At 57.1% G+C, this 57,671-nt stretch carries 48 protein-coding genes and 2 tRNA genes (1 of these 50 running past the window's edge); 17 read left to right on the top strand and 33 right to left on the bottom strand.

Translation table 11 applies throughout. From position 1 onward, the window contains the following. Positions 1-282: 282 nt before the first annotated feature. The 9 genes from msrQ to mrcB form a co-directional block, all read right to left on the bottom strand. Positions 283-897, bottom strand: a complete 615-nt coding sequence (gene msrQ, locus QMX84_RS07555) for a protein-methionine-sulfoxide reductase heme-binding subunit MsrQ (protein ID WP_282363518.1) — start codon at positions 895-897, stop codon at positions 283-285. After that, a complete protein-coding gene (msrP, locus tag QMX84_RS07560; protein ID WP_282363519.1) occupies positions 897-1,910 on the bottom strand; it encodes a protein-methionine-sulfoxide reductase catalytic subunit MsrP in 1,014 nt (337 codons plus the stop codon). Before msrP ends, msrQ begins: the two co-directional genes overlap by 1 nt. 63 nt (positions 1,911-1,973) lie before the next feature. Further along, a complete protein-coding gene (pssA, locus tag QMX84_RS07565) occupies positions 1,974-2,831 on the bottom strand; it encodes a CDP-diacylglycerol--serine O-phosphatidyltransferase (RefSeq protein ID WP_048373337.1) in 858 nt (285 codons plus the stop codon). 145 nt (positions 2,832-2,976) lie between these two features. After that, complete coding sequence (ilvC, locus tag QMX84_RS07570; protein WP_048373335.1) at positions 2,977-3,993, bottom strand: ketol-acid reductoisomerase; 1,017 nt, start codon at positions 3,991-3,993, stop codon at positions 2,977-2,979. 50 nt (positions 3,994-4,043) lie between these two features. Next, positions 4,044-4,535 carry an acetolactate synthase small subunit gene (gene ilvN / locus QMX84_RS07575; protein ID WP_048373333.1) on the bottom strand — a complete coding sequence of 164 codons (492 nt, stop codon included), beginning with the start codon at positions 4,533-4,535 and terminating at the stop codon, positions 4,044-4,046. A 2-nt stretch (positions 4,536-4,537) separates the two neighbouring features. After that, positions 4,538-6,262 (bottom strand): acetolactate synthase 3 large subunit, encoded by a 1,725-nt coding sequence (locus QMX84_RS07580; protein ID WP_262123756.1) that lies wholly within the window; start codon positions 6,260-6,262, stop codon positions 4,538-4,540. A 431-nt stretch (positions 6,263-6,693) separates the two neighbouring features. Further along, positions 6,694-7,023 carry a YqcC family protein gene (locus tag QMX84_RS07585; protein ID WP_153333968.1) on the bottom strand — a complete coding sequence of 110 codons (330 nt, stop codon included), beginning with the start codon at positions 7,021-7,023 and terminating at the stop codon, positions 6,694-6,696. Positions 7,024-7,030: 7 nt separating this feature from the next. Then, the gene (locus tag QMX84_RS07590) at positions 7,031-7,756 is read right to left on the bottom strand and encodes a tetratricopeptide repeat protein (RefSeq protein ID WP_048373329.1); all 726 of its coding nucleotides are present in this window, start codon (positions 7,754-7,756) and stop codon (positions 7,031-7,033) included. Positions 7,757-7,772: 16 nt separating this feature from the next. Beyond that, positions 7,773-10,097 (bottom strand): penicillin-binding protein 1B, encoded by a 2,325-nt coding sequence (gene mrcB, locus QMX84_RS07595; RefSeq protein ID WP_282363520.1) that lies wholly within the window; start codon positions 10,095-10,097, stop codon positions 7,773-7,775. A 116-nt stretch (positions 10,098-10,213) separates the two neighbouring features. Here mrcB and QMX84_RS07600 point away from each other — a divergent pair, with 116 nt between their 5' ends. The 3 genes from QMX84_RS07600 to QMX84_RS07610 all read left to right on the top strand — a co-directional run bounded on the left by QMX84_RS07600 (position 10,214) and on the right by QMX84_RS07610 (position 12,722). Next, on the top strand, positions 10,214-11,770 hold the full coding sequence (locus QMX84_RS07600; RefSeq protein ID WP_262123754.1) for a bifunctional aminoglycoside phosphotransferase/ATP-binding protein: 1,557 nt from the start codon (positions 10,214-10,216) through the stop codon (positions 11,768-11,770). A 90-nt stretch (positions 11,771-11,860) separates the two neighbouring features. After that, positions 11,861-12,202, top strand: a complete 342-nt coding sequence (locus tag QMX84_RS07605; protein ID WP_262123753.1) for a pentapeptide repeat-containing protein — start codon at positions 11,861-11,863, stop codon at positions 12,200-12,202. Positions 12,203-12,449: 247 nt separating this feature from the next. Further along, a complete protein-coding gene (locus QMX84_RS07610) occupies positions 12,450-12,722 on the top strand; it encodes a TfoX/Sxy family protein (protein WP_048391524.1) in 273 nt (90 codons plus the stop codon). A 330-nt stretch (positions 12,723-13,052) separates the two neighbouring features. Here the strand turns inward: QMX84_RS07610 and QMX84_RS07615 are convergent, their stop codons facing one another. Genes QMX84_RS07615 through QMX84_RS07625 form a run of 3 tightly spaced genes read right to left on the bottom strand, consistent with a single transcriptional unit; the run spans position 13,053 to position 15,729 of the window. Beyond that, entirely contained in the window at positions 13,053-13,820 is a 768-nt protein-coding gene (locus QMX84_RS07615) for a heme ABC transporter ATP-binding protein (RefSeq protein WP_262123752.1), read from the bottom strand. Beyond that, a complete protein-coding gene (locus tag QMX84_RS07620; RefSeq protein WP_262123759.1) occupies positions 13,820-14,803 on the bottom strand; it encodes an iron ABC transporter permease in 984 nt (327 codons plus the stop codon). Before QMX84_RS07620 ends, QMX84_RS07615 begins: the two co-directional genes overlap by 1 nt. Before the next feature lie 50 nt (positions 14,804-14,853). After that, positions 14,854-15,729 carry a helical backbone metal receptor gene (locus QMX84_RS07625; protein ID WP_262123751.1) on the bottom strand — a complete coding sequence of 292 codons (876 nt, stop codon included), beginning with the start codon at positions 15,727-15,729 and terminating at the stop codon, positions 14,854-14,856. 173 nt (positions 15,730-15,902) lie between these two features. Between QMX84_RS07625 and QMX84_RS07630 the strand changes: the two genes are divergently transcribed. Next, positions 15,903-16,241 (top strand): Rieske 2Fe-2S domain-containing protein, encoded by a 339-nt coding sequence (locus QMX84_RS07630; protein WP_048385631.1) that lies wholly within the window; start codon positions 15,903-15,905, stop codon positions 16,239-16,241. Here QMX84_RS07630 and sfsA read toward each other — a convergent pair. Beyond that, complete coding sequence (sfsA, locus tag QMX84_RS07635) at positions 16,224-16,931, bottom strand: DNA/RNA nuclease SfsA (RefSeq protein WP_262123750.1); 708 nt, start codon at positions 16,929-16,931, stop codon at positions 16,224-16,226. The two genes, QMX84_RS07630 and sfsA, sit on opposite strands and share 18 nt — an antisense overlap. After that, positions 16,931-18,103, bottom strand: a complete 1,173-nt coding sequence (locus QMX84_RS07640; RefSeq protein ID WP_123751737.1) for a pyridoxal phosphate-dependent aminotransferase — start codon at positions 18,101-18,103, stop codon at positions 16,931-16,933. Before QMX84_RS07640 ends, sfsA begins: the two co-directional genes overlap by 1 nt. Positions 18,104-18,423: 320 nt before the next feature. Here QMX84_RS07640 and dksA point away from each other — a divergent pair, with 320 nt between their 5' ends. The 12 genes from dksA (at position 18,424) to QMX84_RS07700 (ending at position 36,078) form a co-directional block, all read left to right on the top strand. Further along, positions 18,424-18,867, top strand: a complete 444-nt coding sequence (gene dksA, locus QMX84_RS07645; RefSeq protein ID WP_048373305.1) for an RNA polymerase-binding protein DksA — start codon at positions 18,424-18,426, stop codon at positions 18,865-18,867. A 173-nt stretch (positions 18,868-19,040) separates the two neighbouring features. After that, the gene (gene gluQRS, locus QMX84_RS07650) at positions 19,041-19,937 is read left to right on the top strand and encodes a tRNA glutamyl-Q(34) synthetase GluQRS (RefSeq protein ID WP_282363521.1); all 897 of its coding nucleotides are present in this window, start codon (positions 19,041-19,043) and stop codon (positions 19,935-19,937) included. A gap of 239 nt (positions 19,938-20,176) precedes the next feature. Next, positions 20,177-23,131, top strand: coding sequence for a sensor histidine kinase (locus QMX84_RS07655; protein WP_162208453.1), 2,955 nt, complete (start codon positions 20,177-20,179; stop codon positions 23,129-23,131). A 22-nt stretch (positions 23,132-23,153) separates the two neighbouring features. Next, a complete protein-coding gene (locus QMX84_RS07660; RefSeq protein WP_153333986.1) occupies positions 23,154-24,593 on the top strand; it encodes a sigma-54 dependent transcriptional regulator in 1,440 nt (479 codons plus the stop codon). Positions 24,594-25,348: 755 nt separating this feature from the next. Then, positions 25,349-26,740, top strand: a complete 1,392-nt coding sequence (locus QMX84_RS07665; protein ID WP_262123748.1) for a polynucleotide adenylyltransferase PcnB — start codon at positions 25,349-25,351, stop codon at positions 26,738-26,740. Positions 26,741-26,743: 3 nt separating this feature from the next. Beyond that, a complete protein-coding gene (folK, locus tag QMX84_RS07670; RefSeq protein WP_262123747.1) occupies positions 26,744-27,244 on the top strand; it encodes a 2-amino-4-hydroxy-6-hydroxymethyldihydropteridine diphosphokinase in 501 nt (166 codons plus the stop codon). 206 nt (positions 27,245-27,450) lie between these two features. Next, a complete protein-coding gene (panB, locus tag QMX84_RS07675; RefSeq protein WP_123751740.1) occupies positions 27,451-28,251 on the top strand; it encodes a 3-methyl-2-oxobutanoate hydroxymethyltransferase in 801 nt (266 codons plus the stop codon). After that, complete coding sequence (gene panC, locus QMX84_RS07680; protein WP_262123746.1) at positions 28,248-29,108, top strand: pantoate--beta-alanine ligase; 861 nt, start codon at positions 28,248-28,250, stop codon at positions 29,106-29,108. The genes panB and panC overlap by 4 nt, the downstream gene beginning before the upstream one ends. A gap of 267 nt (positions 29,109-29,375) precedes the next feature. Then, positions 29,376-31,040 (top strand): glucose-6-phosphate isomerase, encoded by a 1,665-nt coding sequence (gene pgi / locus QMX84_RS07685; protein ID WP_153333996.1) that lies wholly within the window; start codon positions 29,376-29,378, stop codon positions 31,038-31,040. 47 nt (positions 31,041-31,087) lie between these two features. Next, positions 31,088-31,957 (top strand): oxygenase MpaB family protein, encoded by an 870-nt coding sequence (locus QMX84_RS07690; protein WP_282363522.1) that lies wholly within the window; start codon positions 31,088-31,090, stop codon positions 31,955-31,957. A 74-nt stretch (positions 31,958-32,031) separates the two neighbouring features. Then, positions 32,032-33,045, top strand: coding sequence for a class I SAM-dependent methyltransferase (locus tag QMX84_RS07695; RefSeq protein WP_282363523.1), 1,014 nt, complete (start codon positions 32,032-32,034; stop codon positions 33,043-33,045). A 108-nt stretch (positions 33,046-33,153) separates the two neighbouring features. Beyond that, the gene (locus tag QMX84_RS07700; RefSeq protein WP_282363524.1) at positions 33,154-36,078 is read left to right on the top strand and encodes a DUF748 domain-containing protein; all 2,925 of its coding nucleotides are present in this window, start codon (positions 33,154-33,156) and stop codon (positions 36,076-36,078) included. Between the two features lie 438 nt (positions 36,079-36,516). Here QMX84_RS07700 and QMX84_RS07705 read toward each other — a convergent pair whose 3' ends face one another. From QMX84_RS07705 to rlmE, 16 genes are all read right to left on the bottom strand, one after another. After that, positions 36,517-36,870: a BON domain-containing protein gene (locus tag QMX84_RS07705; protein ID WP_282363525.1), complete on the bottom strand. Its 354-nt coding sequence runs from the start codon at positions 36,868-36,870 to the stop codon at positions 36,517-36,519. Between the two features lie 280 nt (positions 36,871-37,150). After that, the gene (pnp, locus tag QMX84_RS07710; protein WP_262123742.1) at positions 37,151-39,256 is read right to left on the bottom strand and encodes a polyribonucleotide nucleotidyltransferase; all 2,106 of its coding nucleotides are present in this window, start codon (positions 39,254-39,256) and stop codon (positions 37,151-37,153) included. A 225-nt stretch (positions 39,257-39,481) separates the two neighbouring features. Then, positions 39,482-39,751: a 30S ribosomal protein S15 gene (rpsO, locus tag QMX84_RS07715; protein ID WP_048373279.1), complete on the bottom strand. Its 270-nt coding sequence runs from the start codon at positions 39,749-39,751 to the stop codon at positions 39,482-39,484. A 162-nt stretch (positions 39,752-39,913) separates the two neighbouring features. Beyond that, the gene (gene truB, locus QMX84_RS07720; RefSeq protein ID WP_048385660.1) at positions 39,914-40,831 is read right to left on the bottom strand and encodes a tRNA pseudouridine(55) synthase TruB; all 918 of its coding nucleotides are present in this window, start codon (positions 40,829-40,831) and stop codon (positions 39,914-39,916) included. A gap of 3 nt (positions 40,832-40,834) precedes the next feature. After that, the gene (gene rbfA, locus QMX84_RS07725) at positions 40,835-41,233 is read right to left on the bottom strand and encodes a 30S ribosome-binding factor RbfA (RefSeq protein WP_048373275.1); all 399 of its coding nucleotides are present in this window, start codon (positions 41,231-41,233) and stop codon (positions 40,835-40,837) included. Between the two features lie 158 nt (positions 41,234-41,391). After that, positions 41,392-43,911, bottom strand: a complete 2,520-nt coding sequence (gene infB, locus QMX84_RS07730; protein WP_153334002.1) for a translation initiation factor IF-2 — start codon at positions 43,909-43,911, stop codon at positions 41,392-41,394. A 27-nt stretch (positions 43,912-43,938) separates the two neighbouring features. Beyond that, on the bottom strand, positions 43,939-45,420 hold the full coding sequence (gene nusA, locus QMX84_RS07735; protein ID WP_019410397.1) for a transcription termination factor NusA: 1,482 nt from the start codon (positions 45,418-45,420) through the stop codon (positions 43,939-43,941). A gap of 47 nt (positions 45,421-45,467) precedes the next feature. Beyond that, complete coding sequence (rimP, locus tag QMX84_RS07740) at positions 45,468-45,926, bottom strand: ribosome maturation factor RimP (protein ID WP_262123741.1); 459 nt, start codon at positions 45,924-45,926, stop codon at positions 45,468-45,470. A 142-nt stretch (positions 45,927-46,068) separates the two neighbouring features. Beyond that, positions 46,069-46,145 (bottom strand) — tRNA-Met (locus QMX84_RS07745). 97 nt (positions 46,146-46,242) lie between these two features. Continuing rightward, positions 46,243-46,328 (bottom strand) — tRNA-Leu (locus tag QMX84_RS07750). 29 nt (positions 46,329-46,357) lie between these two features. Further along, positions 46,358-46,741: a preprotein translocase subunit SecG gene (gene secG, locus QMX84_RS07755; protein WP_048373267.1), complete on the bottom strand. Its 384-nt coding sequence runs from the start codon at positions 46,739-46,741 to the stop codon at positions 46,358-46,360. A 4-nt stretch (positions 46,742-46,745) separates the two neighbouring features. Next, positions 46,746-47,501: a triose-phosphate isomerase gene (tpiA, locus tag QMX84_RS07760; protein WP_282363526.1), complete on the bottom strand. Its 756-nt coding sequence runs from the start codon at positions 47,499-47,501 to the stop codon at positions 46,746-46,748. Positions 47,502-47,567: 66 nt separating this feature from the next. Continuing rightward, entirely contained in the window at positions 47,568-48,905 is a 1,338-nt protein-coding gene (gene glmM, locus QMX84_RS07765) for a phosphoglucosamine mutase (protein ID WP_048373262.1), read from the bottom strand. Positions 48,906-48,921: 16 nt separating this feature from the next. Then, positions 48,922-49,773: a dihydropteroate synthase gene (folP, locus tag QMX84_RS07770; protein WP_282363527.1), complete on the bottom strand. Its 852-nt coding sequence runs from the start codon at positions 49,771-49,773 to the stop codon at positions 48,922-48,924. Positions 49,774-49,781: 8 nt separating this feature from the next. Next, positions 49,782-51,695 carry an ATP-dependent zinc metalloprotease FtsH gene (gene ftsH, locus QMX84_RS07775; RefSeq protein WP_278941714.1) on the bottom strand — a complete coding sequence of 638 codons (1,914 nt, stop codon included), beginning with the start codon at positions 51,693-51,695 and terminating at the stop codon, positions 49,782-49,784. A gap of 190 nt (positions 51,696-51,885) precedes the next feature. After that, positions 51,886-52,536: a 23S rRNA (uridine(2552)-2'-O)-methyltransferase RlmE gene (gene rlmE / locus QMX84_RS07780; RefSeq protein ID WP_019410404.1), complete on the bottom strand. Its 651-nt coding sequence runs from the start codon at positions 52,534-52,536 to the stop codon at positions 51,886-51,888. 105 nt (positions 52,537-52,641) lie between these two features. Between rlmE and yhbY the strand changes: the two genes are divergently transcribed. Next, positions 52,642-52,950, top strand: a complete 309-nt coding sequence (gene yhbY, locus QMX84_RS07785; RefSeq protein WP_048373256.1) for a ribosome assembly RNA-binding protein YhbY — start codon at positions 52,642-52,644, stop codon at positions 52,948-52,950. A gap of 292 nt (positions 52,951-53,242) precedes the next feature. Here the strand turns inward: yhbY and greA are convergent, their stop codons facing one another. The 3 genes from greA to carA form a co-directional block, all read right to left on the bottom strand. Further along, positions 53,243-53,719 carry a transcription elongation factor GreA gene (gene greA, locus QMX84_RS07790; protein WP_153334014.1) on the bottom strand — a complete coding sequence of 159 codons (477 nt, stop codon included), beginning with the start codon at positions 53,717-53,719 and terminating at the stop codon, positions 53,243-53,245. Further along, positions 53,716-56,937 carry a carbamoyl-phosphate synthase large subunit gene (gene carB / locus QMX84_RS07795; RefSeq protein ID WP_153334016.1) on the bottom strand — a complete coding sequence of 1,074 codons (3,222 nt, stop codon included), beginning with the start codon at positions 56,935-56,937 and terminating at the stop codon, positions 53,716-53,718. Before carB ends, greA begins: the two co-directional genes overlap by 4 nt. A gap of 114 nt (positions 56,938-57,051) precedes the next feature. Then, positions 57,052-57,671, bottom strand: the 3' portion of a protein-coding gene (gene carA / locus QMX84_RS07800) for a glutamine-hydrolyzing carbamoyl-phosphate synthase small subunit (protein ID WP_048373250.1). The gene runs 517 nt beyond the window's last position; the window shows 620 of its 1,137 coding nt (coding positions 518-1,137); its start codon lies off the right edge, out of view — the gene reads right to left on this strand; it ends in the stop codon at positions 57,052-57,054.

The raw sequence follows: 57,671 nt of genomic DNA on the forward strand, positions 1-57,671 counted from the left end.
TTCTACAGCAGCCTCTGTTGCTGTCAAGCGGTTATTTTAAGATGTTTTCAAAGTTTCCTTTGTAACATCAACCACTTGCGCTTTCGATCTCTCGTTAGCGGGAGGCGAATTCTACAGCGTTACACGCTGCTGTCAACACCTCATTTCCTGCTTCGATGAATTGAAGCTTGCATCGTCAAAATCATCCAACTCATTGATATTCAAGGAGTTTTCCGTTTCGACTGCGCCGGAAGTGGTGCGAATTATAGGCCGCTAGAATTCTGAGTCAAGGGTTAATTTGAATTAAGTGGCCACTACTGGTTTCTTCTTATATAGACGAGGGATCCGACGCATCACCGGCGGGATCCGCAGCAGTAAAAGGCATGCACCTATAAAGGCATAGATCGACCACTCTTTCAGGTCAGCACGCACAATCCACAGCATATGCAAAAGACCCAACCCCACAACCACGTATACCAGGCGATGCAACTTCTTCCAGCTCGCCCCCATTCGCCTTTGACTGTAACGATTGGAGGTCACCGCCAGCGCCAACAAACATAGAGCGCCCAAGCTGCCGACAATAATGTAGGGCCGCTTGCTCAGCTCAACCCCCAACTGGGACCAGTCAAGCCCAAGCACAAAGAACAAGTAGGCGCACAGGTGCAGCATCACGTAGGCAAAACACCACAACCCGATCTGGCGGCGGACCGCAATCCACCCCGGCCAGCCCGTCAGCTTTTGCAGGGGCGTCATGCATAACGTCACCAGCAACAAGACCAGTGTCCCAAGCCCCAGCCGATCAACCAACACCTTTCCGGGATCCGGCCCCAAGGCAAAGCTCCATGCCTCATAGAGCCAGTACAAAGGCCAGACTGCCGCCGCTATAAATACACCGAGACGCCACAGTGGAAACTTCATCAGTAATTCTTCCGCAGATCCAGGCCTGTATATAGAGAGGCGACTTCATCGGCATAGCCATTGAACATCTGCGTATCCCGCACATTAGGACTAAACAAGCTGCTCGGTAGGCGCCGCTCACGCGCTTGCGTCCAGCGAGGGTGATCGACTTGCGGGTTCACATTGGCATAGAAGCCGTATTCATTAGCCGCAATACTCTGCCAAGTGGTTTTCGGCTGCTCCTCAACCAGGCTGATTCGCACAATCGACTTCACACTCTTGAAGCCATACTTCCACGGGACAACCAAACGAAGAGGCGCGCCATTCTGATTAGGCAACTCGCGGCCATACATCCCCACCGCCAATATGGCCAACGGATTCATCGCCTCATCCAGACGCAAGCCTTCTACATAGGGCCAATCAATCAACGCAAAGTCAGAGCGCTGGCCTGGCATGACTTTCGGGTCCTTCAAGGTTTCAAAGCGTATGTATTTAGCTTTCGATGTGGGCTCAACCTGCTTAAGCAACGCTGACAAGGGGAACCCCATCCAGGGAATGACCATTGACCACGCTTCTACACAGCGCAACCGATAGATGCGTTCCTCCAACTGGTAGGGCTTCATAAAGTCCTCAAGGGCATAACGCCCAGGCTTACCCACCTCGCCATCCACGACCACCGTCCATGGCTCGGTTTTCAAAGCGCCGGCGTATTGCGCCGGATCGCCTTTGTCAGTACCAAACTCATAGAAATTGTTGTAGTGCGTGGCGTCTTTGAAAGGCGTAATGGCCTCCCCTTTGACTGTCACTGCCTGCCACTGGGTCTGCGGGAGTTTTTCAGCAAACCAGCCCGGCGCCTTGCCCGGATCAACATCTGCGTAACGCGAAGCATCAGTGGCATTCGCCCAACGCGGCAGTGCGCTCACGGCTAATCCTGCAAGCGAGCTGCCCAACAATGCGCGGCGAGATAAATAGAAGGACTCAGGGGTGACGTCCGACTCTTTGCAGTCGGACGCTTTAGGCAGCTTGATGAGCATGACAACTCCGTAGTATTGGAGGGCTGATGGACCAATAGACTACGGAGTTTGGGGGAAATTACATCACTCGCCGGTTTTGTTACGGCGCAGATGCAATAAATATTGAATCGGGCCCGAAGCGGCATACACCAGGAAAGCCAGCAGCAGAATACGCGGCGGATCGCTGAACACCACAGCGAACACCAGCACCACCGCCAGGATCGCCACAAATGGCACGCGCCCTTTCAAATCCAGCTGCTTGAAGCTGTTGTACTTGATGTTGCTGACCATCAGCATGCCCGCCGCAGCCACCAACAAGGCCACCAGGAAGGACATTTTCGATCCCTGGATCCCGTAATCGCTGAACGCCCAAACAATACCGGCCACAACACCCGCCGCAGCCGGGCTGGCCAGACCGATGAAATAACGCTTGTCTGCTGTACCGACCTGCGTATTGAAGCGAGCCAGACGCAACGCCGCGCCTGCTACATAAATGAAGGCCACCATCCAGCCGACCTTGCCCATGTCGCCCAGCGCCCAACCAAACGCCAGCAGCGCTGGCGCCACGCCAAAAGCAACCATGTCAGACAAGGAATCATACTCGGCGCCAAAGGCACTTTCAGTATGAGTCATACGGGCAACCCGGCCATCAAGGCCGTCCAGCACCATGGCGACAAAAATCGCGATGGCGGCAAATGCAAAATACTTGCTTGCGCCCGCAGCATCACCAGCGCTCATTGCGCTTTGCGCACTCATTGAGCTGATGATGGAGTAGAAACCGGCAAACAGGTTTGCCGTTGTAAAAAGATTGGGCAGCAGATAGATACCACGATGCCGGACCTTACGGCCTTCAGCGTCATGCCCTTCTTCGACATGCTCATCGATAGGCAGCAGGCTATCGGCGTCAGAAGCCTGTTTTGGCTCTTCGGGACGTTCGCTCATGGACATTACCTTGCAACGATATGGAAAGTTTCAATAGAAGCTTGCAGACCAACTGTCACCCGCAAACGTTCCTGCTTTATACCAGAAGCTGCCGCTTAAACGAAAAAACGCGGCCATGGCCGCGTTTTTTCAAGATCGTACTGACTTAGTTTTTAGCTTTGTCGACGATTTTGTTAGCACCGATCCAAGGCATCATCGAGCGCAGTTGCTCGCCGATCACTTCGATACCGTGTGCAGCGTTGTTACGACGCTTGGCAGTCATCGAAGGGTAGCCAGTAGCGCCTTCGCTGATGAACATCTTCGCGTATTCACCGTCTTGAATGCGCTTCAGAGCGTTACGCATTGCTTGACGGGATTCAGCGTTGATCACTTCTGGGCCGGTCACGTACTCGCCGTATTCAGCGTTGTTGGAGATCGAGTAGTTCATGTTGGCGATACCGCCTTCGTACATGAGGTCAACGATCAACTTCAGCTCGTGCAAGCACTCGAAGTAAGCCATTTCTGGCGCGTAGCCTGCTTCAACCAGTGTTTCGAAGCCAGCTTTAACCAGTTCAACAGTACCGCCACACAGAACAGCTTGTTCGCCGAACAAGTCAGTTTCGGTTTCGTCTTTGAATGTGGTTTCGATGATACCGGTACGACCACCGCCCACGCCCGAAGCGTAAGACAGTGCAACGTTTTTGGCGTTGCCCGACGCGTCCTGGTAGATCGCGATCAGGTCAGGAATACCGCCGCCACGAACGAATTCGGAACGTACAGTGTGGCCCGGCGCTTTTGGCGCGATCATGATGACGTCGAGGTCAGCACGCGGAACAACCTGGTTGTAGTGAATCGCGAAACCGTGGGAGAAGGCCAGGGTAGCGCCCTTCTTGATGTTCGGCTCGATTTCGTTCTTGTACAGAGACGACTGGAACTCGTCCGGAGTCAGAATCATGACCAGGTCAGCAGCGGCAACAGCGCTGGCAACGTCAGTTACTTTCAGACCGTGAGCTTCAGCTTTGGCGACAGTGGCCGAACCTTTGCGCAGACCAACAGTAACGTCTACACCGGAGTCTTTCAGGTTGCACGCTTGAGCGTGACCTTGGGAGCCGTAACCGATAATGGCTACTTTTTTGCCCTGGATGATCGAAAGGTCGCAGTCTTTGTCGTAATAAACTTTCATGATTTTCCTTTATGTATCCAGGCCATTCAGGCCGTTAGCACTTGTAAGTTTTAGATGCTGAGTACTTTGTCGCCACGGGCAATACCCGTCACGCCACTGCGAACTGTTTCCAGGATCGAGGCGGTACCAATCGACTGGATAAAACTGTCGAGCTTATCGCTGGTGCCCGTCAACTGTACGGTATAAACGCTGCTACTGACGTCGACAATTTGCCCACGAAATATGTCTGTAGTGCGTTTGATTTCTGCCCGCTGGGCACCGGTTGCCTTGACTTTGACCAGCATCAGCTCACGCTCGATGTGAGCGCTCTCTGACAGATCCACCAGCTTGACCACTTCGATCAGCTTGTTCAGGTTCTTGGTGATTTGCTCAATCACTTCATCGTGACCTACCGTGGTCAGCGTCAGACGCGACAAGGTCGGGTCTTCTGTTGGAGCCACCGTCAGGCTTTCGATGTTGTAGTTACGTTGCGAGAAAAGCCCAACAACGCGAGACAGAGCACCGGGTTCGTTTTCAAGAAGCAAAGAAATAATGTGCCGCATGATTAAGTACGCTCCGTCTTGCTCAGCCACATGTCGCGCATGGAGCCATCTTTGATCTGCATCGGGTAAACGTGCTCACTGGTATCCACCTGAATATCCAGGAATACCAGGCGATCTTTCATGGCAAAGGCTTCTTCCATTTTCGGCTTCAGGTCTTTGAGATCGGTAATCCGAATACCCACATGCCCATACGCCTCAGCCAGCTTGACGAAGTCAGGCAGCGATTCCATATAAGAGTGCGAGTGACGGCTGCCATAGTTCATGTCTTGCCACTGACGAACCATCCCCAGAACACCGTTGTTCAAGCTGATGATTTTGACCGGCAGACCGTACTGCAAGCACGTCGACAACTCCTGAATGTTCATCTGGATGCTGCCCTCGCCTGTTACACACGCGACGTCATCATCTGGAAAACTCAGTTTCACACCCATTGCCGCCGGGAAACCGAAACCCATCGTGCCCAGACCGCCAGAGTTGATCCAGCGATTAGGCTTGTTGAAGCGATAGTACTGAGCCGCAAACATCTGGTGCTGGCCCACGTCGGACGTGACATACGCATCGCCCTTGGTCACTTCGCAGAGCATCTCGATCACAGCTTGTGGCTTGATCTTGCTGCCGTCGCCCTTGTCGTAAGGGAACAATCCGCGATCGCCGCGCCACTCATCAATCTGCTTCCACCAGGTGGCAACCGCTTCAGGGTTTGGCTTCTCGCCAATGTCCTTGAGGATCGCAACCATTTCGGTCAACACGCTGTCGACCGGGCCGACAATTGGCACGTCTGCCTTGATGGTTTTAGAGATGGACGCCGGGTCGATATCAACATGGATGATCTTGGCGTTAGGGCAGAACTTGGAAGCACCGTTGATAACACGGTCATCAAAGCGCGCACCCACCGCCAGAATCACGTCCGCGTTGTGCATGGTCATGTTGGCGGTAAAGCTGCCATGCATGCCGAGCATGCCAATGAACTGACGGTCTGTGCCAGGGTAGGCACCCAAGCCCATCAGCGTATTGGTCACGGGGACGTTGAGCATTTTCGCCAGTTCGGTCAACGGTGCAGCACCGCCACCCAAAATAACGCCGCCACCTGCGTAAAGAACCGGACGCTTGGCCGCCAAGAGCATTTCTACTGCTTTGCGGATTTGCCCCGAGTGCCCACGTACAGCCGGGCTGTAAGAACGCAGTTTGGCTTTTTTAGGGAAAACGTATTCGAACTTTTCAGCCGGGTTGGTCATGTCTTTCGGGATATCGACCACGACCGGACCAGGACGACCGGATTGCGCGAGGTAGAACGCCTTTTTCATGACTTCCGGGATTTCCGACGCGTGCTTGATCATGAAGCTGTGCTTCACGATAGGACGCGAGATACCGATCATGTCGGTTTCCTGGAAGGCATCGGTCCCGACCATAGTGCTAGGCACCTGGCCAGAAATGATCACCATCGGAATGGAGTCCATGTAGGCAGTAGCAATACCGGTTATAGCGTTGGTAGCACCCGGCCCGGAAGTCACCAGTACCACACCGGCTTTACCGGTGGCACGGGCGTAACCGTCAGCCATATGGGTAGCAGCTTGTTCGTGACGAACCAGGATGTGGGTAACTTCCGGTTCTTTGAACAGTGCGTCGTAGACATGCAGGAGAGCACCACCAGGGTACCCGTAGATATAGTTGACACCTTCGTCGCGCAAAAAGCGGACGAGCATCTCACCGCCAGATAAAAGCTCCACGTTGTTCACCTCTAAAACGCCAGAATTCCGCTCACAAAATACGAACGGGTCTTAATAGGTTTACTTCTCAGCAGAGCATGAGCGACGGTGGTCGCCGACTACGTCAGCACTGACTGAGCAAGTATTGGGAGCGCCCCAAATATTGCGGGGTTTTCCCACCCAGCGCGAGGTAACGCGTTGCGGGTGTAACAGGTCGGCGCGGGTATGCGCCTCATGATCTGCTGAGAGGGTCTGCTTCTGGCAGTCCCTGTACAGCGGTGTCTGGATTCTTGTGTTTCAGCCCTTCCAAGTCAAGCAATAATTGCGCTTTTTTCCAACTAAGCGCATGAGAACGTAGAAGAAAGGAGCTTGAGAAGGGATAAAACTCGCCTAGATGGCGCAAAGCGGTAGAAATATGCGCAAGACTGCCGGAAAAACCGGCAGCCAGGCAATTAACCAGCGTCAGTGATCAGTTGGTCGAACTTTTTCAGCTCAGCCCGCAATCCAAGGCTCTCTTGAGGGCGCTCGGCATACACCATCTCGGCCATCTCCAGAATGCCCGAGACCTTGGGCAGAGGAAGATCCTGTTCAAGGATCTGCTTCATCCGCACCAGGAAAATCCATTGCAGCCACTGGTGAAAGTCCAGCGTGTCGACCGAAAAAGGCTCAACACTGCTCAGCGCTTCAACACTGGGAGATACGTCGTCCCACCAGCCCTGCACACGCAATTCACGTTCAATCAGCAATAATTGGTCGGCAATCGCCGCAAAACGAGCATCCATCAGAAACTTACCTGGCTTTTTGACGGGCCAATGCAGCGCCAGCCGCATCACCTTGTTTATCACGCGCTTGAGCAATCAAGCCCCACAAGCTCGCCTGCAAGTCAGGACGACCGCTCGCAAAGGTCAAACCACGGCGGGCAAACTGCTCAGCCTGAGCCGCATCCCCTTGCGCCATACGCACCTCTGCCAGACGGTACAGCACCTGCGGTTCGCGTGGCGCCACGCGCTGCGCCCGCTCAAGGCTCGACGAGGCGCCATTGAGGTCGCCACTCGCCTGCTGTTGTTGAGCAGTCGTCAGCAACGCCAACACCGGCCCATCCAGCTGTTCATCTGCTGCCAAGCCGCCACTGCTGGACGGAATGCCACTCGGCGTAATCGGTGCCGGCGCGGTGTAAGTCGTTGTCGGCGCATAGCTGCCGGTGCTGATCGGTGCCGCCGGGCCGGGGGTAATCGGCCCCGGCGTGATCGGCTGGGTCTGAATCGGCGTCGAAACCGCCGCTCCACCACCCGGCACCATCACCACCACACCTGAATCCTGAGGGATTGCCTGAGTCTGAGCAGCACGCGGCGCAGTGGCCTGTGGATAATTACGGGTCGTACGCTGCGCCGAAACACGTTCGCTGTTCGACACCCGAACACCGGAGTCGACAACAGGGATAGAGCCCTGCGGTACGCTCGCGCAACCATTGAGCAAAGCCAGGGCTGAAACAGCCGGAATCCACCACTTGTTCACGTCACACCCTCTTTGCTTAATTCAACCAGCCCTTGACCCAATCCATCACCGCTTCACCTGTCGCGGGTGCTTGCGCACCACAACCGGCTCCAGCAGGCGGTTCACTGCCGCGAATATACGGCATCTGCACAGCGCCCGGGCAGCTCGCATCAGACCCTTGCCCGGTATGCGGATCAATCCAGGCTTTAACAATGTTGTCTGGCTGCGGCATATCCAGCGGCAACGGATCGGCTTTACTCATAAAACTGGTCCACACCTGCAAGGCGCCGCTCGCACCGGTAAACGGAGTTTTACCGTTGTCATCACGCCCCAGCCACACCACCGCCAGCAGATCCTGGCTGAAGCCTGCGAACCAGCTATCACGCGAGTCGTTACTGGTACCGGTTTTACCCGCCAGCGTGAGGCTTTTCGGCAATACGTTATAGACCGAACGCCCGGTCCCTTCGCGCATCACATGCTGCATCGCCGTCTGGATCAAGTAGATAGAGGCCGGATCAAAGCGCTGCTGGATCTGGAACGGGTAACGTTTCAGCGGCTCGCCTTCAGCCGTCAGCACACTGCGAATGCCGCGCATCGGTGTATTAAAGCCGCCATTGGCCAGCGTCTGATAAATCGTTGCCACTTCCATCGGGCTCAGCGCACCAGCGCCCAGCAACATGGACGGGAAGGCCGGGAATTCACGCTCAACCCCCAACCGCGCCAGCGTCTTGAGCACGTTAGGCACGCCGACCTGCTGCCCGAGCCGCACAGTCCCGAGGTTGAAAGAGTTCATCATCGACTGATAAAGGAAGATCGTGCCGTGAGAGCGACGGTCATAGTTCTGCGGCGTCCAGACCTGGCCATCTGCCCCTTTGATCGATATCGGCTCATCCGACAACCAACTGGTCAGCGTGAACTGGCTTGGTCGCTCAAGTGCGGTCAAATACACCGCAGGCTTGACCAGCGAACCAATCGGGCGCACCGCATCCAGCGCACGGTTAAAGCCTGCATAGCCCGGCAGACGACTGCCAATCAACGCCTGAACCTCACCGGTTTCAGGGTTGGTAACCACCATCGCCGCTTCAACTTCGTCTGCGCCTTTGCGTCCAGCCAGACGCTTGAAGGTGTCACCCACGGCCGCTTCAGACTTCATCTGCAAGATCGGGTCAAAACTGGTGAAGATCCGCAGCCCCTCTTCGGTCAAGTCTTCGTCGCGGTAGTCTTCACGCAATTGACGTTTAACCAGATCCAGGAAGCCCGGGAATGAGCTGTCTGCAAGGCTGCCTCGCTTGGTCACGCCCAGCGGCATCTTTTTAGCCGCAGCGACTTGCTCGGCCGTCGCCACGCCCTGCTGCTCCAGCAAGTCGAGCACCAGGTTACGCCGCTCAAGCGCACGTTCAGGGTAACGACGCGGGTTATACGCCGACGGCCCTTTAACCATGCCCACCAGCAACGCCACCTGATGCAGCTTGAGCTCGGACAACGGCTGGCTGAAGAAGAACTGGCTGGCCAGACCAAATCCGTGCACCGCACGCTGGCCGTCTTGCCCCACAAACACTTCGTTGAGGTAAGCCTCAAGGATCTCGCGCTTGTCGTAATGCATTTCAAGCAGCAGCGCCATCATCGCTTCGGTCAGCTTGCGGCTGAGGCTGCGCTCGTTGGTCAGGAAGAAGTTCTTGACCAATTGTTGAGTCAACGTACTGCCGCCCTGGCGCATTTGCCCGGACGAGGTGTTGACCCACAGGGCACGGACGATCGACTTGGGCGACACGCCGAAGTGATGATAAAAATCGCGGTCTTCTACCGTTACCAGCGTATCGAGCAGGTACGGCGGTACTTGATCAATGTTGATCAGAATCCGGTCTTCGAGGTTTTTCGGATAAAGGCCGCCAATCAGCAACGGCTCAAGCCGCACCACGGGCAACTTGGCGCCGTTGGTCGAGGTCAGCTCCGACACATAATCGCCAGAAAAACGTACTCGTACCGGCTGCGCCTTTTCGGCACCTTCATAAAACTGGAAACCACGGGTATTCAAGTCAACCGTGTTGCCATTCACCGAGGCTGCACCGGGGCCATTGGCCACACTTTCGCGGCGATAGCCGAGTGCATCGAGTTCAGTCAAAAAGTCGTTCTTGCTGAGTTTCTGGCCGACGAACAGCTCCAGCGGCCGGGCATACACCTTGGCCGGGATAGTCCAGCGCTTGCCAGAGAACTTCTCCTGCACGATGGCATCGAGGTAAACAGCAAAACCTGCCAGCACCACCAGGCCGACGAGGCTGAGCTTTAGGGCCCAACCCAGCCAGGGCCGAAGGCCACCAGAAGGACGTTTGGAACGGGAGCGAGGGGATCGAGTTCGAGTCATGGCGCGGGATTATACGCACTTTGCTCATGTTCATCATGCGCGTCCGGCGGTTTGCACGACCGCTCTCAACAGCCATAATGGCGCATTGAATTTTCCCGCCTTTAGAAGGACCGATCGTGAGCCAGAACCTGATTGCCGCGCTACAAAATCCGAGCTTGTACCCGCATGAAGTCGACGGGTTTCAGGTTATCGAGACCCATATTTCCTGGGTTATCCTCACCGGCCCTTACGCCTACAAGATCAAAAAACCGGTTAACTTCGGCTTTCTTGATTTCACCGAACTCAGTGGCCGCGAATTCTTCTGTAATGAAGAACTGCGCCTCAACCAGCGCCTGACCGAAGGCCTGTACCTGGACGTACTGCCGATCACCGGCAGCGCCGACGCGCCTCAACTCGGCGGCGAAGGCCCGGCTATCGAGTACGTGCTGAAAATGCGCCAATTCCCGCAAAGCCAGCTGCTGAGCACGCTGCAGGCCAATGGCGAACTGACTGCTGCGCATATCGACGAAATGGCGCAGCAAATTGCCCATTTCCACACACATGCCCCGCATGTCCCGCTGGAACATCACCAAGGCACCCCTGAAGCCGTCATGGAGCCGGTGCGTCAGAACTTCGAACAGATCCGCCCTTTCCTGTCCGACAAAGCAGACCTGCTGCAGCTCGATGCCCTTCAAGCCTGGGCCGAAGCCAGCTTCACCCGCCTCCAGCCGCTGCTAGAGCAACGCAAGGCCCAAGGGTTTATCCGCGAATGCCACGGTGACATCCACTTGGGCAACGCCACCATGATCGACGGCAAAGTGGTGATTTTCGACTGCATCGAATTCAACGAGCCGTTCCGTTTTACCGATGTGTACGCCGACACCGCCTTTCTGGCCATGGACCTTGAAGATCGCGGCCTGAAGTGCCTGGCGCGCCGCTTTGTCAGCCAGTACCTGGAGTTGACCGGCGACTACCAAGGGCTTGAGCTGCTGAACTTCTACAAAGCCTATCGGGCCCTGGTGCGTGCCAAAGTCAGCCTGTTCAGCATGCCGGCAGAAGCCAGTGCAGTGCAGCGCGCAGCCACCCTGCGCCAGTACCGCAACTACGCCAACCTGGCCGAAAGCTACAGCACCATCCCTTCACGCTTCCTGACTATTACCCACGGCGTTTCAGCCGTCGGCAAAAGTTCTGTTGCGATGCGTTTGGTTGAGTCTCTGGGCGCCATTCGTTTGCGCTCCGATGTCGTTCGCAAGCAATTGTTTGGCGAGCAAACCGGCGACAACACCGTTGGCCATGGCATTTATAGCGCTGACGCCAGTGCCGCGACCTACGACAAACTGCATGAACTGGCCGACATCGTGCTGCGCGCGGGCTTCCCGGTGGTCATTGATGCCACCTACCTCAAACGCGAACAACGCGACGCTGCCGCCAAAGTCGCCGAAGCCACGGGCGTGCCGTGCCTGATCCTCGACTGCACCGCACCAGACGCCGTCATCGAAGGCTGGCTGGCTCATCGCAATAACCTAGGCAACGACCCGTCTGACGCGACCATGGACGTTGTGCGAGCGCAACAAGCCAGCCGGGAGCCACTCGGGGCAGATGAAGTCCTGCGCAGCAAGCCGGTTGAAACCAACAACAGCAAAAGCCTGGACACCCTGATCAGCGACATTCGCCAACGCCTGCCAGGGCTGTAAGTGCTTGCCAGTGCTGCGAAACTGCAAGGGTTTCGCGGCACGCCAATAGTGGCACTATAATATTGATGTACATCCATCAGGAGACGCCCCATGAGCCGCCCTGCCTTGCTTGAATCGGCGCTCTACACGTTACTGCATGAAGACAACATCAGCGGGTTTAACCAACAGCGTCCATCCGGACACATTGATATGCGTGGCGGCGACTTTCGCGGGCTGGATTTGCGCGAGCTAAATGCCGACAGCGTGGACTTCACCGACGCCTACTTTCGCTCTGCCGACCTGCGCGGCCTGGACTTGCGTAACGCCTGCATCGAAGGCGCCAGCCTGGCCCATGCGCAAATTTCAGGGGCGTACTTTCCGGTCGAACTGACTGCAGATGAAATCCTGATGTCGGTCAACTTCGGCACACGCTTGCGCTATCGCACCAAATAAAACAAATACGACATTCGCCCCAACGCCTATCCGGCGTTGGCGACTGTTGCCTGTAATTTGAGGCAAGCGCTCTGGCTCGGGCCTTTGCATCAACCCCTGTCCCAGCCCTAACGCCATCTCCTGCCCTTTTTGCGTCTGCTTGTTCCAAAAACGACTAACGGACGGCGGCTTTCTTATCAGCCGCTACACTTCAACACACCTGTCTTGACTCATAAGCGCTGAGCTCACGCCGTCGCAAGGAGAGCTGATGCAAGATGAACTCCAGCATCTAAAAAACCTTGGGAAAACCTCGGCGCAATGGTTACACGCTGTCGGAATCCACAGCGCTTCGGATTTAAGGCGCCGCGGGGCTGTCGAGGCTTACCGGGCCGTCAAAGCCAGGGGCTTCAGGGCGTCCAAAGTGCTGCTCTATGCCATTGAAGGCGCGCTGCTGGACGTTCACTGGAACGACATCCCCCCACAAAGAAAGGCGTTTTTGAATGAGCAAGTGGAGGATTTGTTCAAGCTGAAAAAAGGCTAGCCCACACCGTTTATCGGTGGCGCAAAAAAAGCTGAAAAACAGTTGTTGACATGAAAATGAGAATTGTTATTATTACGCCATCTGGTCGCGAGGCCAGTCGATCTTCTGGAAGGCCCTTGGTTCGGACTCTCAGAAAATCTCCTCATCAGGCTAATCACGGTTATTTGACCCGGCTCTTGCCGGGTCTTTTTTTGCCTGAAAAACACCCGATCAGCGTATGCCCCCTCCTGTAGGAGCTGCCGAAGGCTGCGATCTTTTGACTTTCAAGATCAAAAAATCGCAGCCTTCGGCAGCTCCTACTCGGCGATATCTCGCAGCCTTCTTGAGTTGTCAGCGCGCAATAATTACCGGGTGCCCTAATTCAGGGTGCGGCTGCACCAACACATCCAGCCCGAATACGTCTTTGAGCGACTGCGGCTGCAACACCACTTGCGGGCTGTCCAAGGCGCGCGGGTAGCCGTCTTCCAGCAAGAGCAAGCGATCGCAGTAACGCGCGGCGAGGTTCAGGTCATGCAGGATGATCAACACCGCAGCGCCACGATCAGCAAAGGCACGAATGGCTTTTAAGGTTGTGTGCTGATGCAAAGGGTCCAGCATCGAGGTCGGTTCATCGAGCAGCAACGTCTGCCCATTTTGCCCCGGCCACAACTGCGCCAGCACCCGCGCAAGGTGAACCCGCTGTCGCTCGCCACCGGACAACGCCAGGTAACTGCGCCCCGCCAAATGCCCGACATCAGCCGCCTCCAGCGCCGCGCAGATGATCTCAGCATCCCGCACGGTGCCGGTCTGATGGGGCAAACGACCCATCCCGACCACCTCTTCAACACGAAAGGCAAAATCGAGGGTCGATGTTTGTGGCAATACGGCAAGACGTTGCGCCCGCTCGGCGCCCTTCCACTGGCTCAAGGCATCCTGATCCAGAAAGACTTGTCCCTCAGTCGGCGCCAACTCACCGCACAACGCCGCCAGCAAGGTGCTTTTACCGGCACCATTGGGCCCCAGAACACCCAGCACTTCACCCGGCCGCACCTCAAGGGTAATGTCATTCAGCACGCTTTTGGGGCCGCGACGAATCTGCAGGTTTTCTGTACGCAGCATCAGTGGCGGCCTCGCAACAACAGGTAAAGGAAGAACGGTGCGCCCAAAAATGCGGTCACGATACCAATCGGCATTTCCGCAGGCGCCAAGGCCAAGCGCGCAATCAGGTCGGCAAACAGCAGCAAAGCAGCGCCTGCCAGTATCGACGCAGGTAACAACACCCGATGATCCGGCCCGGCCAGCAGTCGCACCAAATGCGGCACCACCAAACCGACGAAGCCGATCATGCCCGCCGCTGCCACGGCCGCGCCCACGCCCAGCGCGGTACAGAACACCAACTCGCGCTTGAGCCCTTCTACATTGATGCCCAGGTGATTGGCTTCGGACTCGCCCAGCAACAAGGCGTTTAGCGCGCTGGCCCGGCGTGGCAACCACAGGGATACCGCCACGGTCACAAAAAGCAGAGGCCACAAACGGGCATAACTGGCGCCGTTCAAGCTGCCCAGGTTCCAGAACGTCAGGGTGCGCAACGTCGCGTCATCGGCCAAATACGTGAACAAGCCCACCGTCGAGCCTGCCAGCGCCGTGAGCGCGATACCCGCCAGCAGCATCACTGCCACGCTGGTTTGCCCATTGCGCCGGCCAAGCCGGTAAACCAACGCCGTCACCCCCAACCCGCCGAGAAACGCACAGATCGACAGTAAATAAGGGCCAAACGCGTCAGGCAAACCGCCAAAGGCCGAACCGCCGACAATCGCTATCGCCGCACCCAGGGATGCACCACTGGACACCCCCACCAAGCCGGGGTCAGCCAGAGGGTTACGGAATAGCCCCTGCATGGCCACACCGGATAACGCCAGCACACCGCCCACCGCCAAACCGAGCAACGTGCGGGGCAAGCGAATCTGCCCCAGGATCAACTCGGCCTGTTCCAGCCCGTCGCCATTAATCGGCACGCCGATCAAGCGCAAGGCCGCACGCAAGGTATCGAGCAACGGCAAACTCACCGGCCCCAACGCCAACGACAACCAGATGGCTATCAGACACAGCGCACTCAGCCCGATAAACAAAGGGCGAGGCTGAACCAATGTCCTCATGGGTGGGCCGGAGCCGCTGGGTAAAATTCAGCCGTCAGTTGCTTCAAGCTGTCCGGCAAACGCGGGCCCAAGCCGCCTACCAGTAGCGTTGGGTCGAGCTCATAAATTCGCCCGTCTTTGGCCGCTTTGAGCGAGGCCAGAATCGGGTTTTCCTTCATGAGCGCTTTGCGCGCCTCATCACCTGTCAGGCTACGGTCTGCAAACACCAGCACGTCAGGGTTCAAACCTGCCAGCGCTTCCACGGAAAAGGTTTTATAGCCCGTGTGCGTGGCCAAGTTGTGACCACCCGCTTGAGTCAGCAACCAGTCTGCCGCCGTGTCCTTGCCCGCAACCAGTGGTTTACCGCCCGCATGCCCCAACAGCAGCAGCACACCCGGCGATTGGTGATGGGCTTGTGCCTGTTTGACCTGCTGCTGCAACGCTTCCAGTTGCTGTTGATACGCCTTGAACACCTGCGCCGCTTTAGCCTCATCCCCCAGCAGGCGCCCCAAGTGCGCGAGAGTGCCCTCAAGGGTGGGCAGGTCAGCTTCGGCCGAGAACATTTCAACCGGCACACCGGCGTTACGAATCTGCGCCAGCACCGGCGGTGGCCCCATTTCCTCGGTGCCGATCAAGACATCCGGCTTGAGGCTCAAAATCCCCTCAGCAGACAGCTGCCGCTGATACCCGATGCTGGGCAGCGACTTAAGTGATTCAGGATGTTGGCTGGTGGTATCGACCCCAACCAATTTAGACTCCGCGCCTAAAGCACTGACCCACTCCGAAAGCGCGCCCCCGGCACTGACCCAGCGTTGGGGCAACTCGTCAGCCAGGCTGACATGACTGATCATAAAGCCTGCACAAAGCATTATCAGGCGGGTACTCAGGCGCATACGGGGGCGTTCCTTGATAAGTGGGCTCAACGGAGCAACGGCAGTGCCGCCAGTCAAAACAGCACATCACAGAGCAGCCCGCCATTTGATAATTGTTTGCATTTGCACGTCAACCTCTTAACACGTGCCATCACGCGTATCGATTCATACATCAGGGTAGGTTAAGGATTGTAATGAAATATGTGTGCCCCTCAGCGTCGCTGACAGAAGGCGCCAGCCTGGGCTTTGAACAGCACGGTATCCGCCTGTTTGTCGTGCGCCGGGCCGGTCAGGTCTACGCCTATAAAAATCGCTGCCCGCACCGTGGTGTGCCGCTGGAATGGCAACCCAACCAATTCCTCGACCCGAGCGCCAGCCTGATCCAGTGCGCGACCCATGCTGCGTTGTTTTTGATTGAAAGCGGGGAATGCGTGGCCGGGCCTTGCGCCGGGCAATTCTTGACCGCCCTTGGCTGCCATGAAGACAACCAAGGGATCTGGCTGACACACGATGAGTCAGAGGATGACGTCTAACCGGCGGTCAACCACCACCGCGTCAGACGTCAGGCTGACACCATAGGCCAGTACCTGCACACCTGCCGCCACCGCTTCACGCAAAGCCGCCGCGTAGCCCGGATCGATTTCTTGCGCCGGGCGTACCGCGTCGATCCCGGTCAGGTTGACGCAATACAATTGCACCGCCCGCACGCCTTCACGGGCCAGGCTGGCCAGCTCGCGCAAATGCTTGGCGCCGCGTTGGGTAACCGCATCCGGAAACGCCGCCACACGGGTGTCGTCAAAACCCAACGTGACACTTTTGACTTCGACAAAGGCAAAGCCCCCCGGGTACTCCAGGCGGAAATCAATCCGGCTGTTTTCCTGCCCGTAAGCCACCTCACGCTTGAGCGCGGTAAAGCCATTTAGCTCGGTGATCACCCCGGCCAACAGCGCTTCTTCGACCAAACGATTGGCACGCCCGGTGTTCACACACGCCAAACGGCCTTGCGGGGTTTCGCTGATCTCCCACGTACCCGGCAATTTGCGCTTGGGGTCATTGGAGCGGCTGAACCAGACTTGCCCGCCTTCGACCATGCAATTGAGCATCGAACCGGTATTGGGGCAGTGAATGGTGAGCAGCTCGCCGGTGACGGTTTCGATGTCGGCCAAAAAACGTTTGTAACGCTTGAGCAGGCGCCCTTCTTCTAAGGCTGGAGAGAACTGCATCAGTTTTTCCAGCTCTGCAGGCCACGGGCAATTCGCTCAACCGCTTCCTGTAGGCGCGGCAAACTCTGGGTGTAGGCAAAGCGTACGTGATGCCCGGCCTGATGACGCCCAAAATCCAGACCCGGAGTGAAGGCAACGTGCTCGGTTTCGAGGAAGTGACGGCAAAAAGCGAAGGCATCATCGCCGAACGCGCTGATATCGGCGTACAAATAAAACGCACCTTCAGGCTCCACGGCAATGCCGAATCCCAATGCTCGCAACGCGGGCAGTAGATAGTCACGACGGCGTCCAAACTCGGCGCGACGCTCTTCCAAAATGGCCAGCGTTTGCGGTTCAAAACACGCCAGCGCGGCATATTGCGCCATGCTCGGAGCGCTGATGTAGAGGTTCTGCGCGAGCTTTTCCAGGTCTGCGACGGCCTCAGGTGGCGCCACCAGCCAGCCCAGACGCCAGCCGGTCATACCGAAATACTTGGAGAAACTGTTGAGCACAAAAGCGCTGTCATCCACCTCAAGCACACTGGCGGCCTCACAGCCGTAGGTCAGGCCGTGATAGATCTCATCCACCACCAAATGTCCGCCACGCGCCTTGACCGCGGCCGACAAGGCCGCCAGCTCTTCACGGCTCAAGAGGGTTCCGGTCGGGTTCGCCGGGGACGCGACCAGCGCGCCCACACTGTCTTGATCCCAGTGGCGTTCAACCAGGTCGGCCGTCAACTGGTAACGAACATCAGGGCCGACCGGTACCAACTGTGCGGCCCCTTCAACCAAGCGTAAGAAATGCCGGTTACAGGGGTAGCCCGGATCTGCAAGCAACCAGTGTTTTCCCGGATCAACCAGCAGGCTGCTGGCTAAAAGCAAAGCACCAGAGCCACCTGGGGTGATCAGAATGCGCGAAGGGTCGATGTTCAAGCCGTAACGCTGTTGATAAAACCCGGAAATTGCTTCGCGCAACTCAGGCAAGCCGCGTGCTGCGGTGTAACGGGTTTTACCCGCGGCCAGGGCGGCCTGGCCCGCCGCGATAATCGGCTCAGCCGTGGTGAAATCGGGCTCGCCAATCTCCAGGTGAATTACATCGTGCCCCGCCGCCTGCAACTCGTTGGCACGCGCCAACAACGCCATGACGTGGAATGGTTCGATCGCGCGGCTGCGCGCACTGTAAGACTGAGCCATGAGCCTGCCTTCCTGGGTAAGCAAAAGTCCGATTCTACCCAAGCACTGTCACAAGGGAGAGCGAAATAGAGTCTTAGACTGCCCGTGCGTAGAACCAAACGGCGCAAGCCCCGGTCATAGCTCGGCTAAAATATTAATTTGCCACTAATCTTAAGTACGACAGGCTTTGTACACGATCGCTGACAACAGGCTAGACAACCGGGAGTAGCGCGGCCCGAATTGATCTGGTAAGTTCGCCCGCTTGCAGCCGCAGGGCCGGCAGGTGTCGGTGATGTTGCAATCCTGCGCAATGGATTAGAAGAACAGAGGCGGTCCATTTCATGCCCACACAAGCACAGCAACAGAATACTCAATCGCTTAGCGGCTTCGAGCCCTACGTTGAAAAGCCGGGTGAAGAGTACATGGGCGAGCCTATGCGCAAGCACTTCACCAAGATTCTGCAAAAGTGGAAACAGGACTTGATGCAGGAAGTCGACCGCACCGTTGATCATATGAAAGACGAAGCGGCCAACTTTCCTGACCCAGCTGATCGCGCCAGCCAGGAAGAAGAATTCAGCCTGGAACTGCGAGCCCGCGACCGCGAGCGCAAACTCATCAAGAAAATCGACAAGACCCTGCAACTGATCGAAGACGAAGAGTACGGTTGGTGCGAGTCTTGCGGCGTCGAAATCGGTATTCGCCGACTCGAAGCCCGCCCGACGGCGGACATGTGCGTAGACTGCAAAACCTTGGCTGAAATCAAGGAAAAACAAGTCGGCAAGTAATCGCCGGCCTGACCCAATGGGGCGTGCGAACGCCCCATTTTTGTTTCTGTAATTTGCTCTTCCAGCCCTGTAGCCGCTGCCGCAGGCTGCGATAAGGACCGAAGGGCCTTCAAAACACCAGGGCTGCTACGCACCCCATCGCAGCCTTTGGCAGCGGCTACAGGATTTATGCCATGACGGCTGTTCCAAACCCCTCCTACATCGGGCGCTTCGCCCCGACGCCCAGCGGTCATTTGCACTTCGGCTCGCTGGTGGCCGCCCTCGCCTCGTACCTTGACGCACGCTCCGTAGGCGGGCGCTGGTTGTTGCGTATGGAAGATCTCGACCCGCCGCGTGAAATGCCCGGCGCTCAAGCCGCCATACTCGACGCCCTGCAACGCTATGGGTTTGAGTGGGACGGTGAACTGGTTCGTCAAAGCGAGCGCCATGACGCCTACGCACAGGTTGTAGACCGCTTGTTCAACCAGGGCCTGGCCTATGCCTGTACCTGCTCGCGCAAACAACTCGAAGGTTACAACGGGATTTACCCTGGGCTATGCCGTAACGCCGGCCACTCGATGGAAAACGCCGCCATTCGCCTGCGCGTGCCGGAGCTTGAATACGCCGTTGAAGACCGCGTACAAGGCACCTTCCGCCAGCATTTGGGCCGTGAAGCTGGTGACTTTATTATCCGCCGCCGCGACGGCTTGTACGCCTACCAACTGGCGGTGGTGCTCGATGATGCCTGGCAAGGGGTCACTGATATTGTGCGCGGCGCCGACCTGCTCGACTCCACACCGCGTCAGCTATACCTACAAGAGTTGCTCGGGTTATTACAGCCTCGCTACCTGCACGTGCCGCTGATCGTTCAACCCGACGGCCACAAGCTGGGCAAATCGTACCGCTCGCCGCCGCTGACACCCGATCAAGCCTCGCCCCTGCTGCTTCGCGCCCTGCGTGCACTGGGCCAGGCCCCGGACGAAAGCCTTGATGGCGCCAGCCCGCGTGAGATCCTCGATTGGGGCATTGCGCACTGGAATGCCGGGCTGATCCCGCGCACGCTCACCCTGGCCGAGGCGCAATTACGCTGACAGCCCTTGCAGGTTGCCAACCATCCGTTACCATCGCCGCACGTTTTTAGGGCATGCGGCCAGCAAAAGTGAGGGCAGGATGTATATCTATCGATTGGTCCTGTTGCTGGTTGTCGGGATCTACCTGTTTTCCCCCGCCATCATGGATTGGTGGATTGACGCGACGGGCGCCTGGTACAGGCCGTATCTGCTTTGGCTGATTCTGATCGTTGTGACCTTTATTCTTCAGAGCCAAAAAGATGCCGATGAGCTTTAGCCTGACCCAGATGGTGCTGGTCAGCGCCGCGTATTTGCTGGTGCTGTTTGCAGTGGCGTGGATCAGTGAGCGCGGCATGATCCCGCGTGCGATCATTCGCCACCCGCTGACTTACACCTTGTCGCTGGGTGTTTACGCCAGCGCCTGGGCGTTCTACGGCACCGTGGGCCTGGCGTATGAATACGGTTACGGCTTTTTATCCAGCTACCTCGGGGTGTCCGGCGCGTTCTTGCTGGCGCCCGTGTTGCTCTACCCTATTTTAAAAATCACCCGCACCTACCAGCTGTCTTCGCTGGCAGACTTGTTTGCGTTTCGCTTTCGCAGTTCATGGGCGGGCGCGCTGACCACGATTTTCATGCTGATCGGCGTGTTACCGCTGCTGGCCCTGCAAATTCAGGCCGTGGCCGACTCCATCAGCATCCTGACCCGAGAACCGGTGCAACACCGCGTAGCCCTGAGCTTCTGCGCGATGATTACCCTGTTCACAATTTTCTTCGGTTCACGGCACATCGCCACGCGTGAAAAGCACGAAGGGCTGGTGTTTGCCATTGCCTTTGAGTCGGTGATCAAGCTGGTCGCCATCGGCGGGGTTGGCCTTTATGCGCTTTACGGCGTGTTTGGTGGCCCGCAGCAACTGGAAGTCTGGCTGCTGCAAAACCAGACCGCCCTCGCCGCCCTGCACACCCCGCTGCAAGAAGGCCCTTGGCGCACCTTGCTGCTGGTGTTTTTTGCCTCGGCCATCGTGATGCCGCACATGTATCACATGACCTTCACCGAAAACCTAAATCCGCGCGGGCTGGTCAGCGCCAGCTGGGGCCTGCCGCTGTTCCTGCTGTTGATGAGCCTGGCCGTGCCGCTGATTCTCTGGGCCGGGCTCAAGCTGGGCGTCACCACCAACCCTGAGTACTTCACCCTGGGGATTGGCATCACGGCCAACAGCAAAGCTTTGGCATTACTGGCCTATGTCGGCGGGCTTTCGGCGTCCAGCGGGTTGATCATCGTCACCACCCTGGCGTTGTCGGGCATGGCGCTCAACCACCTGGTGCTGCCGCTCTATCAACCACCTGCAGAAGGCAACATCTACCGCTGGCTGAAGTGGACCCGCCGCGCGCTGATTGTGGCAATCATCATGGCCGGCTACGGGTTTTACCTGCTGCTGGGCGCCGAGCAAGACCTCGCCAACTTGGGCATCGTCGCCTTTGTCGCCACCTTGCAGTTCCTGCCGGGCGTACTCTCGGTCCTGTACTGGCCAACGGCAAACCGCCGCGGCTTCATAGCCGGGTTGCTGGCCGGGATCGTGGTGTGGATGGGCAGTATGCTGTTCCCGCTAATCGGCAACTTCCAGGGTTTCTACATCCCGTGGCTCGACATGATCTACGTGCTGGACGATACCAGCTGGCACATGGCGGCCATCGCCTCGCTCGCCGCCAACGTTCTGATGTTCACCCTGATCTCCTTGTTCACCAACGCCAGCCCCGAAGAAGCCAGCGCCGCCGAAGCCTGTGCGGTAGACAACGTGCGTCGCCCGCAACGTCGCGAACTGCATGCCGCCTCCCCGCAAGAATTTGCTACCCAACTGGCCAAACCTCTGGGCGCCAAGGCCGCGCAAAAGGAAGTCGAGCAAGCCTTGCGCGACCTGTACTTGCCCTTCGACGAGCGGCGGCCGTACGCCTTGCGGCGCTTGCGTGACCGGATCGAAGCCAACCTGTCCGGCCTGATGGGTCCCAGCGTTGCCCAAGACATGGTTGAAACCTTTTTGCCTTACAAATCAGGCGGCGAGAACTACGTCACCGAAGACATCCACTTCATCGAAAGCCGGCTTGAGGATTACCACTCACGCCTGACCGGCCTGGCCGCCGAACTCGATGCCTTGCGCCGCTATCACCGCCAAACGCTGCAAGAGCTGCCCATGGGCGTGTGCTCGCTGGCCAAGGATCAAGAGATCCTGATGTGGAACAAAGCCATGGAAGAACTGACCAGCATTCCCGCCCAGCGGGTGGTCGGTTCACGCCTGAACACCCTGGGCAACCCGTGGCGCGAATTGTTGCAGGGCTTTATCGACCTGCCCGACGAGCACTTGCACAAGCAGCATCTGGCCCTCGACGGCCAAACCCGCTGGTTGAACCTGCACAAAGCGGCCATTGATGAACCGCTGGCACCGGGTAACAGTGGCCTGGTGTTACTGGTCGAAGACTTGACCGAAACACAGATGCTCGAAGACAAACTGGTGCACTCCGAGCGGCTGGCCAGCATTGGGCGACTGGCCGCGGGCGTGGCCCATGAAATCGGCAACCCGGTGACCGGCATCGCTTGCCTGGCGCAGAACCTGCGCGAAGAGCGCGAGGACGACGGCGAACTGACCGAGATCAGCAGCCAGATCCTTGAGCAGACCAAGCGCATCTCACGCATTGTGCAGTCGCTGATGAGTTTCGCCCACGCGGGCAGCCATCAGCACAATGACGAGCCCGTCTGTCTGGCCGAAGTGGCGCAGGACGCCATTGGTCTGCTGGCCTTGAATCGGCGCAACTTTGAGGTGCAGTTTTACAACCTGTGCGACCCCGACCATTGGGTCGACGGTGACCCGCAGCGCCTGGCACAAGTGTTGATCAACCTGCTCTCAAACGCCCGCGACGCCTCGCCTGCCGGCAGCGCCGTGCGGGTCAAGAGCGAAGCCAGCGAGCACACGGTCGACCTGATCGTTGAAGACGAAGGCAGCGGAATTCCGAAGAACATCATGGACCGATTGTTCGAACCTTTCTTCACCACCAAGGACCCTGGCGAAGGCACCGGCTTGGGCCTTGCACTGGTCTATTCCATCGTTGAAGAGCATTATGGACAAATCACCATCGACAGCCCGGCTGACATTCAGAGCCAACGCGGGACCCGTATTCGGGTGACACTACCGCGTCATGTCGAAGCGACGTCCGCTGTGAACTGAGACCGTCGAGAGAACTGAATCAATGCCGCATATTTTGATCGTCGAAGACGAAACAATCATCCGCTCCGCGTTGCGCCGCCTGTTGGAGCGTAATCAGTACCAGGTCAGCGAAGCCGGCTCGGTACAGGAAGCGCAAGAGCGTTTCAGCATTCCCTCGTTCGACTTGATAGTCAGCGACTTGCGTCTGCCCGGTGCGCCCGGCACCGAGCTGATCAAGCTGGGGCAAGGCAAGCCGGTGCTGATCATGACCAGCTACGCCAGCCTGCGCTCAGCCGTCGACTCAATGAAAATGGGCGCGGTCGACTACATCGCCAAGCCGTTTGATCACGACGAAATGCTCCAGGCGGTGGCGCGCATCCTGCGCGATCGGCAAAACAGCCAGACGGTGGCCGCAACTGACCGCCCGGCCGCCAAGCCCGGTAACACCGACAAAAACACGGTGGACAACAGCAACGGCGAAATCGGCATCATTGGCTCATGCCCACCGATGCTCGACATGTACAGCAAGATCCGCAAAGTCGCGCCCACAGATTCCAATGTGCTGATTCAAGGTGAGTCCGGCACGGGTAAAGAGCTGGTCGCCCGCGCCCTGCACAACCTGTCCAAACGCGCCAAGGCCCCGATGATCTCGGTCAACTGTGCGGCCATTCCTGAATCCCTGATCGAATCCGAACTGTTCGGCCACGAAAAAGGCGCGTTTACCGGCGCCAGCGCCGGGCGGGCCGGGTTGGTCGAAGCCGCCGACGGCGGCACACTGTTCCTCGACGAAATCGGTGAGCTGCCCCTGGAAGCCCAGGCGCGCTTGCTGCGCGTGCTGCAAGAAGGCGAGATCCGCCGCGTGGGCTCGGTGCAGTCACAAAAAGTCGATGTGCGCCTGATCGCCGCGACCCACCGAGACCTCAAGAACCTGGCCAAGGTTGGCCAGTTCCGTGAAGACTTGTACTACCGCTTGCACGTTATCGCGCTCAAATTGCCTGCCTTGCGTGAGCGGGGTGCTGACGTTATCGAAATCGCCCGCGCTTTCCTCGCCCGTCAAAGCGCCCGTATTGGCCGTACCGACCTCAAGTTCGCCCCTGACGCAGAGCGCGCCATCAGCCATTACTCATGGCCGGGTAACGTACGTGAGCTGGAGAACGCCGTAGAGCGCGCCGTGATCCTGTGCGAAAGCCCGGAAATCTCGGCCGACCTGCTGGGTATCGACATCGAGCTGAGCGACTTGCAAGACGACGACTTCATCGGCCTGGCGCCGCAACAGAGCATCAGCAGCGGTAACACCAGCCTGGACCCGACCGAAGACCTGTCACTGGAAGACTACTTCCAGCACTTCGTTCTGGAGCATCAAGACCACATGACCGAGACCGAACTGGCCCGCAAGCTGGGGGTGAGTCGTAAATGCCTGTGGGAACGTCGCCAACGCCTGGGCATTCCACGCAGAAAAACCGGTGTCGCCAGCGAAAACTGAAGCGGGTAACGCTGCAGGTAACACCTCAGAACGAGAAAAAACTGTTACCGCTGATTAATCACGTAACAAAAGCCGGGGTTTACGGTAACGAAACCCCGGCTTTTTTTGGCCTGCCAAAAAGTGAAAAGCCAGAAAACCCCTTATTTTGCTGGGCCGCGCAAAAGTTGGCACGACCCCTGCTATATGTATTCGTACAAGAACAATAAGAATCACAGCAACACACAATAAAAATAAGACGTATCGGCTCACGCATAACAAAAACAACACGGCGGAGGCGCAGCTAACTGATTGTTTTGGAGAGGCGTTGTACATGGGGCATGCCCCACGGCTAGGCAGAGAACAACAAAAACTGCACTTAAAGCAGAGCCTGAACTAGTTGGATCATTGATCACATCAACACAGCGACCAAAGCAATCCGTTTGCTCTTATCTCTCAATTTGAGAGGGTTACACAGGCCAAAACCTGGTAACCAGGGCACTTAACAAAAACAAAAAGCCCGCAACTTATAATAAAAATAGAGCATGCAACTAATTCTGGGGGAGCTTCGGCTCCCCTTGTGCTTGCTGCGATTTAGAAAAAATCACTTACACGCTCTAACTCAAGCCTCTGGCAGCTATTTATAGCGTGCCGTTTGTAGCATCGCGCGCAAGAGCGGCTCAGCTTCCTACACCATCCCCTGACTAAATGCTAGAATCCCCGCCCATCATGCGGTCATTCTTCGTTTTGGCCGAACATTCCTTCAAACAGTGCATCCCATGCTGAAGAAGCTGTTCCAGTCACTCCGTACTCCCAAGCGTCGCACGCAACAACTGCGTAGCACCCCAGAAGTGCTCAACAGCGGCCAACACTCGCTGCAACGCGCTCAATTCAGCCGTTACGCCGTCAACATCGTCGAACGTCTGCAGAACGCCGGCTATGAGGCCTATCTGGTCGGCGGTTGTGTGCGCGATATGCTGCTCAACATCACGCCCAAAGACTTCGACGTTGCCACCAGCGCCACCCCTGAACAGGTGCGTGCAGAGTTTCGCAATGCGCGGATCATTGGCCGCCGGTTCAAGTTGGTTCACATCCACTTTGGCCGTGAAATCATCGAAGTCGCGACGTTCCGCGCCAATCACCCGCAAAACGACGAAGAGGAAGACAGCAACCAGTCCTCGCGTAACGAAAGCGGGCGCATTTTGCGTGACAACGTTTACGGCACTCTTGAAGAAGACGCCCAGCGTCGTGACTTCACGATCAACGCCCTGTACTACGACCCGGTCAGCGAGCGCATTCTCGATTACGCCAACGGCGTACACGACATCCGTAATCACCTGATTCGCCTGATCGGCGACCCTCAGCAGCGCTACCAGGAAGACCCGGTGCGCATGCTGCGCGCGGTGCGCTTCGCGGCCAAGCTCGACTTCGGTATCGAAAAACACACCGCAGCGCCGATCCAGGCTCTGGCGCCGATGCTGCGAGAGATCCCGTCTGCGCGGCTGTTCGAAGAAGTGCTCAAGCTGTTCCTGTCGGGCAACGCGGCTGACACCTTCGAGATGCTGGTTGACCTGCAGTTGTTCGAGCAACTGTTCCCGGCCAGTGCCGAAGCGCTTGAGCACAACCCGACATACACCCACACCCTGATCAGCGAAGCCTTGCGCAACACTGACCTGCGGATCAAACAAGGCAAACCGGTCACCCCGGCATTCCTCTTTGCCGCCTTGTTGTGGCCAGCCCTGCCGACACGCGTCATGCAACTGCAAGACCGTGGCATGCCCGCCATCCCGGCCATGCAGGAAGCGGCACACGACCTGATCGCAGAACAATGCACGCGCATTGCCATCCCCAAGCGTTTCACGCTGCCGATCCGCGAGATCTGGGACATGCAAGAACGCCTGCCGCGACGCAGTGGCAAACGCGCCGATGCGCTGCTGGATAACCCGCGCTTCCGTGCCGGCTATGACTTTTTGCTGTTGCGTGAAAGCGCTGGCGAACAGACCCACGGCCTGGGCGAGTGGTGGACCGACTACCAGGACGCCAACGACAGCGGCCGCCGCGAGATGATTCGTGAGTTGAGCAATGCCAAGGATGACGGCACCGGCCCTGCCCCGCGCAAGCGTCGCCGTACCAGCAGTAGCAAGCGTAAACGCGCAGGCGCAGACGAGTAAGTGATGGAACGTATCTACATCGGCATGGGCAGCAATCTGGCTGAGCCCACAGAGCAATTGCGCAGCGCTGTCCAAGCGCTGGCGCAACTGCCACAGTCATCTCTGGCCGGTGTTTCGGCGTTCTATCAAAGCGACTCGTTACTGCCCGGCCAGCCGCGCTACACCAATGCCGTGGCGGCCATCGACAGCACTTTGGCACCGCTGGCGTTGCTCGATGCCCTGCAAGCCATCGAGCTCGACCAAGGCCGCGAGCGTCACGAGCGCTGGGGGCCGCGTACGCTGGATCTGGACATCCTGCTCTTTGGCGATCGCCTGATCGACGAGCCTCGCCTCAAAGTCCCGCACTACCACATGCACGCCCGCCCTTTCGTGCTGTACCCGCTGGCCGAACTCGTGCCCGCAGCGCTGGTCCTTGCTGACGGCCGCCGTCTTGAGCAATTGCTTGCAGACTGCCCATTCGTCGGCCTTGAGCGCATGGCGCCATTCGCTGAAACGAATCAATAACCGCGGTAACACCCACGCGGTAACACCTCTAATTGACTTCCAGTGTCCCCGTCACGACTATAGGCATCCCGCTGCCGTCCATTTGACGGCGCAATGTGAAAAGCAGGCGTTATAAGCACCGTTACTAAAAGGTGTGCCTGCTTCTACGATGAATCACATGCGTGACACGCAGTGGTTATCACACTGCCTGACGAGGATCCTTTTTCATGCCGGCTATTACCCTGACCACCCTGCAAAGCCTTAAGCAAAAAGGTGAAAAAATCACCATGCTGACGTGCTATGACGCCACCTTTTCCCACGTCTGTAATCAGGCGGGTGTGGAAGTGTTACTGGTGGGCGACTCCCTGGGCATGGTTCTGCAAGGGCATGACAGCACTTTGCCAGTCACTACCCGCGACATGGCGTACCACGTGGCCAGCGTCAAACGCGGCAACCAGGACGCACTGATCCTCGCCGACTTGCCCTTCATGGCCAACGCGACCACAGAGCAAACCCTGAACAACAGCGCCCAACTGATGCAGGCGGGTGCGCACATGGTCAAAGTGGAAGGCGCCGTATGGCTTGCCGAGTCGATCCGCCTGCTGACCGAGCGCGGTATTCCGGTGTGCGCGCACATGGGCCTGACGCCGCAAACTGTCAACGTCCTGGGCGGCTATAAAGTCCAGGGTCGTAACGAAAACCAGGCCCGCCAGATGCGCGCCGATGCCATTGCCCTGGAACAAGCCGGTGCGGCCATGTTGCTGCTCGAATGCGTCCCTAGCGAATTGGCCAAGGAAATCACCCACGCGGTGAAAATCCCGGTGATCGGTATTGGCGCTGGCAGTGACACCGACGGCCAGGTGCTGGTGCTGCACGACATGCTCGGCCTGTCACTGACCGGGCGCGTTCCCAAGTTCGTGAAGAACTTCATGACGGGTCAACCCGACATCCAATCGGCAATCAGCGCTTACGTGGCTGAAGTCAAAGCCGTCAGCTTTCCTGGCACCGAACACGGATTCTCTGCATGAACACAGTCAAAACCGTTCGCGAGTTGCGCGCAGCCGTCGCACGCGCTCGCAGCGAAGGCAAACAAATCGGCCTGGTGCCCACCATGGGCAACCTGCACAGCGGCCATGCGGCCTTGGTCACTACCGCTGCTCAGCAAGCCGATTTCGTGGTGGCGAGCATTTTCGTCAACCCGCTGCAGTTCGGTGCCAATGAAGACCTCGACACCTACCCGCGTACGCTTGCGGCCGATCAGGAAACGCTCCTGCAAGCAGGCTGCAACCTGCTGTTCGCGCCGACCGTAGAAGAAATGTACCCCCACGGCATGACGGGCCTGACCCGCGTGACCGCCGCGCAACTGAGCAATGAACTGTGCGGCAGCCGCCGTCCGGGGCATTTCGACGGCGTCACCACTGTCGTCAGCAAGCTGTTCAATATGGTTCAGCCCGATCTGGCCATCTTTGGCCAAAAAGACTTCCAGCAACTGGCCGTTATCCGCGCCATGGTCCTTGACCTGAACATCCCGGTGCAGATTATTGGCGAGCCAACTGTGCGAGCTGAAGACGGCCTGGCCTTGTCTTCGCGCAATGGCTATTTGACCGAAGAACAGCGCCAGCTCGCGCCAGCGCTGTATCGCCATCTGAACGAAATCGCCCAGGCCATCAAGGCCGGTGAGCGTGATTACGCCGGGCTGGTTCGCCACCATCTGGCGCTGATCGAAGCCAAAGGTTTTCGCCCCGACTACCTGGAGATCCGCCAGGCACAAACCCTGCTACCAGCAACCGCCGATGACCGTGATCTGGTGATTCTTGTTGCGGCGTTCCTGGGGGCAACACGCCTGATCGACAACATTCACCTGAACCTTGAAGGTTCTTTTTAACAAGCAGACTGCACGGAACAGCAGATCCGCCGCCTAACCCTTCACCTATCACTGAAAACTGTGTAGTACCCGAGTAACATGCTCGTGACAAAAGTTACGCAGCAGTGTCAGACAAAGCCGAGACAGAAGCAGGCGCGAGGTTTACTGTAATCGCCCTGCTTCTGAACGAAGCGCAGAATCAGACCAGCCGAAATCTTGATCTCAAATCGAAGGTTTCGGTGTTTTCAGTGTCCAAAAGGCAGTTCAAGCAAAAGGATATTCGCAGCGATGGCGTACTACCGCACTCCTCACGACGTTACCGCTCTGCCCGCCTGGCAAGCGCTCAAACTCCACCGCGCCGACATGCAACATTTCAGCATGCGCGATGCGTTCAACAGCAACCCCAAGCGCTTTGAGGATTTCACCCTCAGCAGCTGCGGGTTGTTTCTGGATTACTCGAAAAACCTGATCACCGACCAGACCCGCAGCTTGCTGGTCAATCTGGCCAACGAAGCCGACCTTAAAAACGCGATCAAGTCGCTGTTTGAAGGCGACATCGTCAACGCCTCCGAAGGTCGCCCGGCCCTGCACACGGCACTGCGTCGCCCTGTGGCCGACAAACTGTCGGTGAACGGCGTCAACATCATGCCCCAGGTGCACAAAGTCCTGAACCAAATGACCGAGCTGGTCGGGCGGATTCACGACGGTCTGTGGCGTGGCTACACCGAAAAGCCAATCACTGACGTGGTCAACATCGGCATTGGCGGCTCGTTCCTCGGCCCTGAGCTGGTGTCTGAAGCACTGCTGTCCTACGCGCAAAAAGGCGTTCGCTGCCACTATCTGGCGAACATCGACGGCAGCGAGTTCCACGAACTGACCGCAAAACTGCGCGCCGAAACCACGCTGTTTATCGTCTCGTCGAAATCCTTCAACACCCTCGAAACCCTCAAGAACGCTCAAGCAGCACGGGCCTGGTACTTGGCTCAGGGTGGTTCGGAGGCTGAACTGCATCGCCACTTTATCGCCGTGTCGAGCAACAACGCGGCGGCCGTAGCGTTCGGTATCCGTGAAGAAAACATCTTCCCGATGTGGGACTGGGTAGGCGGTCGTTACTCGCTGTGGTCGGCCATCGGTTTGCCGATTGCACTGGCCATCGGCATGTCCAACTTCAAAGAACTGCTGTCCGGTGCCTACAGCATGGACCAGCATTTCCAGAACGCTCCGTTCGAACAGAACATGCCGGTGCTGATGGCTGCGCTGGGTGTGTGGTACGGCAACTTCTGGGGCGCGCAAAGCCACGCGATCCTGCCGTACGACCACTACCTGCGTAACATCACCAAGCACTTGCAACAGTTGGACATGGAATCCAACGGCAAGAGCGTGCGCCAGGACGGCACACCGGTTTCGACCGACACCGGCCCGGTGATCTGGGGCGGCGTAGGCTGCAACGGTCAGCACGCTTATCACCAGTTGCTGCATCAAGGCACCCAGTTAATTCCGGCCGACTTTATCGTGCCGATTGTCAGCTTCAACCCGGTGTCTGATCACCATCAGTGGTTGTACGCCAACTGCTTGTCGCAGAGCCAGGCGCTGATGCTGGGTAAAACCCGTGCAGAAGCCGAAGCCGAGTTGCGCGACAAGGGCATGAGCGAAGAAGACGTGCAAAAGCTCGCGCCGCACAAGGTCATCCCGGGCAACCGTCCGAGCAATACCTTGGTGGTTGAACGCATCAGCCCGCGCCGTCTGGGTGCACTGGTGGCGCTGTACGAGCACAAAGTCTTCGTACAAAGCGTTATCTGGGGCATCAACGCGTTCGACCAGTGGGGCGTTGAGCTGGGTAAAGAACTCGGCAAAGGCGTTTACAACCGCCTGACCGGCAACCTCGAAGAGCCAGCAGAAGACGCATCGACCCAAGGTCTGATCAACTACTTCCGCGGCCGTCATCGCGGTTGATTGATAGCCAGCCAGTCTTCCCGACTGGCTGGCTCAACCGAGGCCCCATGGAACTTATCCGCCGCCCCATCGAACGCCAAATCATGAGCCTCACCGGGCTTTCGCTCGGGCGTCTCGACCTCGAAAACCCTAAAGGCGACCCTGGCCTGTTTGGCCCGGACTCGATCAGTTGGCGTGTGCACGGTGACTTCACCAGCATGCTGATTGGCGGCATCAGCGCCTTGATGCTGCAAGCCTTGCACCCACTGGCCTTGGCCGGGGTATGGGACCACTCCAATTTCCGCCAGGACATGCTGGGCCGGTTGCGTCGCACCGGGCAGTTTATTTCCGGCACCACCTTTGGCTCCACTGCGGACGCCAACTGGTTGATCGACAAAGTACGCACCATTCACCTGCAAGTGACCGGCACCGGGCTTGATGGCAGGCCTTATGCTGCCAGCGACCCGGAACTGCTGACCTGGGTGCATGTGGCCGAAGTCAGCAACTTTCTTGCGGCCCATCTTCGCTACCGTAATCCGCATTTGTCTGGCGAAGATCAAGACCGTTACTACGACGAAATAGCCTTGGTCGCTGAACACTTGGGCGCTACGCAGGTGCCGCGCTCACGCCAGCAAATCGCCGAGTACCTCGACCGTGTTCGCCCGCAGTTGCTGTGCGATGAACGCAGCCAAGAAGTGATTCGCCTGCTGCTCAATGCGCCCGCCCCCAGCTTGCTGGCCAAACCGTTTGGGGCATTGATGATGCAGGCCGGGATTGATTTGCTGCCCGATTGGGCCAGCGATCAACTTGAGCTTGAACAACGCCCTGTCACTCGCCAGCTTGTGCGCACGTGCGTGAACAGCACCGCGCCGATCTTGCGCTGGGCCGTGCGCAATGGCTCGGTGCAACGCGCACGGCGGCGCATGGGGCTTGAATGACGGGTGCCAGGCAGCGCTGACAGCGTCTGTTCTGTTAAACTGCCGCGCCTTATCTGTCCCCCAAGGCGCAACGCATGTCTTCCTTGAATCAGGCGCTGCGCGCCGCCCTCGATAATCGTCACGATCTGCTGGCCGAGCTGCACAGCCAGGGCACTGATTGCTATCGCCTGTTCCACGGCAGTCAGGAAGGCGCTGGCGGTTTGACCATCGACCGCTACGGCCCGCAGTTGCTGGTGCAAAGCTTCCATCAGCGTCTTGAGCGCGATGATCTGCTGCAACTGCATGACGCCATCAACCAGCACCTGGGCCTTGAACTGCTGCTGGTCTACAACGACCGCTCCCAAGGCAACTCGCGCATCGATCGCGAAGACACGGTGTACCGCGCTGAAGACGCTGCGCTGGCTGACATGGTCGGTCACGAATGGGGACTCAACTACCGCGTGCGCGGGCGCCATGCTGGCCAGGACCCGCTGTTGTTTCTCGACCTGCGCAACGCACGCGGCTGGGTCAAACAACACAGCGCCGGTAAAAGCGTCCTCAACCTCTTTGCTTACACCTGCGGTGTGGGCCTGAGCGCGGCTGCGGGCGGCGCCAGTGAAGTCTGCAACCTGGACTTTGCCGAGGGCAACCTGGCGGTAGGCCGTGAAAATGGCCTGCTGAACCCGGAACTGAAAAAAATGAAGTTTATGCAGTCCGACTACTTCGCCGCGATCCGCCAACTGGCCGGGCTGCCCATCGTACAACGCCGTCACAAACTGCCCGCCTACCCGCGCCTCGATCAGCGTGAATACGACCTGGTGCTGCTCGACCCGCCTGCCTGGGCCAAAAGTGCGTTCGGCACCGTCGACCTGCTGCGCGACTATCAAAGCCTGCTCAAGCCTGCGGTTCTGACAACCGCCAAGGACGGGGTGCTGATCTGTTGTAACAACCTGGCAAAAGTCAGCATGGACGACTGGCGTGAGCAGGTCTTGCGCTGCGCCGAGAAGGCTGGCCGCCCCGTGCGCGACTGGCAGGTCCTGACACCCGCTGCAGACTTCCCGTCCATGGATAACCAGCCGCCGCTGAAAACGCTGATTTTGCAGTTCTAAAACGCGGCACCAAAGGGAAAAGTCCTACCCGAAATAAGGCGCTCATATCGGAACCGGAAACGCGTGCCATACTCAAAGGCACTCCTGAACGTAAAGACGACGCCTCACATGCTCAAAGGATTGTTACGCGCCATTGGCGCAGTGTTAACGGCTATCGCGATTTATAGCGTGCTGGGCTTCTTTATCGTGCCCGGCGTCGGCTTGCGCATCATTAATCAGCAGCTAGCCAACTACGCCACCGTCCCGGCCAAACTCGACCGGTTGGAGTTCAATCCCTTCAGCCTCGAGCTGACGCTGTGGGGCTTTAGAGTGGGCGAACCCGGCAAGGAACAAGTCGGGTTCGACCGTCTTTACACCAACCTGCAAGTCGACAGCCTGTGGACCAAAGCCCTGCACCTGACCGACGTACAACTGGACAAGCCGAAGACCGAATTGCTGTTCAACAAGGACGGCACGTTCAATCTGGCCCAGTTGTTCAAGTTGCCGGCCAGCGAGCCAACGCCTGACAACCCCGACAGCAAACCTTTCCCGGTACGCATCGACACCATCAAGCTCGCTGACGGCTACCTGCATTTTATTGATCAGCGGCCCAGCGAGCCGATCGAGTTTCTGTATGACTCGATGAACCTTGAGCTGAAAAACCTCAGCACCCTGCCCGAAGACAACGCCAACATGACCCTGGTGGCGAACGGTCCAGCGGGCGGGCGCATCGACTGGACCGGCACGCTGAGCCTGGTGCCGATTGCCTCCAGCGGCAAGCTCAGCGTCACCGACAGCCAAATGAAAGCCTGGTGGCCGTATGTGCGCGATGCACTGCCCTTGGTGCTTGAAAACGGCGTGCTGAACTTCAGCACGGACTACACGCTGAACCTGGCTAAAGACACCGAGCTGGTCTTGAACACCCTCACGGCCAGCATTGCGCCGTTTAAGGTCAATGCACCGGATGGTCGTCCGCTGGCGCGCCTGGAACGTTTGACGGTCAGCGACACGACCGTCGATTTGGCCAAGCAGCAGGTGGTGGTCGGCAAGATCCAGAGTAACAACCTGGAGACCTGGGCAGCCCGCGAAAAAGATGGTCAGCTCGACTGGCAAAAACTGTTTGCCAGCCAACCGGCCAAACCGGCGCAAAAGACCGATGACGTCGTCACCGTTGAGGCTCCCAAACCAGCCCCGGTAGCACCCAGCAAACCCTGGCAAGTGCTGCTCAAGGATGTTGAGTTGCGCGACTACCGGGTGCACCTGGCCGACAAAGAGCCCAAAACACCCGTCGCGCTGGATGTTGGCCCGCTCAACCTCAACTTGAAGAATTTTGACAGCCTCAATCGCTCCCCCTTCACAGTCACACTCGACACCGGTGTGGGCAAACAAGGCAAGCTGACGGCCAGCGGCGACGTCAACCTGAGCCCGATCAGCGCGAAACTCAAAGTCACCACCCAAGATATCGACCTGCGGGTCGCCCAAGCCTACATCGACCCGTTTCTGCGCCTCGAACTGCGCAGCGGCATGCTTGGCAGTGATCTGGCGGTGGACCTCAAAGGCACCGAACCGCTGGCCTTTACCGTAGAAGGCCGTGCCCAGGTCGATCAGCTGCACACGCTGGACACGATGAAAAACCGTGACTTCCTTAAGTGGCAGCGCCTGGTACTCGAAAACCTCAAGTATCAGCACGACGACAGCCTGTCGATTGCCAAGGTCAACCTGACACAGCCCTACGTGCGCTTCATGATCAATGATGATCGCACCACCAACATTGATGACTTGTTAATCCCGCAAGCCCCCAACAAGGACGCGAAAAGCGCGGCCAAACCGGCAGCGAGCGCGAGCAAGCCTTTGGCCATTCATGTGGGCGGTATAGCGATCAATGACGGCTCGGCCAACTTTGCCGACTTCACCCTGACACCGTTTTTCGCCACGGCCATTCAACAGCTCAACGGTGAGATTGGCACCATTGACAGCCGCCAAGCCAAGCCGGCCAGTGTGAACGTGGCGGGCAAGGTTGATCGCTACGCGCCAGTTACGATCAAGGGTAACGTCAATCCTTTTGACCCGATGGCCAGCCTCGATATCGCCACCAGCTTCAAACGCGTCGAACTGACCACGCTGACGCCCTATTCGGGCAAATTCGCCGGTTATCGCATTCGCAAGGGCCGACTGAGCCTGGACCTTCACTACCTGATTACCAAAGGCCAGCTCAAGGCTGAGAACAAAGTAGTAATTGAGCAACTGCAACTGGGTGAGAAGGTCGACAGTCCTGACGCCGTCAACCTGCCGCTGAAACTGGCCGTGGCCTTGCTCAAAGATACTGACGGCACGATTTCGATTGAACTGCCGGTAACAGGCGACCTGAACAACCCGCAGTTCAGTGTGATGCCGATTGTTTGGCAAACCCTGCGCAACCTGGTCCTGCGTGCCGCCCAAGCGCCGTTCAAGTTCATTGGCGGGCTGATCAGCGGCGGTGGCTCTGAAGACCTCGGCACGGTGTCATTCGCGCCAGGCTCCAGCGAGCTGAGCCCGGAGGCGCAAAAGGCCCTGAACACACTGGCGCAAGCCTTGAAACAACGCCCGGCTTTGCGTCTGGAGATCGAAGGCACGGCTGCCCGCAGCAGCGACGGCCCGCTGATTGCCCAAGAGCGTCTGGAGCGTGAATACCAGTACAACTACTACAAGATCCTCCAGCGTCGGGGCGACAAAGTGCCTGCTCAGGCATCGTTGCTGAAGGTCCCGGAGGATGAAAAAGGCCCCTTGCTGGAAGGCATCTACCGGACACGCCTCAAGCAGCAGCCGCCTGCCGAGTGGGCCAAGCTGAGTCGCGATGAACGAGCCGCCAAAATGAGTGCCGCGTTGATCGACTTCTGGAGCAAAAGCGACGTGCTACTGCGCCAACTGGGCCAGGAGCGGGCAAGCAGCATCAAAGACTACCTCGTCGACAAAGGCGGTTTGGCTGATGAGCGCGTGTACTTCATCGACGCCACCTTGGGCGAAGCCGAAAGCGATGGCCGGGTGATTTCACCGCTGCATTTGGACAGCGAGTAAAGGCCAGATACCTTCGTACCTCGACAGTCATCACACAAAAAATAAGCGATTGATTCTGAGCGCTCTGTAGGAGCGAGCTTGTCTCGCGATCTTTTGATCTGGCTTTTGATCTAATAGCCCCCTCACCCTAGCCCTCTCCCGCAGGAGAGGGAACCGATTGGGGGATGCTGAAGATACTCGGCGGCCTGTTTGCTGCGCGACAGCGCGGCGTCGGCGACCAGTGCAACGGTGCGGCCATCCACCCGGCCTGTAGGAGCTGCCGAAGGCTGCGATCTTTTGATCTTGGCCCTACAAAAATAGAACAGCCCCCGGCGCAGTGCGCCGGGGGCTGTAATGGCCACATCCGTGTGGCCGTCGCATGAACCTATTCTGAAAGCTGCGGGCGTAACACTTAAATCACCTGCTCCTGCTTTCCCCCGGCTCTACGAATTAGCGGGATTACTCAGCTTTCAGGCCGTCAGCCGAAACAGCTTGAACGCCTTTGATTTTCTTGGCGATGTTGACCGCGATCTTTTTCTGCGCATCGGTGATCGCAACTGTCGAAGACAGGGACACTACACCTTTGTTGGTTTCAACTTTGATGTCCGAACCTGGAATGCCCTTTTCGGTCAGCAGGTCAGATTTAACTTTGGTCGTGATCCAAGTGTCAGAAGTAGCTTCCTTGGCTTTGGTGACTTCACCAGCAGCGACAACCATCGGTGCTTGAGTCGTTGCTTGAGCTGCGAACGCAGCGTTGGCCAGAGTCATGGTCAGAGCGGTGGCAGTTGCGGCAGCAATAGCGAACTTCTTCATACAAGTAACTCCTGTCTTCTTAAAAATCTGCGCCGTCTCACAGCAGCAGGGTTACCAGTACTATTGCAGGGCCTGTGCCAACTTTTTAAAACAATAAAAGCCTTTATTATCAATGACTTACTGAACATCTAGTTTTAGCCCGTCGTGCAGATTGCATGACCTCATTCAAATCAGCATGCAAGTTGCGGGTTTTCGATCATGGCCTTTTGCACTGTTTTTTGTGCGGGCACAAAAAAAGGATCCCGAAGGATCCTTTTTTCACAGCAGGAGTCAGCAGCGATTAAGCTTGCGACGCCTTTGCAGCAGCTACGTCTTTGATCGACAGCTTGATACGGCCGCGGTTGTCCACGTCCAGTACCAGTACTTCCACTTCCTGACCTTCTTTCAGAATGTCAGTCACTTTCTCAACACGAGCATCGCTCAGCATCGAGATGTGAACCAGGCCGTCTTTGCCTGGCAGGATGTTGACGAATGCGCCGAAGTCGACGATGCGCTCAACCTTACCGATGTAGATTTTGCCGATTTCAGCTTCAGCGGTGATGCTCAGAACGCGCTGACGAGCCGCTTCTGCTGCTTCTTTGGACTCGCCGAAGATTTTGATCGAACCGTCGTCTTCGATGTCGATCGAAGCCTTGGTTTCTTCACAGATTGCACGGATAGTCGCGCCGCCTTTACCGATAACGTCACGGATTTTGTCGGTGTCGATTTTCATCGCGATCATGGTCGGCGCGTTAGCCGACAGTTCGTTACGCGACTGACCGATGATCTGGTTCATCTGGCCCAAGATGTTCAGGCGAGCTTCCAGGGCTTGGCCCAGGGCGATCTCCATGATTTCTTCGGTGATGCCTTTGATCTTGATGTCCATCTGCAGCGCGGTAACACCTTTGGAGGTACCGGCTACTTTGAAGTCCATGTCACCCAGGTGGTCTTCGTCACCCAGGATGTCGGTCAGAACTGCGAATTTCTCGCCTTCCTTAACCAGGCCCATGGCGATACCGGCAACCGGTGCCTTCATCGGAACACCAGCGTCCATCAGTGCCAGGGATGCGCCACAGACCGAAGCCATGGAGCTGGAACCGTTGGATTCAGTGATTTCCGATACCACACGGATGGTGTACGGGAACACGTCAGCAGCAGGCAGCATAGCCTGAACCGAACGGCGTGCCAGACGGCCGTGACCGATTTCGCGACGACCTGCACCACCCATACGACCACACTCACCTACCGAGAACGGAGGGAAGTTGTAGTGCAGCATGAACGGATCTTTTTTCTCGCCTTCCAGGGTGTCCAGCAGTTGTGCATCACGGGCAGTACCCAGCGTTGCAACCACCAGCGCCTGAGTTTCACCACGGGTGAACAGTGCTGAACCGTGGGTTTTTGGCAGAACGCCAACTTCGATGTTCAGAGGGCGAACAGTCTTGGTGTCACGGCCATCGATACGCGGCTTGCCGTTTACGATGTTTTCGCGAACGGTGCGGTATTCGATTTCGCCGAAGGCCGCTTTAACTTCGCTGGCAGAAGGCTGGCCTTCTTCACCGGACAGCTTGGCAACCACTTGGTCTTTCAGCTCGCCCAGACGCGCGTAACGGTCGGCCTTGATGGTGATGGTGTAAGCCTGGGAGATCGCCTCGCCGAACTCGGCACGGATAGCGCCCAGCAGTGCGGTGGCTTCTGGGGCAGCAGCCCAGTCCCACGTTGGTTTGGCAGCTTCAGCAGCCAGCTCTTTAACGGCCTGGATAACGACCTGGAACTCGTCGTGAGCGAACAGTACCGCGCCCAGCATCTGGTCTTCGGTCAGCTCTTTGGCTTCCGATTCAACCATCAACACAGCTTCCGACGTACCGGCAACAACCATGTCCAGGCTCGAAGCGGCCAGTTGCTCGTAAGTCGGGTTCAACAGGTAGCCAGTGCTTTCGTGGTAAGCAACGCGAGCAGCGCCGATTGGACCATCAAAAGGAATACCGGAGATGGCCAGCGCAGCCGAGGTACCGATCATCGCAGCGACGTCCGGATCGGTTTTTTTGCTGGTGGACAGAACGGTGCAGACAACCTGCACTTCGTTCATGAAGCCTTCCGGGAACAGTGGACGGATCGGACGGTCGATCAGACGCGAGGTCAGGGTTTCTTTCTCGGAAGGGCGACCTTCACGCTTGAAGAAACCGCCCGGGATTTTACCCGCGGCGTAGGTTTTTTCTTGGTAGTGAACAGACAGAGGGAAGAAGCCCTTGCCTGCATCAGCATGTTTTGCACCGACAACGGTCACCAACACGCTGACGTCGTCGTCAACAGTGACCAATACTGCGCCGGAAGCCTGACGGGCGATACGGCCAGTCTCGAGGGTGACGGTCGACTGACCGAACTGGAATTTTTTGATAACCGGGTTCACGGTGTCCTACCTTCTCTTTGTGACTCTTGGGGAACGGGTTTCTTACGAAAAACGTGTGCACCGCCGGGGCGTGCCCGACTCAAGATGCTTACGAAAGCAGCCGTCAGGGTGAGCTTTCGTAAGAATCCGTCTGGTCCAGATAAAACTTGAGGCTGGAAGCCTGCCGCACGCCCGTGGGAACCCCACAGGCGCGCAACAAACAACCAGCCTCTAGCAACATCGCTATTAGCGACGCAGACCCAGGCGAGCGATCAGCGCAGCGTAACGGCTGATGTCCTTGCCTTTCAGGTAGTCCAGCAGCTTACGACGCTGGTTTACCATGCGGATCAGACCACGACGGGAGTGGTGATCTTTACCGTTGGCCTTGAAGTGACCTTGCAGCGTGTTGATGTTAAAGGTCAGCAGTGCAACTTGCACTTCTGGAGAACCTGTATCACCTGGAGCTTGCTGGTAGTCTTTTACGATTTCTGCTTTGTGTTCAACTGTCAGTGCCATGAGGCATTTCCTTTCTTTAGGGCTCTGCTTGCAAGCAAGACAGATCCAATAGGCCGAGGACAAATCCTCGTATTAAAAAAGTGAGATGTGACCGTGCCTAATAACAGCCACCCTCTTTCAGTTCGGTCCGCGGCCGTTAAGCCTCGAACCGACCTGCTCCGGTCATTCTGACCGAATCAGTCGACGTGGCGCGATACGCCCGTCTTCGCTCACTTCACCGATACCGATAAAGCGACCGTTGTGATCTTGTACCCGCACCATACCGAACTTGGGTGCATCGGGAGCACGTACCGGCTGGCCATTAAGCCAATAGAAGGCGCTGGCCTCCGAAAAGTGCAGCAGCGGCCAGTCGAGCAAACCACTGTCCGATGGCATCAGGAAGCGATCAACCGCTTCGTTGCCGCCCTCGGCGTGTACGGCTTCCAGCTCTTCCAGCGTCACGGTCTGCGCGAGGCTGAAAGGTCCGGCTTGTGTGCGTCGCAACTCTGCAACATATGCACCACAGCCCAGTTCTTCACCGATATCTTCCACGAGGGTACGGATATAGGTGCCTTTGGTGCAGTCAACCGACAAGCGCGCGGTGTCGCCTTCGCTGGCCAGTAATTCGAGGCGGGTAATAGTAACAGAACGCGGTTCACGCTCCACCACTTCACCCGCACGCGCCAACTTGTAAAGTGGCTGGCCATCGCGCTTGAGCGCCGAGTACATCGGCGGTATCTGACTGATTTGCCCACGAAATTTAGGCAAAACGGCTTCGATATCGGCGCGACCAACGGTCACTGGGCGCGTTTGCAAAACTTCACCTTCCGCATCGGCGGTGGTGGTGGTCTTGCCCAATTGCATCAGGGTTTCATAACCCTTGTCGGAATCGAGCAAGTATTGCGAAAACTTGGTGGCTTCGCCAAAGCACAACGGCAATACGCCGCTGGCCAATGGATCGAGGCTACCGGTGTGCCCTGCCTTCTCGGCATTGAGCAGCCAGCGAACTTTCTGCAAGGCCGCGTTGGAGGTGAATCCAAGCGGCTTGTCGAGCAGGATAATGCCGCTGACGTTACGACGGATACGCTTGACCTGAGCCACCGCTTACTCCTTGGTGTCTTCAGGAGCAGAGGCGTCGTGCTGGTTGTCCTCAGCCACTGCGCGCTCGATCAACGCAGACAGGTGAGCACCACGTGCGACGCTTTCGTCGTAGTGGAAGTGCAATTGAGGAACGCTGCGCAGCTTCATTTCACGTGCCAGTTGCATACGCAGGAAGCCCGCAGCAGCGTTCAGCACCTTGATGGTCTGAGCGATGTCTTGCGAGTTGTCCTGGCCCATGACGGTGATGAAAATTTTGGCGTGACCGACGTCACGGCTCACTTCCACCGCCGTAATGGTGACCAGACCTACGCGCGGGTCTTTGACTTCGCGACGGATCAACTGGGCCAGCTCGCGCTGCATCTGATCGCCGATTCGTTGGGTACGGCTATATTCTTTTGCCATGTCTTGTTACCTGTTACTCACCCATGGGAAACCCATGCGTTCTGAAAGCGGCAAACGCCCGGCCAGACAGAAGCCGGACCGGGCGTTGCGTTTAGAGTCCGGACCGAGCACAGCGCATGGGCATGCGATGGCTCGTCCTTGCTCTTGAAGCTCGCGATTTAGAGGCTGCGAGCAACCTGGACCTTCTCGAACACTTCGATCTTGTCACCGACTTTGACGTCATTGTAGCTCTTGACGCCGATACCGCATTCCATGCCGGCACGTACTTCAGACGCGTCATCCTTGAAGCGGCGCAGGGATTCCAGCTCGCCTTCGAAGATAACGATGTCGTCGCGCAGTACACGGATTGGACGGTTACGGTGAACAACACCTTCCACAACCATACAACCGGCGATTGCACCGAACTTAGGCGAACGGAACACGTCGCGGACTTCAGCAATACCCAGGATGTTCTCCCGAACGTCGCTGCCAAGCATGCCAGTAAGGGCTTTTTTGACGTCTTCGATGATGTCGTAGATGACGTTGTAGTAACGCATGTCCAGGCCTTCTTGCTCGACGATCTTGCGAGCGCCGGCATCGGCACGCACGTTGAAGCCGAACAATACAGCGTTGGAGGCCAGTGCCAGGTTAGCGTCGCTCTCGGTGATACCACCGACACCGCCGCCCACTACGCGCACTTGCACTTCATCGTTACCCAGGCCGCTCAGAGCGCCCTGCAGAGCTTCCAACGAACCACGGACGTCAGATTTGAGGACGATGTTAAGCGTCTTCTTCTCTTCCTGGCCCATGTTCTCGAAGATATTTTCCAGCTTGCCTGCGTGAGCACGCGCCAGTTTCACTTCGCGGAATTTGCCTTGACGGAACAGGGCAACTTCACGCGCCTTCTTCTCGTCAGTCATTACGCTCATCTCGTCGCCAGCGTCTGGCGTACCGTCCAGGCCGAGGATCTCGACAGGGATGGATGGACCGGCTTCCTTGATGGCCTTGCCGTTCTCATCGAGCATGGCGCGGATGCGGCCGTAGTTGGAACCGACCAGCACCATGTCGCCTTGGCGCAGGGTACCGTCTTGAACCAGAACAGTCGCAACAGGACCACGGCCTTTGTCCAGACGGGACTCAACTACTACGCCACGGCCAGGAGCCGATGGAGTGGCTTTGAGTTCCAGAACTTCAGCTTGCAGCAAGACGGCTTCGAGCAGCTCGTCAACGCCGGTACCCATTTTCGCCGAGACCGGAACAAACGGAGTGTCACCACCCCACTCTTCCGAGGTCACGCCGTGAACGGACAGTTCGCTACGGATGCGATCGAGGTCAGAACCTGGCTTGTCGATTTTGTTCACTGCAACCACCAGCGGCACGCCAGCCGCTTTCGCATGCTGAACAGCTTCGATGGTTTGCGGCATCACGCCGTCGTCTGCAGCCACAACCAGAATCACGATGTCAGTGGCCTTGGCACCACGTGCACGCATTGCGGTAAACGCGGCGTGACCCGGGGTGTCGAGGAACGTGACCATGCCGCGTTCGGTTTCAACGTGGTATGCACCGATGTGCTGAGTAATACCACCGGCTTCGCCAGCAGCAACCTTGGCACGACGGATGTAGTCGAGCAGGGACGTTTTACCGTGGTCAACGTGGCCCATTACGGTCACAACCGGTGCACGGGAGAACGACTCGCCTTCAAACTTCAGGGACTCGGCCAAGGAATCTTCCAGGGCGTTGTCGCTGACCAGAGTGACTTTGTGGCCCAGTTCTTCAGCAACCAGTTGGGCAGTTTCCTGATCCAGTACCTGGTTGATGGTGGCTGGAGTACCCAGCTTGAACATGAACTTGATCACTTCAGCAGCTTTGACCGACATCTGTGCAGCCAAATCGCCGACAGTGATGGTCTCGCCAATCTGTACGTCACGAACCACAGGGCCGGTTGGGCTCTGGAAACCGTGAGCGTTGCGCTTCTTCAGCTTGCTCTTGCCACGACCACCGCGACGGAAGCCATCGCTTTCTTCTTCGGAAGTGCGAGGAGCAACACGTGGAGCAGGCGCTTTCTCTTTAACAGAAGCACGATGCGGAGCGTTTTTGCGCTCGCCATCACCGCCGCCACCGCGACGATTGTTGTCGTCAGCACGTGGTTTATCAGGGCGGCGCTGTTCATCACGCTTGCGTGCATCGGCTGCAGGAGCCGAAGCTGGCGCAGGCGCTGCTGCCGGTGCAGCTTGCACAGGTGCAGGGGCGGCAGCAGGAGCAGGTGCAGGAGCCGAAACAGCCGCAGGCTGACGACGCGCTTCTTCTTCGGCGCGACGCTTGGACTCTTCTTCAGCCTTTTGACGTGCAGCATTTTCTACTGCGCGGCGTTCATCCAGCTCGCGCTTGCGCTCGGCTTCGATTTCTTCCGGGCTTTGCTGTACGAAGACTTTCTTCTTGCGTACTTCAACGCTGATGCTTTTGCTTCCAGCAACACGCAGGGTACTGGTGGTTTTACGCTGCAAAGTGATTTTGCGCGGTTCTTCCACTTTCGCCTTGTGGCTGCTTTTCAGGTGAGTCAGCAGAGCTTGCTTCTCACTGTCGGTCACATTCTGCTCGGCGGCGGTGTGCGGCAGACCTGCCTCACGCATCTGCTGCAACAGGCGCTCAACCGGTGTTTTGACCTCATCGGCCAGTTGTTTCACCGTGACTTGCGTCATGCATTTCTCTCCTCAGGCCGCGCCTAATTACTCGAACCAATGGGCTCGGGCGGCCATGATCAACTTGCCGGCACGATCATCGTCAATGCCGTCGATGTCGAGCAGGTCGTCAATAGACTGCTCGGCCAGGTCTTCGCGGGTAATTACGCCGCGCACCGCCAGTTCCATCGCCAAATCCTTGTCCATACCCTCAAGCGAGAGCAGGTCTTCGGCCGGATGGGCGTCTGCCAGCTTTTCCTCAGTAGCGATGGCTTTAGTCAACAAACGATCCTTGGCCCGAGCGCGAAGCTCGTTGACGATGTCTTCGTCAAAGCCGTCGATGTTGAGCATTTCTTCCACCGGTACGTAGGCAATCTCTTCCAGGCTGGTGAAGCCTTCATCAACCAGCACCTGCGCCAACTCTTCATCAACTTCCAACTCTTCGATGAAGTTGCGCAGGATGTCGCCGGTTTCTGCTTGCTGCTTAGCCTGGATGTCCGATTCGGTCATCACGTTCAGGGTCCAGCCAGTCAACTGGCTAGCCAAACGTACGTTCTGACCGCCGCGACCAATCGCCTGGGCCAGATTGTCTGCGCCAACGGCGATGTCCATTGCATGGGCATCTTCGTCGACAATAATTGCCGCTACTTCTGCTGGCGACATTGCGTTGATCACGAACTGCGCCGGGTTATCATCCCACAGGACGATATCCACTCGTTCTCCGCCCAACTCGCCGGACACTGCCTGAACGCGTGAACCACGCATACCAATGCAGGCACCTTGCGGATCGATGCGTTTGTCTTTGGAGCGAACGGCAATTTTAGCGCGTGACCCAGGATCGCGGGAGGCCGCCATCACTTCGATCAGGCCCTCGGAGATCTCTGGAACTTCGATACGGAACAGCTCGATCAACATCTCTGGCGCAGTACGCGACAGAATCAGTTGAGGACCGCGGTTCTCGGTGCGAATTTCTTTCAACAATGCGCGAAGGCGCACGCCAACACGGAAAGTTTCACGCGAGATGATGTCTTCACGGGCCAGCAACGCTTCAGCGTTGTTACCCAGATCGACGATCACGTTGTCACGTGTCACTTTTTTAACGGTGCCAGAAATGATCTCGCCCAAACGCTCGCGATAAGCATCGACTACTTGAGCACGCTCAGCTTCGCGGACCTTCTGCACAATGACCTGTTTGGCCGTTTGAGCAGCAATCCGACCGAATTCGATAGAATCGATTTTCTCTTCGATAATATCGCCGGCTACAGCGCCTGGCTGTTTTGCCTGGGCCTGGTCTACCGCCAACTCGATTGCTGGATCATCCAGATCTTCGTCTTCGACCACAGTCCAGCGACGGAAAGTCTCATAGTTACCGGTGTGGCGGTTGATTTCCACACGCAGATCGACTTCGTCCTCAAAACGCTTTTTGGTAGCGGTGGCCAGAGCCAGCTCCAGCGCTTCAAAAATTACGTTTGCCGGTACGCCCTTTTCATTGGACACCGACTCAACAACCAGCAGTACTTCTTTGCTCATCGTACGCCTCGCCTTTCGCAAGCCATTGGATCCGCGGGATCCGCGTCTCAGTCAAAACTGGGAATAATGTTGGCCTTGTCGATCATATCGATCGGCAACAAGAACTCGTGGTCATCCACTTGCACCACAATGTCCTGCTCCTCTACGCCGCGCAGAAGGCCCTGAAAGTTGCGTCGCCCTTCAAAGGGTGAGCGCAGCTTGATCTTTACTTGCTCACCGACAAACTGGGCAAACTGTTCAAGATTGAACAGAGGGCGTTCCATGCCAGGAGAGGAAACTTCAAGGGTGTATTCAACAGCGATAGGATCTTCGACATCCAGAACGCCACTGATTTGACGACTGACAATTGCGCAGTCATCCACCAATACGCCGCCTTCTTTGTCGATATACACACGCAACATTGAATGGCGGCCCTGAGCCGAAAATTCAATACCCCAGCATTCATAGCCAAGGGCCACGACCACCGGGGCCAACAAGGCCTGCAACTCTTCTAGCTTGCTCGACACCTGAACCCCCTAGTGCATGTTTGTGCATGCTGTGCAAAATAAAAAAATGGGCGAATCGCCCATCTCTGAAACGTCGCTGAATATCGACGCTATAAAGTGTCCAGTTAACAAAAAGCCCCTGAAAAAGGGGCTCCGCTAAAACTGGTTGCGGGAGCCGGATTTGAACCGACGACCTTCGGGTTATGAGCCCGACGAGCTACCAGACTGCTCCATCCCGCGACAAAGCTGGAGCGGAAGTATACGGCTGATCCTTTGCAGGGTCAATTCCAGCCTTCCACATACAAGAAAGCCCGCAACTGCGGGCATTCTTGATAATTGGTACCGAGAAGGGGACTCGAACCCCTACACCCTATGGGCACAACCACCTCAAGGTTGCGTGTCTACCAATTCCACCACCTCGGCAATACTACAGTTACATCATGAAACCCGTTTTACTTTTGCTCTTGAGCTGGAGGTACGTCAGTCGCTGGAGTAGCCGACTTTTGCTCATTAAGCACCGGCACATCATCTGAAGCCGGTTTTTGCTTTGGTGCTTCCAACACTGCTGGATCTGGCAAACCTACTTGAGTCAGCTCATGAGCTTTCTCTTTAGCAAAGTAACCTAACCCTAAGCTGGTTATGAAAAAACCTGCGGCAAGTATAGCAGTAAACTTACTAAGAAAGGTAGAGGAACCTTGGCTTCCGAACACAGTATTTGATGCACCTGCTCCGAAAGATGCTCCAGCATCCGCACCTTTACCCTGTTGCAGCAATACCAGGGTAATTACACCCAATGCAGCCAACAGATGAAAAACCACTACGACTGTTTCCAGCATTTTCTCAGTTTCCCGCGGCGCGACAAATCGCACCGAACTCATCTGCATTCAGGGAAGCCCCACCAATGAGCCCCCCATCGATATCCGGCATGCTGAACAGTTCGACCGCATTGGCCGCCTTCACGCTGCCGCCGTATAGAAGCCGCACACTTTGTGCCACCTCAGGATTCTTCTGCGCCAGCTGTGCGCGAATGGCCGCATGCACATCTTGCGCTTGCTGCGGTGTTGCAGTCAGCCCGGTACCAATAGCCCAGACCGGCTCGTATGCAATCACTGCGCTTGCAAAGACATCAATACCGAACTCATCAATGACAGCGTTCAGTTGACGCTCTACAACCTCAAGCGTTTGCCCCGCTTCGCGCTGCTCCAGGGTCTCCCCTATGCACAACACCGGCGTTAAGCCAGAAGCTTGAGCGGCTGCAAACTTGCGATTCAGCGTCTCGTCCGACTCACCTAAAATCAGGCGTCGCTCAGAGTGCCCTATCAACACCAGCTCACAACCCGCATCCACCAACTGGCTTGGAGATATCTCCCCAGTCAGCGCACCTTGCTTGGAGTCTATCGCAGCATCCTGAGCGCCAACCGAGATTGGCGTATCTTCCAAGCCATTGATTACACGATCAATAAACAAGTCAGACGGGAATACCGCGATTTCAACATCACTCGGCAAGTCCAGATTACGCAGACCATCGATCAGCTCAGCGACGCTGGCGCGGGTACCGTGCATCTTCCAGTTACCAGCTACCATAGTGCGACGCATGCTTTACCTCGTCGGTCAAAGTGGGCGCAGATGTTACCCAACCAAATCAACGCTTGCAAGCCGAAATCAGGCACAAACTTCACTTACTAGCTTTGTCAGCTCTTCTGCGTAGCCGCGAACCATGTTTTCGTCGTCACCTTCGACCATGACACGCACCAAAGGCTCAGTGCCAGACTTGCGCAGCAACACGCGGCCACGACCCTTCATTTCATCGGTAACACGTGCACACGCTTCTTTTACAGCCGGGTGCTCAACTGGATTGACGCCCCCGCTAAAACGCACGTTCAACAGCACTTGCGGGCATTTGCGCAGCGCTTGACGCGCTTGAGCGAGGCTTTCACCACGACGACGCAGCGCCAACAACACTTGCAGCGCCGCAATAATCGCATCGCCGGTTGTGGTGTGCTGGAAGCAAACGATATGCCCGGAGTTTTCACCACCGATCTGCCAGTCACGCTCTTGCAGTGCAGCAATCACATAACGGTCACCGACACCGGCACGCACAAATGGAATACCCAGGTCAGCCAAGGCCAGCTCAAGCCCCAGGTTGCTCATCAGCGTGCCCACCACACCACCCTGCAGCTTGCCGCGCTCATGCAGGTCTCGCGCAATGATGAACAGCAACTCGTCACCATCAACAATGGCGCCCGTGTGATCCACCATCAGCACGCGGTCACCGTCACCGTCGAAGGCGATACCCAGGTCTGCTTTTTCAGCCAGTACAGCCGCCTGCAACGACTCCATATGCGTCGAGCCGCAGTTGTCGTTGATGTTCAAACCATTGGGCTGGGCCGACAACACCGTAACGTTGGCGCCCAGCTCTTTGAACACGCTAGGGGCAACCTTGTAGGTCGCGCCGTGGGCGCAGTCGAGAACCACTTTCAGGCCGCTAAAGTTGGTACTGGTCGGCACACTGCTTTTGCAGAATTCGATATAGCGACCGGACGCATCATTGATACGCGACACTTTGCCAAGCTTGTCCGAGTCCACAACGGTCATCTGTGCGTCGAGCAACTCTTCGATCATCAGCTCAACTTCATCGGGGAGCTTGGTACCCTCACCCGAGAAAAACTTGATGCCGTTGTCGTCATGAGGATTGTGCGAGGCACTGATCACGATGCCGGCTTCGGCATGAAAAGTTCGCGTGAGGTACGCAATGGCCGGTGTCGGCATTGGCCCCAGAAGCATGACATCTGCACCCGCAGCCGACAGGCCCGCTTCCAGCGCCGATTCAAACATGTAACCAGAAATACGCGTGTCCTTGCCCACCAGAATCCGACAAGCACCCATGCTACGAAACGCCATACCCGCTGCCCAACCCAACTTGAGCATGAAATCCGGGGTAATCGGATAAACGCCGACGCGACCGCGAATACCGTCGGTGCCAAAATACTTCTTCGTCATAAGTGCTCCATCATTCTTAGTCGGCGGACTCTACCGCTGCGATCATCCGTACCACATCAACCGTTTCGGCCACATCATGGACACGCAAAATACGCGCGCCCTTGGTCACGGCAAGTGCCGCCAGCGCAAGGCTGCCGGACAAGCGCTCAGTGACAGGCCGATTCAACGCCTGACCAATCATACTTTTACGCGACACACCCACCAGCAAAGGCCGCCCCAACGCATGCAGGGCCTCCATATGCTTGAACAAGCTGAGGTTATGTTGCAGTGTTTTTGCAAAGCCAAACCCTGGGTCCAGCACAATACGCTCTGGCGCAATACCGGCCGCAACGCATTGCCGGGTACGCTCCAGCAGAAACGCCGAGACCTCACCCACCAGATCCGTGTAATGCGGATTATCCTGCATATCGCCCGGCTCACCCAACATGTGCATCAAGCACACCGGCAAACCTGTAGCTGCAGCAGCCTGCAAGGCACCTTCACGACGTAACGAGCGAACATCATTGATAAGCCCCGCACCGAGGCGCGCAACTTCCGTCATGACGATTGGCGTGGAGGTATCGACCGAGATAATCACATCTAGTTCACGACTGATGCGCTCAACCACAGGGGCTACCCGATCAAGCTCTTCCTGTGCCAGGACTACACGGGCACCCGGACGCGTCGACTCCCCTCCCACATCAATCAGGGTTGCGCCCGCCAGCACCATCGACTCTGCATGGCGCACAGCCGAATCCGCCGGCGCAAAGCGACCACCGTCAGAAAAGGAATCAGGGGTAACGTTGAGAATACCCATAACATGCGTATGGGCTAAATCAAGAACCCGGTTGCCGCAAGGCAACCGGGACAGGGACTGAACAGAAGTCATTTCAAGCCTTAGTGATCAGCTGCAGGACCGCCGATAGGCGCTTCTGGACGATCGGTCTTGTCCAGCGTCGGCGGCGGAGTCGGAGTGCCCTTACCGCTGTCATCCCAATCACGCGGCTCGCGTGGAGTACGTCCCGCCATGATGTCGTCGATCTGATCAGCATCAATCGTCTCGTACTTCATCAGTGCATCAGCCATGGCTTCAAGCTTGTCACGGTTGTCCGTGAGGATCTGCTTGGCCGTGCCATAGCACTCATCAATGATGCTGCGCACTTCAGAGTCAATCAGCTTGGCGGTCTCGCCCGAAACGCTCGCACCCTGACCACCACCGCCACGCCCCAGGTATGACTCGTCATCCTCGGCGTACATCAACGGACCCAGCTTCTCGGACAAGCCCCACTTGGTCACCATGTTCCGCGCAATCTGGCTCGCACGCATGATGTCGTTGGAGGCGCCGGTGGTAACACCGTCAAAGCCCAAGGTCATTTCTTCAGCAATACGACCACCGTAAAGCGAGCAGATCTGGCTGATCAAAGCACGCTTGGAGAGGCTGTAGCGATCCTCTTCCGGCAGGAACATCGTCACGCCCAACGCACGACCACGTGGAATGATCGACACTTTGTATACCGGGTCATGCTCTGGCACCACACGACCGACGATAGCGTGACCCGCCTCGTGATACGCCGTGTTGCGCTTCTCTTTATCCGACATCACCATCGATTTGCGCTCGGCGCCCATCATGATTTTGTCTTTGGCCAGCTCAAACTCTTTCATTTCAACAATACGTTTACCGGTACGCGCAGCGAACAAGGAAGCCTCGTTCACCAGGTTCGCGAGGTCTGCACCCGAGAACCCTGGCGTACCCCGTGCAATCACACCCGGCTGAACGTCATCACCCACCGGCACTTTACGCATGTGCACTTTGAGGATCTGCTCGCGACCACGGATGTCCGGCAAGCCCACCACCACCTGACGGTCAAAACGGCCTGGACGCAGCAGCGCAGGGTCAAGTACGTCAGGGCGGTTGGTTGCGGCAATCACAATGATGCCGTCATTCATTTCAAAGCCGTCCATCTCAACCAGCAACTGGTTGAGGGTCTGCTCACGCTCATCATGACCGCCGCCCATACCGGCGCCACGGTGACGACCGACAGCGTCGATTTCGTCGATGAAGATGATGCAAGGTGCGTGCTTTTTAGCTTGTTCAAACATGTCGCGAACGCGGCTTGCACCGACACCCACGAACATTTCAACGAAGTCAGAACCGGAAATCGTGAAGAACGGTACTTTCGCTTCGCCAGCAATCGCCTTGGCGAGCAAGGTTTTACCGGTACCTGGCGGGCCAACCATCAGCACGCCACGAGGAATTTTGCCGCCCAGGCGCTGGAACTTGCCCGGATCACGGAGGAACTCAACCAGCTCGCCCACTTCTTCTTTCGCTTCGTCGCAGCCTGCTACGTCAGCCAGGGTCGTTTTGACCTGGTCTTCTGATAACAGACGCGCCTTGCTCTTGCCAAAGCTCATCGGGCCGCCTTTACCGCCGGCACCGCCCTGCATTTGACGCATGAAGAACATGAAGACCGCGATGATCACCAGAATCGGGAAGCTCGCTACCAGCAATTGAGTCCAGATGCTTTGCTGCTCAGGCAGTTTGCCTTCTACGGTCACATGGTTATCAACCAGATCGCCGATCAAACCGTTGTCCTGAATAGCAGGACGAATGGTTTTGAAGGTATCGCCATCACTGCGTTTGCCGGTGATCACGTAGCCATCCACGGCAACGCGCTCGACTTTGCCATCCTTAACTTGCTGGATGAAGTCGGAATAGTTGAGGGTTTGTGGCTCGTTTGGACTGGAGAAGTTGTTCATCACCGTCACCAGGACAGCTGCGATGATCAACCACAGGATCAGATTCTTTGCCATATCGTTCAATTAGCTACCCTCTGAAGCAAGCCCCGCTATTGAAGCGTGCTTCGCATGATATTCACCGGCATAACTTACTACATTGCCTACAACCCTTGCAGGCTCCGTCTGTAACCCTTTGTGAAACTTGCCTACACAATATTCGTTATGTCAGTTCTGTAAAGCGATACAAAAAAAGCTATCACTTCAGTTAGAGACGCTCATCGCTGGCCGAACCTTCGATGCCGCGGAAGCCGCGCCCCAATAAATACTGCTCGCGAGACCGGTCTCGTGACGACGTCGGCTTGCGCATCTGCACTTTATCAAAAAGTTTGCGGATGTCTTTGTGGTATTGGTCGAAGCCCTCACCCTGGAAGACCTTGATCAAGAAATCACCACCTGGACGCAGTACACGCCCGGCAAGATCCAGCGCCAATTCGCAAAGGAACATTGCACGCGGCATATCTACGGCGGCCAATCCACTCATATTGGGGGCCATATCTGAAATCACAAGGTCTACCTGTGTATTTCCGACGGCCTCGAGAATCTGGGCCAGAACGGCGTCCTCAGTAAAGTCACCTTTAATGAAGGTCACGTCCGGGATGCTGTCCATGTCCAGAATGTCGGAAGCGATCAAACGCCCTTGGCCACCAATCAGACGACTGGTCACCTGCGACCAGCCACCCGGGGCTGCGCCCAGGTCAATTACGGTCATGCCCGGACGGATCAAACGGTCACGCTCCTGGATCTCCAGCAGCTTGTAACTTGCACGTGAGCGGTACCCATCCTTTTGCGCCATTTTGACGTATGGGTCGTTGAAATGCTCTTTCAGCCAGTTAAGGCTAGTCTTGGAACGGGCCACGGGCCACCTCAAAAATATAAACGGGTCGTGATTAACTGGGCGGTCCCGGACTCGCTCGGGTAAACTGGCCGCCGCTTTTACAAGATCAGACACAGGGGTCAGATTATGCCGCTCACTCAAGAGCAGAAGAAACAGTACAAATCCATTGGCCACCATCTGAAACCAGTATTGACTGTGGCTGATAATGGTTTGACTGAAGGTGTTTTAGCCGAACTCGAACGCGCATTGGGCGATCACGAGTTGATTAAAATCAAAGTCAACATCCTGGACCGCGAGTCTCGCCTGGAAGCCATTGCAGAACTCTGCAAGGCCGGCAAAGCGGAACTGGTACAGATTATCGGCAAAATGGCGCTTCTGTACCGCAAGAACGTCAATGTTAACAAGAACCTGTCGAACATCCATCGCTTCAAGTGATGCCGACAGGAGTCAAGGGTGCGCCTGGCGCGCCCTGACACTCTTGCTTACCAATAGCAAAACTGCCCGCGCAATGCATCAGGCAATCAGATCCGCCCAACGCAACACTTCCCGCCGACAGCCACCCTCAAAACGCTATAACGCGTACTGACGAGCGCCTTGTACATCAGCGATGCCAGTCGGTTGTGACCAGCATCGTACAAATTCGTTGTACTGCACCTGCCAGCTGCCAGCCCGCAACATCCGGGCTGACCGCTAAAGCAGAACGCCCGCACGAAGCGGGCGCTGTTACTTAGATATGACGCACTTCGACAATCTCGTACTCAATGACGCCACTCGGTGTTTTCACCGCGACCACGTCACCCTCTTCCTTGGCAATCAAGGCGCGAGCAATGGGCGAACCCACAGAGATTTTTCCGAGCTTAATGTCAGCCTCATCCTCACCCACGATCTGATACGTCACGGATTCGTCAGTTTCAACGTTCGCGATTTCAACCGTGGTACCGAAAATCACTTTGCCGGTGTGAGGGATAGTCGTGACATCAATGATGACCGCGTTTTGCATGCGGCCTTCGATATCACGAATACGCGCCTCAACCATACCCTGCTGCTCACGGGCAGCATGGTATTCAGCGTTTTCCTTGAGGTCGCCCAGCTCACGCGCCGTGCCGATATCCTGGCTCAGCTTGGGCCGAATAACCTTGGTCAGATGAGTGTGCTCTTCTTCCAGGGCTTTCGCGCCCTGGACCGTCATTGGGTATTTGATCATGCCTTCAATCCTGCGTGTAGATCCTGCAAGCGACGTACGGTTTTTTCAGGACCGAATTTAAGCGCTTCGCAGATCGCCGCGCCAGCAGCAATAGTCGTGGTGCAGTAAATCTTGTGCTGCAGAGCGTTGCGGCGGATGGAATAAGAGTCAGCAATCGACTGACGACCTTCAGTGGTGTTGATGATCAACGTCACTTCATCGTTTTTGATCATGTCGACAACGTGAGGGCGGCCTTCAGTCACCTTGTTCACACGGCGCACTTTCAAACCAGCGGCTTCGATGAACTTGGCAGTGCCAGCAGTCGATACAACTTCAAAACCGAGGTCGATCAGATCACGTGCAACGGCGGCCACCAGCGGCTTGTCATCGTCACGTACGCTGATAAACGCAGTACCGCCGGTCGGCAGCACTTCGCTAGCGCCCATTTGCGCCTTGGCAAAAGCCTCACCAAAGGTGTCGCCCACGCCCATCACTTCACCGGTGGACTTCATCTCCGGGCCGAGAATCGGGTCAACGCCAGGGAACTTGGCGAACGGGAAGACCGCCTCTTTCACACTGTAGAAGTTTGGAATTATTTCTTTAGTGAAGCCGATTTCTTTCAGGGTCTTACCGGCCATCACGCGGGCAGCGATCATTGCCAGGGAGACACCGATGCACTTGGACACGAAAGGAACGGTACGCGATGCACGCGGGTTCACTTCGATCACGTAGATGTCTTCGCCTTGCAGGGCCAATTGCACGTTCATCAGGCCAACTACGCCCAGCTCCAGCGCCATTTTCTTGACCTGCTCACGCATCTCGTCCTGGATGTGCAGCGGCAGCGAGTACGGCGGCAGCGAGCAAGCAGAGTCACCGGAGTGAACGCCAGCCTGTTCGATGTGCTGCATGATCGCGCCGATCACAACGTCAGTGCCGTCGCAGACCGCATCAACGTCCATTTCGATTGCGCAGTTGAGGAAGTGGTCCAGCAGCACCGGGCTGTCGTTGGACACTTTCACCGCATCGCGCAGGTAACGCTTGAGTTCTTCTTCTTCGTAAACGATTTCCATCGCACGGCCGCCCAACACGTAGGACGGACGAACAACCAGCGGGTAACCGATCTTGCCGGCAGCACGAATCGCTTCGTCTTCGCTGCGCACAGTGGCGTTTGGCGGCTGACGCAGGTTCAGGCGCTCAACCATTTGCTGGAAGCGCTCACGGTCTTCTGCACGGTCGATGGCGTCAGGGCTGGTACCGATGATCGGCACGCCGGCTTCTTCCAGCGCACGTGCCAGTTTCAGCGGAGTTTGGCCGCCGTACTGAACGATCACGCCCTTAGGCTTCTCGACACGCACGATTTCCAGCACGTCTTCGAGGGTCACGGATTCGAAGTACAGACGATCCGAGGTGTCGTAGTCGGTCGAAACTGTTTCCGGGTTGCAGTTAACCATGATGGTTTCGTAACCATCGGCACGCAACGCCAGCGCCGCGTGAACGCAGCAGTAGTCGAACTCGATACCCTGACCAATGCGGTTAGGACCGCCACCCAGGATCATGATCTTGTCACGGTCCGACGGGTTGGCTTCGCACTCTTCCTCATAGGTCGAGTACATGTACGCGGTGTCAGTGGCGAACTCGGCCGCGCAGGTGTCAACGCGCTTGTAAACCGGGAACACTTCCAGCTTGTGACGGTGGCGACGCAGGTTCTTCTCGGTCACACCCAGCAATACAGCCAGACGTGCGTCAGAGAAGCCTTTGCGCTTGAGGCGGTACATGGTGTCGCGATCGATCGCAGACAGGCCCATGGTCTTGATCTTTTCTTCGTCCTTGATCAGATCTTCGATCTGCACCAGGAACCAAGGGTCGATCATGTTCATGCCGAAAATGTCTTCGACCGTCATGCCCGCACGGAACGCGTCAGCCACGTACCAGATACGCTCGGCGCCTGGCACCGTCAGCTCGCGCTTGAGCACAGCCATGCTTTCCGGGTTGCTCAGGTCCAGCTTTGGATCAAGACCGCTAACGCCCACTTCCAGACCGCGAAGGGCTTTCTGCAACGATTCCTGGAAAGTACGGCCGATGGCCATTACTTCACCCACGGACTTCATTTGCGTGGTCAGGCGCGCATCGGCTTTAGCAAACTTCTCGAAAGCAAAGCGTGGCAGCTTGGTCACAACGTAGTCGATGGACGGCTCGAAGGACGCCGGGGTCGCGCCGCCGGTGATTTCGTTTTGCAGTTCGTCCAGGGTGTAGCCAATCGCCAGCTTGGCAGCGATACGCGCAATCGGGAAGCCAGTGGCTTTGGAAGCCAGCGCCGACGAGCGGGATACACGCGGGTTCATCTCGATCACGACCATACGGCCAGTGTTCGGGCAAATACCGAACTGAACGTTGGAACCGCCGGTTTCAACGCCGATCTCACGCAGTACCGCCAGCGAGGCGTTACGCATGATTTGGTATTCTTTGTCGGTCAGGGTTTGTGCTGGCGCCACGGTGATCGAGTCACCGGTGTGCACGCCCATCGGGTCAAAGTTTTCGATCGAGCAAACGATGATGCAGTTGTCCTTCTTATCGCGGACAACCTCCATTTCGTACTCTTTCCAGCCGATCAGCGATTCGTCGATCAGCAGCTCTTTGGTTGGCGACAGGTCCAGACCACGAGAGCAGATCTCTTCGAACTCTTCACGGTTGTAAGCGATACCGCCACCGGTACCGCCCATGGTGAAGGACGGACGAATGATGCACGGGAAGCCCAGCTTTTCGAGAACCGCGTTGGCCTCTTCCATGCTGTGAGCGATACCGGAGCGCGGGCAATCCAGACCGATGGACTTCATGGCCTTGTCGAAACGCGAACGGTCTTCAGCCTTGTCGATGGTGTCAGCGTTGGCACCGATCATTTCTACGCCGAACTTCTCCAGAACGCCTTCGCGCTCCAGATCCAGTGCGCAGTTCAGGGCAGTTTGGCCGCCCATGGTTGGCAGCAGAGCGTCTGGACGCTCTTTTTCGATGATCTTGGCAACTGTTTGCCACTTGATCGGCTCGATATAGGTCGCATCGGCCATGTCCGGGTCGGTCATGATGGTGGCCGGGTTAGAGTTCACCAGGATGACGCGGTAGCCCTCCTCACGCAGAGCCTTACAGGCCTGGGCGCCGGAGTAGTCGAATTCGCACGCCTGGCCGATAACAATCGGGCCAGCGCCGAGAATCAGGATGCTTTTAATGTCTGTACGTTTTGGCATGGGTTTGTCACTCAAATCCGCAGGTCAGTCGGCAAGCCGTCAATCAGGTTCCTGAGCCGCCCAAGGGGCCGCCGATTTCGGGGCCGCCTTGGGCTACTCATTACAAAGGACTGATCAGCGGCGCTTGGCCATCTCATTGATGAAGCGATCGAACAGCGGCGCAACGTCGTTCGGGCCAGGGCTTGCTTCAGGGTGACCCTGGAAGCTGAAAGCGCTCTTGTCGGTACGCTCGATACCTTGCAGGGTACCGTCGAACAGCGACTTGTGGATGGCACGCACGTTGGCAGGCAGGGTCGCCTCATCAACCGCAAAACCGTGGTTTTGGCTGGTGATCATCACAACACCGGTGTCCAGGTCTTGAACCGGGTGGTTCGCGCCGTGGTGGCCATGACCCATTTTCACGGTCTTGGCGCCGGAGGCCAGTGCCAGCAGCTGGTGGCCCAGGCAGATACCGAATACCGGAATCTCTGTCTTCAGCACTTCTTGAATAGCCGTGATTGCGTAGTCGCAAGGCTCAGGGTCACCCGGGCCATTGGACAGGAACACGCCATCCGGGTTGAGCGCCAACACATCGCTGGCAGGCGTTTGCGCCGGTACAACGGTGACGCGGCAGCCACGCTCAACCAACATGCGCAGGATGTTCCACTTTACGCCGTAGTCATAAGCCACTACGTGGTAAGGCAGATCGCTGGCTTCGATAGTCGGGTGGCTGTCAGTTGCCAGGTTCCAGACGC

The organism is Pseudomonas sp. PS01297, assembly GCF_029959305.1.
In the GTDB taxonomy this organism is placed as follows: Bacteria; Pseudomonadota; Gammaproteobacteria; order Pseudomonadales; family Pseudomonadaceae; genus Aquipseudomonas; species Aquipseudomonas helleri.

What these genes read in the sequence shown, in the direction of transcription:
- panB (WP_123751740.1), top strand. Translation starts at nt 27,451, where the DNA reads ATGCCGGCTATTACCCTGACCACCCTGCAAAGCCTTAAGCAAAAAGGT.
- QMX84_RS07690 (WP_282363522.1), top strand. Translation starts at nt 31,088, where the DNA reads ATGGAACTTATCCGCCGCCCCATCGAACGCCAAATCATGAGCCTCACC.
- sfsA (WP_262123750.1), bottom strand. Translation starts at nt 16,931, where the DNA reads ATGCAGTTCTCTCCAGCCTTAGAAGAAGGGCGCCTGCTCAAGCGTTAC.
- msrP (WP_282363519.1), bottom strand. Translation starts at nt 1,910, where the DNA reads ATGCTCATCAAGCTGCCTAAAGCGTCCGACTGCAAAGAGTCGGACGTC.
- gluQRS (WP_282363521.1), top strand. Translation starts at nt 19,041, where the DNA reads ATGACGGCTGTTCCAAACCCCTCCTACATCGGGCGCTTCGCCCCGACG.
- pgi (WP_153333996.1), top strand. Translation starts at nt 29,376, where the DNA reads ATGGCGTACTACCGCACTCCTCACGACGTTACCGCTCTGCCCGCCTGG.
- carB (WP_153334016.1), bottom strand. Translation starts at nt 56,937, where the DNA reads ATGCCAAAACGTACAGACATTAAAAGCATCCTGATTCTCGGCGCTGGC.
- tpiA (WP_282363526.1), bottom strand. Translation starts at nt 47,501, where the DNA reads ATGCGTCGCACTATGGTAGCTGGTAACTGGAAGATGCACGGTACCCGC.
- greA (WP_153334014.1), bottom strand. Translation starts at nt 53,719, where the DNA reads ATGATCAAATACCCAATGACGGTCCAGGGCGCGAAAGCCCTGGAAGAA.
- nusA (WP_019410397.1), bottom strand. Translation starts at nt 45,420, where the DNA reads ATGAGCAAAGAAGTACTGCTGGTTGTTGAGTCGGTGTCCAATGAAAAG.
- QMX84_RS07605 (WP_262123753.1), top strand. Translation starts at nt 11,861, where the DNA reads ATGAGCCGCCCTGCCTTGCTTGAATCGGCGCTCTACACGTTACTGCAT.
- mrcB (WP_282363520.1), bottom strand. Translation starts at nt 10,097, where the DNA reads ATGACTCGAACTCGATCCCCTCGCTCCCGTTCCAAACGTCCTTCTGGT.
- msrQ (WP_282363518.1), bottom strand. Translation starts at nt 897, where the DNA reads ATGAAGTTTCCACTGTGGCGTCTCGGTGTATTTATAGCGGCGGCAGTC.
- yhbY (WP_048373256.1), top strand. Translation starts at nt 52,642, where the DNA reads ATGCCGCTCACTCAAGAGCAGAAGAAACAGTACAAATCCATTGGCCAC.
- QMX84_RS07640 (WP_123751737.1), bottom strand. Translation starts at nt 18,103, where the DNA reads ATGGCTCAGTCTTACAGTGCGCGCAGCCGCGCGATCGAACCATTCCAC.
- QMX84_RS07660 (WP_153333986.1), top strand. Translation starts at nt 23,154, where the DNA reads ATGCCGCATATTTTGATCGTCGAAGACGAAACAATCATCCGCTCCGCG.
- QMX84_RS07665 (WP_262123748.1), top strand. Translation starts at nt 25,349, where the DNA reads ATGCTGAAGAAGCTGTTCCAGTCACTCCGTACTCCCAAGCGTCGCACG.
- QMX84_RS07705 (WP_282363525.1), bottom strand. Translation starts at nt 36,870, where the DNA reads ATGAAGAAGTTCGCTATTGCTGCCGCAACTGCCACCGCTCTGACCATG.
- QMX84_RS07625 (WP_262123751.1), bottom strand. Translation starts at nt 15,729, where the DNA reads ATGCGCCTGAGTACCCGCCTGATAATGCTTTGTGCAGGCTTTATGATC.
- pssA (WP_048373337.1), bottom strand. Translation starts at nt 2,831, where the DNA reads ATGAGCGAACGTCCCGAAGAGCCAAAACAGGCTTCTGACGCCGATAGC.
- secG (WP_048373267.1), bottom strand. Translation starts at nt 46,741, where the DNA reads ATGCTGGAAACAGTCGTAGTGGTTTTTCATCTGTTGGCTGCATTGGGT.
- infB (WP_153334002.1), bottom strand. Translation starts at nt 43,911, where the DNA reads ATGACGCAAGTCACGGTGAAACAACTGGCCGATGAGGTCAAAACACCG.
- QMX84_RS07615 (WP_262123752.1), bottom strand. Translation starts at nt 13,820, where the DNA reads ATGCTGCGTACAGAAAACCTGCAGATTCGTCGCGGCCCCAAAAGCGTG.
- QMX84_RS07610 (WP_048391524.1), top strand. Translation starts at nt 12,450, where the DNA reads ATGCAAGATGAACTCCAGCATCTAAAAAACCTTGGGAAAACCTCGGCG.
- ftsH (WP_278941714.1), bottom strand. Translation starts at nt 51,695, where the DNA reads ATGGCAAAGAATCTGATCCTGTGGTTGATCATCGCAGCTGTCCTGGTG.
- glmM (WP_048373262.1), bottom strand. Translation starts at nt 48,905, where the DNA reads ATGACGAAGAAGTATTTTGGCACCGACGGTATTCGCGGTCGCGTCGGC.
- QMX84_RS07655 (WP_162208453.1), top strand. Translation starts at nt 20,177, where the DNA reads ATGCCGATGAGCTTTAGCCTGACCCAGATGGTGCTGGTCAGCGCCGCG.
- ilvC (WP_048373335.1), bottom strand. Translation starts at nt 3,993, where the DNA reads ATGAAAGTTTATTACGACAAAGACTGCGACCTTTCGATCATCCAGGGC.
- panC (WP_262123746.1), top strand. Translation starts at nt 28,248, where the DNA reads ATGAACACAGTCAAAACCGTTCGCGAGTTGCGCGCAGCCGTCGCACGC.
- ilvN (WP_048373333.1), bottom strand. Translation starts at nt 4,535, where the DNA reads ATGCGGCACATTATTTCTTTGCTTCTTGAAAACGAACCCGGTGCTCTG.
- folK (WP_262123747.1), top strand. Translation starts at nt 26,744, where the DNA reads ATGGAACGTATCTACATCGGCATGGGCAGCAATCTGGCTGAGCCCACA.
- QMX84_RS07700 (WP_282363524.1), top strand. Translation starts at nt 33,154, where the DNA reads ATGCTCAAAGGATTGTTACGCGCCATTGGCGCAGTGTTAACGGCTATC.
- QMX84_RS07695 (WP_282363523.1), top strand. Translation starts at nt 32,032, where the DNA reads ATGTCTTCCTTGAATCAGGCGCTGCGCGCCGCCCTCGATAATCGTCAC.
- folP (WP_282363527.1), bottom strand. Translation starts at nt 49,773, where the DNA reads ATGACTTCTGTTCAGTCCCTGTCCCGGTTGCCTTGCGGCAACCGGGTT.
- rpsO (WP_048373279.1), bottom strand. Translation starts at nt 39,751, where the DNA reads ATGGCACTGACAGTTGAACACAAAGCAGAAATCGTAAAAGACTACCAG.
- QMX84_RS07585 (WP_153333968.1), bottom strand. Translation starts at nt 7,023, where the DNA reads ATGGATGCTCGTTTTGCGGCGATTGCCGACCAATTATTGCTGATTGAA.
- QMX84_RS07630 (WP_048385631.1), top strand. Translation starts at nt 15,903, where the DNA reads ATGAAATATGTGTGCCCCTCAGCGTCGCTGACAGAAGGCGCCAGCCTG.
- rbfA (WP_048373275.1), bottom strand. Translation starts at nt 41,233, where the DNA reads ATGGCAAAAGAATATAGCCGTACCCAACGAATCGGCGATCAGATGCAG.
- dksA (WP_048373305.1), top strand. Translation starts at nt 18,424, where the DNA reads ATGCCCACACAAGCACAGCAACAGAATACTCAATCGCTTAGCGGCTTC.